Consider the following 54,409-nt stretch of genomic DNA (forward strand, 5'->3'; position numbering starts at 1 on the left):
CCAGCAGATGCTGGCGCGGCTGGCCGAGCTGGATCTCGTGGCCGCCGAGGCCGCGCACGCCAGCTACCTGGCCGCCATCGACACGCCCGAGGAGGCCGAGAAGGGCCGCACCTACCAGCGCATGGGCCGCTCGCTGCGCCAGTCCCTGGCCCTGCACGAACGGTTCGACCGCTCCGCCGCCCGCGAGGCGCGCGAGGAAGCCCAGGAGGCCCGCCGCGCGGCGATGCTCGACCCGCCGCCGCCGGAGGAACCCCGGCGCACGTTCCCGCGCGATATCGAGGCCGCCAACCGGCGCGCCGACGAGCTGCGCACGGCCGTCCGCCGGGTCATCTGGACCGAGGGGTTCGAGAAGAGCGAGCTGGAGGCCGAGCAGCAGCTCGAGGGCGAACTCTATCGCCGCCTGGAAGACTGGCTGATCGACGAGCGCTGCGAGGACGCCTTCGTCACCCGCGACCTCGACGAACACGTGGCCGACATCTGCGCCGAGATGGATCTCGACCCCGACAACGTCGCCCGCTGGCGCGACCTGCCCGACCCCGACGTCGAGGTGCTCAAGAGCTGGCTGGAAGACCTGAAGGGCTACGCCGAACCGCCCTGGAAGAGTTCGGGCTAGACGCCCGCCACGACCCTCCCGGTTTTGAAAGGGAAAGGCCGGAACCTACCCCTGGATCGTCATCTGCGTCTGGATCACCAGGGCGAGCAGCTTGCCGTCCGCATTGGTGATCCGGGTCTGCCAGACCGAGGAGCGGCGCCCCACGTGCAGCGGCGTCGCCTCGCCCTCTATGGTCGCCCCCACCGGCGCGCTCCCTAGGAAGTTGGTCTTGCTCTCGAGCGTCGTGGTGCGCGCGCCCTCGGCCAGGTTCATCACCCCGCCGATGGCGCCCAGTGCGTCGGCGAAGGCCATGTAGGCGCCGCCGTGCAGGATGCCGCCCGCGGTGCAGAGGTCTTCGCGCACCGTCAGGCGCCCGCGCACCCGCGCCTTCGTGCGCTCCACGATCTCGACGCCCATCAGGTTGGAAAACGGCATGCCGGTGTCGGTCACGGTGCGAACCTCCTCGGTTTCTCCATCGAATAGGCCGCCGGCCTGCGCGCGGCCATGACCTGGCAGGTCATGGATTTCGCGGAGGCCGACTTCCGCCAGCCAGTTCGCAGCCTATCTGATGGAAGGTTCAGCATCGCTCAGTTGCCTTGGCTGGCGCCAGGGCGTAACGGGACGCTCCCTCAAGTTCTAGGAGACGACCAATGGGTTACCGGGTCGCCGTTGTTGGCGCCACGGGCAACGTGGGCCGTGAAATGCTCAACATCCTCGAGGAAGTGAAATTCCCCGTGGACAGGATTCACGCCATCGCGTCCCGCAAATCCATCGGCCTCGAAGTCTCGTTCGGCGAGAAGATCGTCAAGTGCGAGGACATCGCGCAGTTCGACTTCTCCACCGTCGACCTGGTGCTGATGAGCGTGTCCGGAACCTTCTCCAAGGAATGGTCGCCGAAGATCGGCGCCGCCGGCCCCATCGTCATCGACAATTCCTCGGCGTTCCGCATGGACCCCGACGTGCCGCTGGTCGTGCCCGAGGTGAACCCCGACGACGTCGAGTGGGCGAACAAGAAGAACATCATCGCCAACCCGAACTGCTCGACCGCCCAGCTGGTGGTGGCGCTGAAGCCGCTGCACGACCGCGCGCGGATCAAGCGGGTGGTGGTCTCGACCTACCAGTCGGTCTCCGGCGCCGGCAAGGAAGGCATGGACGAGCTCTTCGACCAGACGAAGAACGTCTACGTCCTGGGCGCGACCCCGCCGAAGAAGTTCCCCAAGCAGATCGCGTTCAACGTCATCCCCTTCATCGGCGCCTTCCAGGACGACGGCTACACCGACGAAGAAGCCAAGATGTGGAACGAGACCCACAAGATGATCGACCCGGCCATCAAGCTGACGGTCACCTGCGTGCGCGTGCCGGTCATGGTCGGCCACTCCGAGTCCGTGAACATCGAGTTCCACGACCCGATCGACGAGGACGAGGCCCGCGACCTGCTGCGCGAGAGCCCCGGTCTCATCGTGATCGATAAGCGCGAACCCACCGGCTACATGACGCCCAAGGAGGCCCAGGGCGAGTTCCCGGTCTTCGTCAGCCGCATCCGCAACGACCCGACCGTGGAACACGGCCTGAACCTGTGGGTGGTCGCCGACAACCTGCGGAAGGGCGCGGCGCTCAACGCGGTGCAGATCGCCGAACTGCTCCACGAGCGCGGCCTGATCCGCCAGAAGGCGCTGGCCTAGGATGAGGTCGTCGGCGCCCGGCGAACCCCGCCTGGCGCTGACGGCCGGGATCGCCTGTTACCTGATCTGGGGTTTCGTGCCCCTGGCCTTCCAGGCCATCGGACGGCATGGGGTGGGGCCCTGGGAGATCCTGGCCCAGCGCATCGTCTGGAGCGTGCCGGCGGCCGCCGTGTTCGTGCTGGTGGCGGGACAGGCGCGGCAGGTGGCGGGCGTGCTGCGCCAGCCGCGCGTGCTGGCGTGGCTTGGCCTGTCGTCCGTCCTGATCGCCATCAACTGGGTGGTGTTCATCGGCGCGGTGACCAGCGGCCGGCTGCTGGAGACCAGCCTCGGCTACTACATCAACCCCCTGGTCAACATGGCGGCGGGCGCCCTGATCTTCCGCGAACGGATCGACCGGATCGGGTTCGTGGCCATCGGCCTGGCCCTGGTGGGTGTGGTGTTCCAGGCCGTGGCGCTGGGCCATTTGCCCTGGGTGTCGCTGATCCTGGCTTTCAGCTTCGCGGGCTATGGCGTCGTCCGCAAACAGGTGGCCGCCGACGCCCAGACCGGCTTGCTGGTCGAATGCCTGGTGCTGGGCCTGCCCAGCCTGGCCTTCATCGGCTGGCTCCAGATGCAGGGACAGGGCCACTTCACCCAGGACCTGCCCACCGCCCTGTGGCTCATCGCCTCGGGGCCGATCACGGCGGTTCCGCTGGTCCTGTTCTCGTGGGCGGCCCGGCGCATCCCGCTATCGGCCATGGGCTTCCTCCAGTTCCTGGCGCCAACCATCAGCTTCGTCATCGGCCTGACCCAGGGCGAGGCCTTCACCCCGGCGCGCGCGATCTCATTCGCCTTCATCTGGTGCGGCGCGGCGGTGTTCCTGTACGGTGCCTGGCGGCGGTCGCGCAGCGTGATGCGGGCGACGCGCGACACGGCCGAGGCGGCGGCGGAGTAAACCCGCGCCGTTTGCGAAATCGCATATCGGCCGCGCAAAAACGCTGATCTATGCAGTGCTCAGATGGTGTTGGCCATCGGTTGTCCAAACGGACGCCCCGCTCCCCCGGGGTTCACTTAAGACCTTAAGGTGTGTGTCATGACCTTTTCGCGTTTCGAAGCTTCGTTCGACCGGATCGCCCCGGCCTTCCTGATCGCCCTGGGCCTCGTCGCGGCCTTCGCGATCGCCGGCCTCGGCGTCTGAGCTTCGGCCTCCCGGCATCGGACGAGGGCCCCCGCCGGGGCCCTTTTTCGTGGGTCTACGGCGCGGCGTAGGCCGCCTCGATCAGCCGCTTCGGCCGGGCGTCGCCCATCAGGGCGGTCCCTTGCTTGTTCATGACGTAGGCGCCGCCCAGCCTGCGCTCGGGATCGGCGAAGGCGCAGGAGCCGCCCCAGCCTGAGTGGCCGAACGCCAGCGTTCCGGGGCCCCACGGGAAGCAGGGCTCGTTCCGCATGAAGCCCGCCGCCCAACTCATCACGAAGGGCAGGACCAAGTCCTGGCCGCGGATGCGCTCGCGGCTGGCCTCGGCGATCAGCGCCGGCGACAGGATCTCGCCGCCGTCCAGCCAGCCGTCGTTGCCCAGCGCGCCCATCAGCTTCGCCAGCGCCTCCGCCGTGGCGTAGCCGTTGGTCGACGGCACCTCCATGCGCCGATAGTCGGCTGCGGCCTTGCCGGCGGCGGAGGACCAGGGGGCGAGGAAGGCCGCGCGCGTAGGCTCGTTGATCTCGCCGAACTCCGGCAGCGCGCTGGGCCGCTGCAGCTCGGCGAGGCGGTCTTCGACACCGTCCGGCAGGCCGATCCAGAGCTCAAGGCCGAAAGGCCTGCCGATGTCCTCCCGGAACGCGGTCCCGATCGCGCGGCCGTCGATCCGGCGGAAGATCTCGCCGGCGATATAGCCCACCGTCACGGGGTGATAGCCGCTCGCCGTTCCTGGCGGCCACATCGGCGCCATCGCGGCGAGCCTCGCGCAGATGGCGTCCCAGTCGGCCCACAGGGCGGGGTCGATGGGGTCCGGGAAGCCGGGCAGGCCCGCCTGGTGCGAGATGGCCTGTTCGATCGTGACCTCCGCCTTGCCGGCCTGGGCGAACTCGGGCCACACGCTGGCGACGGTCTGGGCGTAGTCCAGCTTTCCGGCGTCCACGAGGCGGGCGATCATCAGGGCCGCCACCGCCTTGGTGGTGGAGAAGACGGCCGCCAGGGTGCGCTCGTCGAAGGCCACCGTCCGCTTTCGGTCGGCCCAGCCGGCCATCAGGTCCAGCACCACTTCACCCGCCTCGACCAGGGTGAAGCGCGCACCCAACTCCTCGCCCGCCGCGAAGTTCGCCGCGAACACGTCCTTGACCCGGGAAAACCTGGCCGGGGCGAACCCGGAGATCTCAACGCTCATAGGCGTTCAATACGCACTTCCGCGGTAGGATTCACGATCCGATCGGCCATGGCCACGATCGGCAGCTCGGTGGACTTCCAGGCCTTGGCCAGCGCCACGGCCTCCGCCGCCGCCCGAGCCGCGCGCTCCGCGGCGTCTCGGGGATCCTTGCCTTCGACGAGGCCGGCGCCAAAGCTGGCGGTCACTAGGTCGCCGGTGCCCTTGGGCGCGGTCTCCAGACGCGGGTGGGCGAACAGCACCGCCTCTTCCTTGTCCACATAAAGCAGGCCCACCTCACCGTCGCCCGCCGGGGCCGAGGTCACCAGCGCCGGCCGGCCCAGCGCCCGCACCGCGTCGCGCGCCTGGGCGGCGGTGTCGATCTGCCGGTCGGTGAGGAAGGCGAGTTCCCAGAGGTTGGGGGTGATCCAGTCCGCCTGGGGTACAAGGCGCTGCTCGACCGCTTCGGCCACTTCGTAGGTCACGTAGAGGCCGTTGGGCGCGTCGCCCAGGACCGGATCGACCAGCACCAGCGGCCGCGCGCCCCAGGCGTCGTTCCGGTCGGCCGTCCGGACGCGCTCGATCACGCCGGCGGCGATCTGCACCTGCTCGGGATCCGAGAAATGGCCCGTGATGATCAGGTCGACCATGCCGAACAGGGCGTCGGCCTCGATGTCCCCCAGCATTCGCCGGAAGACGTCGGGCGAGGTCACCTCGCCCTTGCCGCCCCGGGCTGGGGTTCGGCCGAACATGACGGTCGGAGCCAGGACCGGATCGATCTTGTGCGCCGCCAGAACATACTGCTGCGCCGCCCCGCCGATCCGCGAGGCCGCGACAAACGAAGAGAGGATCAGAGCTAGAGGCACCGAGGCGCCTCTAGCTCAATCAGTGAATCGGAACCAGCGTTCTTCTACCTAAGAAGGTAAATGCCTGTGGCTTCTAGTAGCGGTAGTGTTCCGGCTTGAACGGCCCCTGGGTTGTGACCCCGATGTAGTCGGCCTGCTCCTGCGAGAGCTTGGTCAGCTTCGCGCCCAGTTTGTCGAGGTGGAGCATGGCCACCTTCTCATCCAGGTGCTTGGGCAGGGTGTAGACCTTCTTCTCGTACTTGGCGCCGTTCACCCAGAGTTCGATCTGGGCCAGCGTCTGGTTGGTGAAGGAGGCGCTCATCACGAAGCTGGGGTGGCCGGTGGCGTTGCCCAGGTTCACCAGGCGGCCCTCGGACAGCACGATGATCTTCTTGCCGTCCGGGAACTCCACATGGTGGACCTGCGGCTTGATCTCGTCCCACTTGTAGTTGCGCAGGCCAGCGATCTGAATTTCCGAGTCGAAGTGGCCGATGTTGCAGACGATGGCGTTGTTCTTCATCGCCCGCATGTGGTCGACCGTCAGGACGTCCTTGTTGCCGGTGGCCGTGCAGAAGATGTCGCCCTTGTCGGCGGCATATTCCATCGTCACGACCTCATAGCCTTCCATCGCCGCCTGCAGGGCGCAGATCGGATCGACTTCGGTGACCATGACCCGGGCGCCGCCGTTGCGGAGCGAAGCCGCCGAGCCCTTGCCCACGTCGCCGTAGCCCAGGACCACGGCCACCTTGCCGGCCAGCATCACATCGGTGCCGCGGCGGATGGCGTCGACCAGGCTCTCGCGGCAGCCGTACAGGTTGTCGAACTTCGACTTGGTCACGCTGTCGTTGACGTTGATGGCCGTGAACGGAAGCTCGCCGCGCTCGTGCATCTGGTACAGGCGGTGAACGCCCGTGGTGGTCTCTTCCGACACGCCCTGGCAGGCGTCGCGGATCCCCGAATAGAAGCCCGGCTTCTCCTTCAGGTACCGCTTCATCACGGTGAAGAGGGCTTCCTCCTCCTCGTTGGTCGGGTTGTTGAGGAGGGTCGGGTCCTTCTCGGCCTTGGGGCCAAGGACGCACAGCAGGGTGGCGTCGCCGCCGTCGTCCAGGATCAGGTTCGGATAGCCGCCGTCGGACCACTCGAAGATCTTGTGCGCGTATTCCCAGTACTCCACCAGCGTCTCGCCCTTGATGGCGAACACCGGGGTGCCCTTGGCGGCGATGGCGGCCGCGGCATGGTCCTGGGTGGAGAAGATGTTGCACGAGGCCCAGCGCACGTCGGCGCCCAGGGCCTGCAGCGTCTCGATCAGCACCGCGGTCTGGATCGTCATGTGCAGCGAGCCGGCGATGCGCGCGCCCTTCAGCGGCTTCGACTTGCCGAACTCGGCGCGCGTGGCCATCAGGCCAGGCATCTCGGTTTCGGCGATTTCGATTTCCTTGCGGCCCCAGTCGGCAAGCGACAGGTCCTTCACGACATAGTCGGTCATCTTCGATCCTGATCGGAGTGTCAGCGTTGGCGCCCCTATAGCCGCGCGCCCTTAACGGATCAACAATACACATAAAGAATTCTTTATGCGACTGTCGTTGCCCGCCGCAGCGTGACCGGTCTATCCCGGCGCCTCCTTCCCGGAGGCAAAGCCGATGAATGCGCCGATCACCCGCCTGACGGATTCCGCCCAGCCGCGGCACGACTGGACGCTGGAGGAGGTGGAGGCGCTGTTCGAGCTGCCGTTCACCGAGCTGGTGTTCCGCGCGGCCGAGGTCCACCGGCGCTGGTTCGATCCCACAGAGCTGCAGCTCTCGCAGCTCCTGTCGGTGAAGACCGGCGGCTGCCCCGAGAACTGCGGCTACTGCAGCCAGTCGCAGCACTTCAAGACCGCCACGGCCGCCTCGAAGCTAATGGACGCCGACACCGTCATCGCCGCCGCCCGGGAGGCCAAGGCCGGCGGAGCCCAGCGCTTCTGCATGGGCGCGGCCTGGCGCGACGTGAAGGACCGCGACCTGCCCAAGGTCGCGGCCATGATCTCGGGCGTGAAGGCCCTGGGCCTGGAGACCTGCGCCACCCTGGGCATGCTGACCGCCGACCAGGCCAAGGCGCTGAAGGCGGCCGGCCTCGACTACTACAACCACAACCTCGACACCGGCCCGGACTATTACGACAAGGTCGTCACCACCCGGACCTACCAGGATCGCCTCGACACCCTGGAGGCCGTGCGCGACGCCGGCATGTCCACCTGCTGCGGCGGCATCGTCGGCATGGGCGAGACACGGCGGGACCGCGCGGGGCTGCTCCACCAGCTGGCGATCCTGCCCTCTCACCCCGAGAGCCTGCCGATCAACGACCTGATGCCCATTGAGGGCACGCCGCTGGGCAAATCGGAGCCGGTGGATGGCCTGGAGTTCGTCCGCATGATCGCGGTGGCTCGCCTCGTGTGCCCCAAGTCGATGGTCCGCATCGCCGCCGGCCGCGAGCACATGTCGAAGGAGTTGCAGTCGCTGTGCTTCCTGGCCGGCGCCAACTCGATCTTCGTGGGCGCCCGACTGCTGACGACCAACAACCCCGGCCGCGACAACGACGACGCCCTGCTGGCCGACCTGAAGATGCGGCCGATGGGATCGAGGGCCGCGCAGCCCGCCTGATCCGCTGCTGACACCTTTCGGGCCAGCCCCACGCTAGGAACCCCCGTTGTCGGGACGGGTCTAGCTCAGCCGTCCTCAGGACCCTATCTGGGAGGCGTCGAGGAGAGCGCGTGCAGCCGATCATATCCATCCAGGGCCTGGCCAAGACCTACGCCGGCGGCTTCCAGGCCCTGAAGGGCGTCGACCTCGAGATCCGCAAGGGCGAGATCTTCGCGTTGCTGGGTCCGAACGGCGCCGGCAAGACCACCCTGATCGGCATTGTCTGTGGCCTTGTGAGGATGACGGCGGGGACAGTCACCGCCGACGGCCACGACATCCTGAAGGACTTCCGCGCCGCGCGGATGAAGATCGGGCTGGTGCCGCAGGAAATCTCCACCGACGCGTTCGAGAAGGTCTGGGACACGGTCAAGTTCAGCCGCGGCCTGTTCGGAAAGGCGCCGAACGACGCCCACCTGGAAAAGGTGCTGAAGGACCTCAGCCTGTGGGACAAGCGCAACGAGAAGATCATGGCGCTGTCCGGCGGCATGAAGCGCCGGGTGATGATCGCCAAGGCGCTGAGCCATGAGCCCACCATCCTGTTCCTGGACGAACCCACCGCCGGCGTCGACGTCGAGCTGCGCCGCGACATGTGGGAGATGGTCCGGGGCCTCCGGGAGAACGGCGTCACCATCATCCTGACCACCCACTACATCGAGGAGGCCGAGGAGATGGCCGACAGGATCGGGGTGATCTCGAACGGCGAACTGATCCTGGTGGAGGACAAGGACGTGCTCATGCGCAAGCTGGGCAAGAAGCAGCTCACCCTGCATCTGCAGGAGCCGCTGAAGACCGTGCCCCCCGGCCTCGACGGCTATCAGCTGGAACTGGCCGCGGAGGGCTCCGAGCTCGTCTACACCTTCGACGCCCAGGCCGAGACCACGGGCATCGCCGAGCTGATGAAGCGTCTCGCCGAGCGCGGCGTCGACTTCAAGGACCTGCGCACCCAGGAGAGCTCGCTGGAAGACATCTTCGTCAGCCTGGTGAGGGCCCGCGCATGAACCCGCACGCCGTCCGCGCCATCTACTTCTTCGAGATGCACCGCTGGGTCCGGACCATCGTCCAGAGCGTCGCCGCCCCGGTGATCACCACCTCGCTCTATTTCATCGTCTTCGGCGCCGCGATCGGCAGCCGGATGCCGTCCATCGACGGAGTCAGCTACGGCGCCTTCATCGTCCCCGGCCTGCTGATGCTGTCGATCCTGACCGAGAGCATCTCCAACGGCTCGTTCGGCATCTACATGCCCAAGTTCGCCGGGACGATCTACGAGGTGCTGTCGGCGCCCGTCTCGGCGGCCGAGGTCGTACTGGGCTATGTGGGCGCGGCGGCCAGCAAGTCGTTCGTGCTGGGGCTGGTCATCCTGGCCACGGCGCGGATCTTCGTCCCCTACGAGATCAGCCACCCATTCGTCATGCTGGCCTTCCTCGTGCTGACCTCGGTGACCTTCAGCCTGTTCGGCTTCCTCACCGGCATCTGGGCCGACGGCTGGGAGAAGCTCTCGATCATTCCCACCCTGGTGATCACGCCCCTGACGTTCCTGGGCGGCAGCTTCTACTCGATCGACATGCTGCCCGGCGTCTGGAAGACGATCGCCCTGTTCAACCCGGTGGTCTACCTGGTCTCGGGCTTCCGCTGGAGCTTCTACGGCGTCTCGGACGTGGGCGTGGGCGTCAGCCTGGCGGCGACCCTGGGCTTCCTGGCGGTCTGCCTCGCCGCGGTGACCTGGATCTTCCGGACGGGCTGGCGGCTGAAGACCTGAGCGCCAAGTCCCTCCCTTAATGGGGAGGGACAACTCGCCAAAGGCGAGCAGGGTGGGGCGGGCACGATCGAGCTCAGGGCTTGAAGCTGGAACAAATAAAGAACAATATCGGTGACGTGCGACGCGAGATCACCCGCGCCCGCAGAATGCGGAGCGACCTGAGCGAGCCCGAGGTGATCCTTTGGAGCCGACTGAAGCTGCTGCGTGCCCGCGGCTTCCACTTCCGGAGGCAGGCGCCGTTTCGCGGATACTTCCTGGATTTCGTCTGCAACACGCGCCGCATTGTCATCGAGGTCGATGGCGCGCAGCACGGCGTCGATACGCAGGCTGAGCATGACGCCGTGCGTGACGCGGTTTTGCAGAAGCACGGTTTCCGGACGCTCCGCTTCTGGGCGTCCGATGTCCGGCAGGATGCGGATTGGGTGATGGACCAGATCATCGCCACGCTGGAAGCGGCGCCTTCGACGAGACCATCTGCGGGGACTGAGCCTGAAGCGGACCTCCCCACCCTGACCGCTTCGCGGTCTGTCCCTCCCCATTAAGGGAGGGACGCTACTCGTCTTCCTCGAACCGCGCGGCCACCAGTTCGACCAGGGCGTTGACGGCCTCTTCGGCCTGTTCGCCCTCAGCCTCGATGTCGATGCAGCAGCCCGGCGCGGCGGCCAGCATCATCAGGCCCATGATGGAGCGGGCGTCGACGGTCTGGCCGTCCTTGGAGACTTTGACTTCCGCCTCGAAGGTGGCGGCCAGCTTCACGAACTTCGCCGACGCGCGGGCGTGCAGCCCCCGCTTGTTGACGATCTCGACGGTTCGGTTCGCTTCGCTCAGCTCACTTCTCTCCGGCCAGGACATAGGAGGCCACGGAGATGTACTTTCGCCCTGCTTCCTGCGCCGCGGCAACCGCATCTTCGAGACTGACGCGGTTCCTGAGGCTGGCGAGCTTGATCAGCATGGGCAGGTTCAGCCCAGCGATGACCTCGGCCTTCGTCTGTTCCATCACCGAAATGGCGAGGTTGGACGGCGTGCCGCCGAACATGTCGGTGAGCAGGATGACGCCGGCGCCCGACTCCACGCGCCCGCAGGCCGCCAGGATGTCCTGGCGGCGCCGCTCCATATCGTCTTCGGGTCCGATGCAGATGGCTTCCACGGCGGCCTGGGGGCCGACCACGTGTTCCATGGCGTACACGAACTCTTGCGCGAGACGGCCATGCGTGACGATCACGAGGCCAATCATGCCCGAAAATCCAAGGGTATCCCCACCCGTGACGACGCCTGAGGAGAGGCGCGAGCCGTGCTAGATACGCCTCTTGTGCGCCGCGTCAAAGGCCTCCATCGCGCGGCTTAGTTTCGCAGGGGCGGAGGTTTCGAAGGGATCTACCGCCAGGAGTGGAATTGCGATTCCCAGGATCGTCGTGGTTGCGGGATCGGGGATGCGCTCCGGCGCGCCCAGGCGCGCCACCAGCCGGATTTCGCAGAACGGCAACGGCTCCACCGCCACCACGTCCAGCCCGCGCACCTCCATGAGGCCGCGCAAGGTGTCCGGGGCGCGTCCGAAGAGGCGGCCCTCCGAGGCCCACACCAGCACCCGGTCGTCGGCGACCAGCCGGAAGCCCTGCGCGAGCGCCCGGAACGCCAGGTCGCTCTTCCCCGACCCCGAGGGGCCCTCGATCAACACGCCCCTCCAGACTCCGGCCATCCGCCGTGCGATCAGGCCGGCGTGGCGGATCACGCCGCGCTTTCCGGCAAGGTCAGGGTGAACATGGCGCCCAGCACCTTGCCGCCCGCCCCCGTGCGGTTCTCGGCGCGCAGGCCTCCGCCGTGCGCCACGGCGATCTGGCGGGCGATGGAGAGGCCCAGGCCCGAGTTCCCGCCGAACGCCGCACCCTTGGGCCGCGAGGTGTAGAAGCGCTCGAACACCGTCTCGAGGTTCTCGGTGGGGATGCCGGGCCCGTTGTCGGACACCGTGACGATCGCCTCGCCCTTCACCCGCAACAGGCCCACATGGACCACGTCGCCCGGCGGGCTGAACGAGCGGGCGTTGTCGATCAGGTTGCGCACGATCTGGCTGAGCGGGCCCTCGCGGCCCAGCACCGTGATCGCCTCCATTCCCTGGTGCGGCGCGAACTTCACCTGGACGTCGCCGGGCTTGGCGGTCGCCTGGTAGAGGGCGACGATGTCCCCGATCAGCCGTCCCAGGTCGACGATCCGCGGCTGGTCCCTGGAGAGCTCGGCGTCCAGCCGCGAGGCGTTCGAGATGTCGGTGACCAGGCGGTCCAGCCGCTGGACGTCGTTCTTGAGCACGTTCATCAGGCGTTCCCGCGCCGCCGGGTCGCTGACGATGTCCAGGGTCTCCACCGCGGACCTGAGCGACGTCAGGGGGTTGCGGATCTCGTGCGCCACGTCGGCCGCGAAACTCTCGATGGCGTCCATCCGTTCGGAGAGCGACTGGGTCATGGCCTCGAGGCTGCGGGTCAGGTCGCCGACCTCGTCGTCGCGCTTGGCCAGGTCGGGCAGCGAGATCGCCCGAGCGCGCGCCTGGCGCACCCGGTCGGCGGCGCGCGCCATGCGCAGCACCGGCTGGGCCACAAGGCTGTTCAACAACAGCGACGAGGCCACGGTCACCGAGATGGCGATCAGGATGAAGGGGATCAGGGCCCGGCGCTCGTCGGCGATGATCTTGTCCACGTCGCTGGCTTCCAGCGTCACCACGCCCAGCACGGCGCGGACGTGCTGGATCGGGATCGACACCGAGACCACCTGCTCGCCGTTGGCGCCGCGGCGCTTCTGGGCCTGGTGGCGGCCCTGCAGGGCCGCGGCCACCTCCTCGGCCAGCGCCTTCTGGACCTCGTCGCGGGTCGGCCGCAGGCGCTTGGGCAAGAGGTTGAAGCCGCCCGGCTTCTCATCGCGCGCCCTGGCGGGGGGCAGGTCGCGCCGCACGACCTCGTCGGCCATCCAGTCCGAGTCGGCCACCAGCCGCCCCCGGCTGTCGAACAGTCGCGCCCGCTGGGCCCTGGGATTGGACAGCGTCTGCAGGAGCTCGGTGGCCAGGGCCGCGTCCATCTGCGGCTCGGGTTCGCCGACCGTGGCGGCCTGGTTGAGGATGCTGGCGATCAGCTCGCCCTGGGTGGTCAGGCTGTCGATGCGCGCGTTGACCAAGCCCTGGCGCACCTCGTTGAGCACCAGGGCGCCGACGATCAGGATCGCCAGCCCCAGCAGGTTGAGCGCGAGGATCAGCCGCCCGAGGCGCGAACCCGGCAGGCCGCGGAAACGCGAACGGCGGGCCGGCCGCTCGGGCGTCACCGGCTCGCGAACGTCCGTCGGCTCAGGATTCCCGGTAGCGGTAGCCGACGCCATAGAGGGTTTCGATCGCGTCGAACTCAGGATCCACCTCGCGGAACTTCTTCCGCATGCGCTTGATGTGGCTGTCGATGGTGCGGTCATCGACATAGACCTGATCCTCGTAGGCCGCGTCCATCAGGTTGTCGCGGCTCTTCACGAAGCCCGGGCGCTGCGCCAGCGACTGCAGCAGGAGGAACTCGGTGACCGTCAGCTTCACCGGCTTGCCTTCCCACAGGCTCTCGTGGCGGGCCGGATCCAGGGTCAGCTTGCCGCGCTTCAGAGCCCGGGCGGCGACGTCCGCGGCGCCCATGGACGGGCCCTCCGCGCCGTCGGTCTCGCCGCGGCCCGCACGGCGCAGGACGGCCTTCACCCGCTCGATCAGCAGGCGCTGGCTGAACGGCTTGTGCATGTAGTCGTCGGCGCCGAGGTTGAAGCCGAGGATCTCGTCGATCTCCTCGTCCTTCGACGTCAGGATGATCACCGGCATGTCGGAGGTCCGGCGCAGGCGGCGCAGCACCTCCATGCCGTCCATGCGCGGCATCTTGACGTCCAGGATCGCGACGTCCGGCGGATCGTTCTCCAGCGCGGCAAGACCCGAGGCCCCGTCGTAATAGGCCTTGACGGTGTGCCCGTGGCTCTCGAGCGCCAGGCTGACGGACGTGACGATGTTTTCGTCATCGTCGACCAAGGTGATCTTCGCCATCTGAGGTGGAACTCTCCTTAACCGAAGTGCGGGAAGGTATTGAGCCTTCACCGTGGCCTCAATGGGGCCGGGTGCAGAAACCGAGTAAAGTCAACACGGCCTTAAGCTTGTTGAGAGAACGTCATTCCCTCAGGGGGGATGCGTAGATGGATGGTACGAGAGTGCACTTCGAGGTCTTCATCCGGAAGGCGCCCGGCGGCCCATGGACGCTGGACCTCGCAACCGAGAATCGTGCGGCCGCGCTGCAGACCGCCCAGGACCTGATGTCCGAAGGCCGGGTGGCCGCCGCGAGGGTCTCGAAAGAGGTCTTCGACGAAGAGAGCCGCGAGTTCCAGTCGGTCATCATCCTCAAGCTGGGCGCCGCCGAAGCGGTCGCCAAGGCGAAGCCCCAGGCCGACGCCCAGCCGCTGTGCGTCACCCCGCAGGACCTCTACACCATCCACGCGCGCGAGCGCATCGGCCGCCTGCTGGAAGGGTGGCTGGAGCGCAACCATGCCACGCCCTTCGAGCTGCTGCATCGACCAGACCTGGTCGAGGCCCTGGAAGCGTCGGGTACGGACCTGCAGCACGCCGTCCAGAAGCTGGCGATCCCCGAGGCCCATGCGCGCTCCATGTCGGTGCATGAGTTGATCCGGGTCTTCCACGCCCTCATCGAGCGGGCGGTCGATCGGCTTCTGAAGGACCATCGCAAGGGCACGTTGCCCAATCTCGACAAGGAAGGGTTCGCCGCCGCGGCCGAGCGCCTGGCTCAGGACCCCGAGCGCGGCTACCTGCTCGGGGCCGGCGTCGCCGCCGCCATCGCGCCGGCCAGGTCATGGTCGGACAAGGTCAACCGCCTGCTCGACCTGGCCGACGCCGCGCCCGAAAAGGGTCCGGCCCGCGGCTTGGCGCTCAGCACGATCCAGCAGCCGCTGGCCGAGATCCTCGAGGCCAAGCCCGGCATCACCGACATCCTGGGCAAGGGCCGGGACCTGGGCGCCAACCTCGCCGCCATGACCCGCCTGGCGGCCTACGACTCGGTCGAGGCGCTCATCAAGCTCGAAGGCTCGGTCGCCAAGGTGATGCCCGAGCTTTCGCCGCAGGCGACGCGCCTCGCCCAATGGCTGACCGGCGAGAACTTCCAGGACACCCGCGCCGCCATCGGCCGGCGCATCCTGCGCGAACTGGTGGGTCCGCGGCGCCTCTGTCCCGGCGAAGCGGCGCGCGAGATCGACGTCCTGCGGGCGCTCGCCATGTCGCTCACCGCGGCGTCGGGCAAGCTGTTGCCGCTGGAGCAAGTCCAGTCCGCCTTCATCGCCCGCTCCAAGATGCTGGTGACCGGCGACTTCGTGGAGGCCTACCTGGGGTCCGGCATGTCGTCGCAGCAGGAGGTCGAGGCCCTGATCTGGCTCACCGAGAATGTGATCGGAGCCGGGAACAAGCGCCAAGCCGGCGGCTGGCTGAAGGCCGTGATCGCCTCGCTGCGCTTCGAGAAGGAAATGCTCGGCGGCGACGAGAACCCCGGCGCGCGCCTGGGCCAGCTGGCCGCCCTGCACAAGTCCGTGGGGCGCTGCGGCCTGGTCCCGGAGGACTTTCATCCGATCCAGGAGAAGCTGGGCGACATCGGCGGTCACGTCGAGGCTCACGCCCGGCTGTCGCAGACCGTGGCCCGCGCCAACGTCCCGCTGCTCCAGCGCCTGACCCTGCTGCTGAAGCTGGCCTCCGGCGAGAACGCGCCCCTGGGTCCGGCCGCCAACCGCGCCCGCGCCGAGGCGCTGAAGCTGTTCAGGCTGGACGAGACCCGCGCCGAGCTCGCGGCCGCCCCCGATCAGATGAGGCAGGTCCGCGACCTGATCCACCAGGCAGGGCTAGCGGCTTAGCGCCGCCGCCAACGCCTCCACCACCGTGGCGACGTCGCTGTCCGCCATGCCGGGGTAGAGCGGAAGGGACAGGCAGCGGGCGTACCAGGCTTCGGCGCCGGGAAGGTCCAGATCGCCGTAGAGCTCGCGATAGTAGGGCTGGCGATGGACGGGAATGTAGTGGACCTGGCTGCCGACCCCGCGCGCCTTCAGCGCCTCCACCACATCGCGCCGCGAGCGCCCCGCAGCCTCGAAGTCGATCAGCACGGTCATCAGGTGCAGGACCGGGTCGCTCCACGCTGGCCGCACAGCCTGGCGCACGACGGGCGCGAGGGGCGCCAGGGCCTCGCCATAGGCCGCCGCCAGCGCCCGGCGTCGCGCGGCGAACCGCGGCAGCTTCCGCAGTTGGGACAGCCCCAGGGCGCAGAGGATGTCCGGCAGGCGGTAGTTGAAGCCCGGCTCGGGCATCTCGTACCACCAGGGGTCCGCCCCCTCCGGCCGCACCATGCCATGCGAGCGCATGATCCTCAGGCGCTCGGCCAGGGCCGGATCGTTGGTGGTGACCATGCCGCCCTCGCCCGTGGCGATGGTCTTCACCGGATGGAACGAGAAGGTCGCCATGGCCGAATGGCGGACATCGCCCACCGTCTCGGCTGTGTTGCCGAAGGTCATGGTCGTCCCGAGCGCGTGCGGCGCGTCCTCGACCAGCACCGCGCCCGCCGCCCCGGCCAGCTCAGCCAGCGCCGGGAGCTCGGCGACGTCGCCGCGCAGATGCACCGGCAACACGGCCCGCAGCCGGCGCTCGCCCACCCGGCCGATCGCCTCGGCCAGGGTCTGCGGCGTCATCAGGCCGGTGTCGGCGTCCACGTCGGCGAACACCACGTCGGCGCCGACGTAGCGGGCGCAGTTGGCCGTCGCCAGGAACGTGATGCTGGGCGCGATCACCGCGTCGCCGGGCTTCACGTCCAGCGCCAGCATCGCCAGGTGCAGGGCCGCCGTCCCGTTGGCGCAGGCCACCGCATGGCGCGCGCCCACCGTCTCGGCGAAGGCGCGCTCGAAGGCCTCGACCGCGGGGCCGGTGGTCAGGAAGTCGCCGCGCAGCGCCTCGGCCACCGCGGCGATGTCGTCGTCCTCGATGGTCTGGCGGCCGTAGGGCAGCATGTCGGTCGCCTTCTTCAGTCGTCGGCCCGGCGGCGGCGGCGCGGTTTGCCGTCGTCCAGCATGGCCATCAGGCCGGGGCCGTCCAGCCAGTCGTGGTTGGTGTCGCTGGCGTAGCTGAAGTCCTCGGCAAGCCGGCCGCCCTCGAGCGGCGCGCGGGTGTATTCCACGAAGGCCGGCTCGATGGCGTAGCGGTCGCCCAGGTCCACCGTGTTCCGCGCGTCGTCCTGGCTGATCATCATTTCGTGCAGCTTCTCACCAGGGCGGATCCCGACGGTCCTGGTCGCCATGCCCGGCGCCATGGTGGCGGCGATGTCGGTGATCTTCATCGATGGGATCTTGGGCACGAAAACCTCGCCCCCGTGCATCCGGTCCAGGGAAGACAGCACGAAGTCGACGCCCTCTTCGATGGTGATCAGGAAGCGCGTCATCCGCGGGTCGGTGATCGGCAGCTCGGTGGCGCCGCGCTGGATCAGCCGCTGGAAGAACGGGATCACCGAGCCCCGGCTGCCCACGACGTTGCCGTAGCGCACCACCGAGAACCGCGTCCCGATGTCGCCCGAGAGGTTGTTGGCGGCCACGAAGGTCTTGTCCGAGGCCAGCTTCGTCGCCCCGTACAGGTTGATGGGGTTGCAGGCCTTGTCGGTGGACAGCGCCACCACCTGCTTGATCCCGTTGGAGAGGCAGGCGCGCACCACGTTCTCGGCGCCCATGATGTTGGTGTGGATGCACTCGGACGGATTGTACTCCGCCGCCGGCACCTGCTTCAGGGCCGCGGCGTGGATCACGATGTCGACACCGCGGAACGCCAGGCTGAGCCGCTCCCGATCGCGCACATCGCCCAGGAAGAAGCGCATCACCGACATCTTCTCGGGGCCGAACCGCTCCGCGAGGTCGATCTGCATCTCGCTCTGCTTCAGTTCGTCGCGCGAATAGACGATCAATTTCCGCGGCTTGGCGCGATCCAGCACGGTCTCGACGAACCGTCGCCCGAAGGAGCCGGTGCCGCCCGTCACGAGGATGACCTTGCCGTCGAGGTCGAGGTTGGTCGGCGCAAATCGGCCCAAGGGGCGCTCCGCAGGCAGCTCAGTTGTCGGCAGTCTCGCTGCGCCGCGTAAAGAGACCGCTAACCATGATCGGCGATACGCAGGGCCATGAACCGCCGCCTGTTTTTCGCCCTGGCCACGCTTGCCGCCGCCGCCCCCGCGATGGCGCTCGCCTCAGACGGCGAGAAGAAGAAGTCGGGCGGGGGCTCCTACGTCCAGATCCAGACCCTGCTCGGCGCCACGATCCGCTCCGCCAGCCGCCACGGCGTGATGTCGGTCGATTGCGGCCTCGACGTGCCGGACCCCGTGCTGCGGACCCGGGTGGAGCAGTCCATCCCCCGGTTGCGCGCGGCCTATGTGCAGACCGTCCAATCCTACGCCGCCGGCCTGAGCGACGGGGCGCTGCCGAACGTCGACTACATCGCCCAGACGCTGCAGCGCCAGACCGACGCCATCCTCGGCCGCCCCGGCGCCCGCCTCCTGCTGGGCTCCGTCGTCGTCAACTGACGCCGTCGGCGCGCCGCCTCACATCGCGCTGATGCCGCCGTCGAGGCGCAGCTCCGCCCCCGTCATGAACCGGCTTTCGTCCGAGGCCAGGTAGAGGACGGCGTTGGCGATGTCCTCCGGCTGGCCGATCCGGCCCAGGGGCACCTGGCGGGCGAGCTTGGCCTCGGCCTCCTCCTTGCCGAACCGCTGGCGCAGCGGGTCGAGGATCGGGGTGTCGATGAAGGTCGGGTGGATCGAGTTCGACCGCACGTCCAGGCCCTGCTTGGCGCAGTGCAGCCCGATGCCCTTGCTCAGCAGCCAGACCGCCGCCTTGGAGGCGTTGTAGACGGGCGTGTTGTGGGCCGCGATCACGCCGGCGATCGAAGAGATGTTGACGATCGAGCCGGGCTGGTTCTGGCGCAGGTACTTGAGCGCGTGCTTCGTGCCAAGGAACACCGAGTCGACGTTGACGCTCATCACGAGCTTCCAGTCCTCGTAGCTCAGCTCCTCGATATTGCCGCCCCGGCTGATGCCGGCGTTGTTCACCAGCACCGAGATCCCGCCCATGGCTGCGTCGGCCTCCTCCAGGGCGAAGATCCACTGGTCCTCCTTGGTGACGTCCAGCGGGAAGGCGAAGGCCGTGCCGGCGCCGTGCGTGGCGTCGATCTCGGCGGCGACCGCCTTGGCGCCCTCGGTGTTGATGTCGGCCACCGTGACCTTGGCGCCCTCGGCCGCCAGCTTGCGGGCGAACGCCGCGCCCAGCCCCTGGGCCCCACCGGTGACGAAGGCCTTCTTGCCCGCGACACGTCCCGCCATCGATCTTCTCCCTTAACCCTTCGCCGCCTGGTCCATGAACGTCGCCAGGGTCACGTCCAGCTCGCTGACCCCCTCGACGTCGTGCGTGGCCAGCAGCACCTCCACGCGGTTGTAGACATTGAACCACTCCGGATGGTGGTCGAGCTTGTCGGCCATCAGCGCCACGCGGGTCATGAACCCGAAGGCCGCGTTGAAGTCGGCGAACCTGAAGGTCTTGGAAATGGCGTCGCGGTCGCCTTCGACCTTCGCCCAGCCCTCCAGCTTCGCCAGCGCCGCCTCGGCGCCGATCCGGGTCGGCCGGGTCATGCGGGCTGCTCCGCGCCGAAGGTGAGACCGGTGTGGCCCGACAGCTCGGCCAGGGTCTGGTCCACGTCCACGACCTTGATCGCCTTCATGCCCAGCCCGGCGGCCGGCTTGCAGTTGATCCCCAGGTCGTCGAGGTACACGCAGGCTTCCGGCTTCACCGCCAGCAGCTCGCACATCATCAGGTAGATCCTCGGGTCGGGCTTGCGGACGCCGGCCTTCGAGCTCTCGATGATAGCGTCGAACAGCGGCATCACCTGGGCCATGGCGCCGGCTGATTTCTGGCCCTCGTCCTGGCCGGGGCTGTGCATCGAGACCACGTTGTTGGTGATGCAGCCGACCTTGAAGTGCTGCTTGCAGGCCTTCAGCGCCGCCACCATCCGGGGCCTGAGCTCGCCGTTCAGCCTCGGCAGGACGTCGGCCCCGCGCAGGGGATGGCCGAGCGATGTGGACTCCGCCAGGAACATTGCGTCGAAGCCCGCCGCGTCGATCTCGTTGCGCTCGAACAGGGCCCAGGCGTTCGAGTCGGGGTTCATGGAATTCACGCGCCGGACCAGGTCCTTTGGCAGGCCGCGCTCCGCTTCCAGGCGATTGAAGGCCTCGAACGGCGAGGTGGTGAACACCCCGCCGAAATCCCAGATCACCGCCTCGACCGCCACTGCACCGTTCCTCAGCCAATTCTTGAGCGGCCGGACGCTAGAGAGGCGGCGGCGGACGTGCAAGTAAGGCCGATGCTTCCCTCCCGCTTTCCGAGGCGCGTCCGATTGGGCCTCTACGCCCTGGCGACCGCGATCCTGTTCGTCCTGTGCGTCCTGCCGTCGGAGGATCTTCCCGATCCGGGGACCGGCGACCGGTTCGAGCACACGGCCGCCTGGTTGGTGCTCACCGTCACCGGCTACGTCCTCGCCCCGCGGCGCGTCCTGGCGATCCCCGCCTTCGCCCTGGTCTACGGGGTCCTGATCGAGATCCTGCAGGGCGCGGCCGGAACGGGCCGGCACAGCGACCCGCTCGACTTCGTGGCCGACGCCACCGGCGTGGCGCTGGGGGTGGCCGGGTTCCTGGCCTTTCGCTGGTTCCAGAGCCGCCGTCCGGCCTGATCGACCTGGCCCGAAGCGCACACTATGGTCGCGCCATGCCCGACGCGTCCAAGCCGTTCCTCTACCTCGCCGTCCCCTGCTACGGTGGTCAGCTCACCCTGCATTTTGTCAGCTCGCTGCTGCGGCTGCAGGACGCCTGCCGCGAGCGCGGGATAGGCTTGTACGTAGACATGATGGGGGGTGAGGCGCTGATCACCCGCGGCCGCTCGCGGCTGGCGGCGCAGTTCCTGGGGCACGCACAGGCCACCCACATCCTCTTCATCGACGCCGACATCGGCTTCGCGCCCGAGAACGTCTTCCGCCTGCTGGAGGCGGACAAGGATGTGATCGCCGCCGTTTGCCCACTCAAGACCATCGACTGGGAGAAGGTGCGCACCGCCGCGAAGGCCGGCGTCGCCGACCTGCAGTCCGCCGCCATCGGCTATGTCGTCCGCTTCCTGCCCACGCCGGACAAGAGCGTCGAGGTCGACAACGGCATGGCGAAGGTGGCCTACGGCGGCACGGGCTTCCTGCTGATCCGCCGCGGCGCCATGCAGAAGATCGTCGACGCCCACCCCGAGCTGCGCGCCAAGATGGGCGACATGGGCGACAAGCTCGCGCCCGAGGCGGTCATGGTGTTCGACACGATGATCGAGCCCGAAACCGGCCAGTACCTATCGGAGGACTACGCCTTCTGCCGCCGCTGGCGCGACCTGGGCGGCGACATCTGGGCCGACTTCGAGGCCCGCCTAACCCACGTCGGCCACGCTGCCTACACCGGCAGCCTCATGCAGGCGCTCCGCCCCGGGTGATCACTCGGCGGGCGTGATCGCGGCGGCGGCGGGGGTGGGACCCGCCTTCGGCGCGACCATGGGAGCGGCAGCGGCCCGCCGCTCGGCCAGCGCGGCCCGCGTCGCTTCATACGAGGCCCTGGTGATCCGATAACGGCCGTAGCAGACGGCGGCGATCAGGCCGGGAACGGCGGCGACCACGCCATCCCAGAGCGCGAGGTTATGCAGCACATCGCTCGCCACCGCGCCGGGCTTCGCCTTCTCCGGAAAGGCGATCAGCAGCAGGACAAAGCCGGCCAGGGCCGAGCCGATCGCCTGGTCGATCTTCGCCGCCAGGGCGCGGGTCGAATAGAGGATGCCCTCCTGCCGCACACCGAACCGCAGCTCGTTCTCGTCGGCCACGTCGGCCAGGGCCGACATCGCGCCGATCTGCAGCACGCTCATCGACCCGTACGCCAATGCGGAGAAGGCGAGCAGGATGGCCAGCAGGTTGGGCGTCTCCGGCGTCAGCACCCCCGCGAGACCCAGCCCCAGCGGCGCAGCGGTCGCCAGCGCATAGGACACCGCGCCCCAGACGAGCGTGGCCTTCTTGTCAAAGCGGCCGTGCATCCGCGCGGCGAAAGCGAAGGCGGCGGCATAACCGATGAAGCTGCCGATCACGAACCACCGCAGCTCCTCGCTACTCAGCCCCCAATAGAATGTGCCGGTATAGAGCCGCAGGCCCTCCTTCAGGCCGATCATCATGGAAAGGAAGAAGTAGCCGACCAGAAGCCAGACGTAGTTGACGTTGCGCAGCGCCTTCCAGACGTCGGCGAAGAACTCCGCCAGGGTGAATGGCTTGGTGTCGGCCGCGAGCGGCGGCAGGAGCGGGATCCGGTCCCGCGTGAACCAGGCCGAGGCGAAGAGCACCGCCACGATCGTCAGCGACATCGCAAGCGCGAAGTTGGTCCAGGGCTCCGGGTTCAGCAGCCCGCGCGGATATTCCGGGGTCGATGGGAAGAAGTAGGTGAGCGCCACCCAGGTCATCCCCGCGCCGCCGGCCCAGGTGAAGAAACTATGGTACGCCATCACCTTCGAGCGCTCGACGTAGTTCGGCGACAGCTCCGCCCCCAGCGCCAGGTGGGGCGTGTGGAAGAAGGTCATCACCTGCCGCATCAGCGACACCGCCACGCCGCACCAGACCGCCAGCGCCATCGGGCTCAGTCCGGCCGGCGGGTTGAAGATGGCGAAGAGCGTGAGCGCGATCGGGATCGGCGCCGCGAACATCCAGGGATGGCGTCGGCCAAGGCGTGATCGCGTGCGGTCCGACCATGAACCGATCAGAGGCTCTGTCAGGCCGTCAAAAACCAGGCTGGCGGATATGGCGATGCCGATCCAGTGCGCCTGGACACCCAGTACCTGATTATAGAACAGCAGGGCGAAGCTTGAGACCGAATAGAGGGCGATGATCTCGGCGGCGCTGCCGATCCCGAAGGCGAGCTTGGTCTTGAACGGCAGGCGGTCGGCCGCAGCCGAGGCGGTCTGGGTCATGACACCTTGTTCCTCCGACACGCTCTTCAGGCGCGTTCTATCGCCAAGCGAACCTCAACGGGTCAGACCCGTCAATCAAAACGTACCCTCTATTCGAGAAATCATCGGCATGCGAACGCAGGCTCGCCGGCCTGACCTTCGACCCTGAAGTCTGCTAGAAGCGGTATCAACCGGCCCCTTTTCCGTAAGGACGGGAGGCAAGTTTCCCCCGAACGACCCATCGCCGCGAGTTCCATGCCCCAGACCCAGCCCGCCGCCCCCGCCGGTCACAATCGCGGCGCCGAACACGACATCGAGATGCTGCGCCGCGTCGATGAGCGCCTCCGCTGGCTGGCCGCGTGGACCATCCACAACGCCAACCATCTGCGCGAGAGCCGCGACGGGCTGAAGGTGGGCGGTCACCAAGCGTCCTGCGCCAGCATGACCACCATCATGACGGCGCTCTACTTCCACGCCCTGAAGCCCGAGGACCGGGTGGCGGTGAAGCCGCACGCCAGCCCCGTCTTCCACGCCGCCCAATACCTGATGGGCCGCCAGAGCCGCGAGCAGCTGGAGGGCTTCCGCAGCTTCGGCGGGGCCCAGTCATACCCCTCGCGGACCAAGGACAAGGACGACGTCGACTTCTCCACCGGGTCGGTGGGCCTAGGCGTGGCGATCACCGCCTTCGCCTCGCTGATGCAGGACTACCTTTCCGGCCACGGCTGGCTGGCGGACGGGCGGCGCGGCCGTTTCGTCGCCACCATGGGCGACGCCGAGCTGGACGAGGGCAACATCTACGAGTGCCTGATCGAGGCCTACAAGCACGACATCCGCAACGTCTGGTGGATCGTCGACTACAACCGCCAGAGCCTGGATGCGACGACCGCGGACCGGATGTTCGACCGCTTCGACGACATCTTCGAGACGGCCGGCTGGCGGGTGGTGACCCTGAAGTGGGGCAAGGCCCAGATGCGCGCCTTCGCCCGGCCCGGCGGCAAGGCGCTGCAGGCCTGGATCGAGGCCTGCCCGAACGCCGACTTCGCGGCCCTGACCTACCAGGGCGGGGCGGCGTGGCGCGGCCGGCTGATGACCGACATCGGCCGCCAGGCCGGCGTCCGCGCCCTGCTGGAGAGCTTCACCGACGAGGACCTGCACAGCCTGATGATCGGCCTGGGCGGCCACTGCATCGAGACCCTGACCGAGGCGTTCGACGCCGCCCAGGACGACACGCCCACCATGTTCATCGCCTATACGGTCAAGGGCTTCGGCCTGCCGCTGCAGGGGCACAAGGACAACCACGCCGGCCTGATGACGCCCAGCCAGGTCGAGACCCTCCGGCAGGCCATGGGGGTGGCCGAGGGTCAGGAGTGGGAGCCGCTGGCCGGCCTTGCGCCCGCTGAGGCCGAGGCGGTGAAGGCTTTTGTGGCGGCCGCGCCCTTCGCCCAGCCGGCCCAACGCCGCCATATCGCGGCGGCCATACCCGTGCCGGGCCGCGCGGAGTTCCCCAGCCCCGACGGCGCCGAGCAGTCCACGCAACAGGCCTTCGGCCGCATCCTGCTGGATCTGGCCAAGAGCGGTCATCCGATCGCCGACCGCATTGTCACCACCTCGCCGGACGTGACCGTCTCCACCAACCTCGGCGGCTTCGTGAACCAGCGCGGCCTGTTCCGTAGGCGCGAAACCGCCGACGTGTTCCGCGACGCCAAGATCCCCTCGGCCCAGCGATGGGCCGGCAAGACCGCCGGCCAGCACGTCGAACTGGGCATCGCCGAGCACAACTTGTTCCTGAACCTCGCCGCCTTCGGCCTGTCGGCTCCCTTGTTTGGAGAACGGCTGCTGCCGATCGGGACGGTCTACGACCCCTTCATCAGCCGCGGCCTCGATGCGCTGAACTACGCCTGCTACCAGGACGCCCGGTTCATGCTCGTGGCGACGCCCAGCGGCCTGACGCTGGGCCCGGAGGGCGGCGCGCACCAGTCGATCTACACACCGCTGATCGGAATCGGCCAGCCGGGCCTGACCTATTTCGAACCCGCTTTCGTCGATGAGCTGGCCGAGGTCATGCGCTGGTCCTTCGGCCACATGCAGGCCGACGACGGCGGCTCGGTCTACCTGCGCCTGACCACGCGTTCGCTCGCCCAGGTCGAGCGCGCCGACGACGCCTGGCGGGAGGATGCCTTGAAGGGCGCCTATTGGCTGAAGGCCCCCGGCCCGGCCAGTGACGCGGCCGTCGTCTTCTGCGGCGCCATCGCGCCCGAGGTGCTGGCGGCCGCCGAGCAGCTCGCGGACGACATCCCCGGCCTCGGCGTGCTTAACGTGGTCTCGCCCGGCCTGCTGCACCGCGACTGGATGGCGTCCCGCCGCAGCCGCTGGCAGGGCGCCGGCAAGCAGGTCAGCCACGCCGAGGCTCTGCTCGGCCAACTCGCTCCGGGCGCCGGCCTCGTTACGGTCGTGGATGCTTCGCCGGCGACCCTGTCCTGGCTGGGCGGCGTCCTGGGCCAGCGGGTCAGCGCCCTCGGCCTCGACAGCTTCGGCCAGGTGGGGGACCTGCCCGACCTCTACGCCCACTACCGCCTGGACGTAGACGCCATCGTCGATGCCTGCGCCGACCTGTTCCTCTAGGCCAATGCTCTCTCCAGGTCCGCGATCAGGTCGTCGACGTTCTCGACGCCGACGCTGAGCCGGATCAGGCCATCGACGATGCCGATGCGTTCGCGGGTTTCGGCGGGGATCGAGGCGTGGGTCATGATGGCCGGGTGCTCGATCAGGCTTTCGACACCGCCCAGGCTTTCGGCCAGCGTGAACAGCTCGGTCCGTTCCAGCATCCGCTTCGTGCCGTCCAGGTCGCGGTCCAGCACTGCGGTGATCATGCCGCCGAAGCCGGACATCTGGCGCCTGGCCAGCTCGTGCTGCGGGTGGCTCTTCAGGCCGGGGTAGACGACCTTGGCCACGTCCTTGCGCGCCTCCAGCCACTCCGCGATCGCCTGGCCGTTCTCGCAGTGCCGCTGCATGCGGAGCGCCAGCGTCTTCATGCCCCGAAGCGTCAGGAAGCTGTCGAAGGGCGAGGCCACCGAGCCGATGGCGTTCTGCAGGAAGGTGATCTTGTCGCGGAACTCGGCGTTCTCGCCCACCACCAGCGCGCCGCCCACGACGTCGGAGTGGCCGCCGATGTACTTCGTCGTCGAGTGCATGACCGCGTCGAAGCCGAACTCCAGCGGGCGCTGGATGTAGGGGCTGGCGAAGGTGTTGTCCGCCGCCGCGATCAAGCCGCGCGCCTTGCAGAGCGCGGCGATGGCTTCGAGGTCGGCCAGGCGCAGCAGCGGGTTGGTGGGCGTCTCGACCCAGACCATCCGTGTGCGGGGCTCGATGGCGGCCTCGATCGCGGCGACATCGGCCAGGTCCACATAGGTGACGCGCAGACCTGCCGAGCGGGTGCGGACCTTGTCGAACAGCCGGAACGAGCCGCCGTAGAGATCCTCGCTGGCAATGATGTGGTCGCCGGCGTCGAACGCCTCCAGCAGCGTCGCGATGGCCGCCAGGCCGGAGGCGAAGGCGTAGCCCTTGGTCCCGCTCTCCAGGTCGGCCAGGCCGCGCTCCAGGGCGAAGCGGGTCGGGTTCTGGCTGCGGGAATATTCGAACCCCGTATGCACGCCGGGGCTCGACTGGGCATAGGTCGAGGTCGCGTAGATCGGCGGCATGACCGCACCGGTCGTGGGATCGTGTTCCTGGCCGCCGTGGATGGCGCGGGTGGCGAAGTCCAGCCGGTTCTTGCCGTGGGTTTCGTCGCTCACGCGGCCTTCCTCAGATAGTTGATCAGGTCGATCCGCGTGATCAGGCCCAGGAACTCCTTGCCCTCCATCACGATCGCCACCTCGTCGCGTTCGAATATGGGGAGCAGGGCGTCCAGTTGCTCGGCGGCCTGCAGGGTGTGCAGCTTGGCGGTCATGGCGGTCGAGACCGGCTGGCGGAAGCGGGCGTCCTGGCGGCGGTCCTCCACGGCCTCCAGCAGGTCGCTCTCGTCGATCAGGCCGATCAGCCGGCCGTCGTCGATCACCGGCAACTGGCTGACGTCGGTCTGGCGCATGCGATTGTAGGCGGTGAGCAGGGTGTCGGTCGGGCCGACGGTCACCGCGTCGCCGGGCGTGCGGGCGATCAGGTCGCGCAGGTCGCCGTGCAGCTCGCGGTCCATCAGCCCCTGCTCGGCGACCCAGCTGTCGTTGTAGACCTTGGACAGGTAGCGGGAGCCCGTGTCGCAGACGAGGGTCACCACGCGCTTGGCCTCGGTCTGCTCGCGACAATAGCGAAGCGCCCCGGCCAGCAAGGTGCCCGAGGACGAGCCCGCGAGGATCCCGGCCTTCGTCAGCAGCAGGCGCGCGGTGGCGATGCTCTCGGTGTCCGAGATCTCGTAGGCCTTGGCCACCAGCTTGAGGTCGCAGTTGTCGGGGATGAAGTCCTCGCCGATCCCTTCCACGACCCAGGAGCCGGGCTCCACCTTTTCGCCGCGCTCGACGAGCGGCGCCAGGATCGAGCCGACCGGGTCGGCCAGCACCATCTTCGTCTTCGGCGAGGCCTTAGCGAAGAAGCGGCCCAGGCCCGTCAGCGTGCCGCCGGAGCCCACGCCCACGACCACCGCGTCCACGTCGCCCTCCATCTGCTCCAGGATCTCCGGGCCCGTGGTGGTCTCGTGCGCCAGCGGGTTCGCCGGATTGGAGAACTGGTTGATGAAGACGGCGTTGTTCAGCTTCGCCGCCAGCGCCTGGGCCATGTCCTGGTAGTACTCAGGGTGGCCCTTGCCGACGTCCGAGCGCGTGATGCGCACGTCGACGCCCATGGCGCGCAGGTGCTGGATCTTTTCCCGCGCCATCTTGTCCGGCACGACCAGCAGCAGCTTGTAGCCCTTCAAGATCCCCACCTGGGCCAGGCCCAGTCCGGTGTTTCCGGCAGTGGCCTCGACGATCGTCCCGCCGGGCTTCAGCGAGCCGTCCTTCTCGGCCGCTTCGATCATCGAGCGCGCGATGCGGTCCTTGATCGAGCCGCCGGGGTTGGCGTTTTCCAGCTTCACGAAGAGGCGGCAGGGGCCGGTGTCGAAACCCGTCAGCTCCAGCATCGGCGTATGGCCGATCAGGTCGAGGGCGCTCGCCACGGGAGGCGGCAGGGGTTGGTCGGTCAAGGAAGCATCCTGGTCGAGTCGGCGAACGACGATTGGGCGTTATATTGCGCAATGCCCACCAGAAGGGAAACACCCGACCCGAATTTCCCTTCCCGCCGGCAAGAACAATCTAGACCATGGAGGCTGGGCCCTTCCTCAGGATCGAGTTGCGGGCGCGAACCGCCGGCTCAGACGCAGTTTGTAACCGTTCCGTACGGTGGCGCCCTCGAAAGCCGCGGTTAAGGTCGCGCCGCACATTGTCGCGCGGCCCAGGAGTTTGGCCCTTGAAGCATCTGATCACGACGCCCTTGATCACCCTGGCGGCCTGCGCCGCGCTGCTGACCGCCTGTTCGCCGGGCAAGCCCGGCGCGCCCAAGGCGGGCGAGCCCAAGTTCAACACCGACCTGCCGATGACCGAGTTCATGGGCCACTTCGTCGATCCGGCCGCCTTCATGTACTGGAAGGGCTCGGGCTACGAGATGACGGAGGCCGGCGAGCGCGACCTGTCGCCGACCACCGACGAGGGCTGGGACGTCCTGGTGAGCGGCGCCACGATGCTGATGGAGGCCGGCAACCTCCTGCAGATGCCCGGCCGCACCCGCGCGCCGGAAGCGGACTGGAACAAGTACGCCCAGCTCCTCACCGAGCGGGCCGCGATCGCCCGCGCCGCAGCCGAGAAGCACGACAAGCAGGCGGTCTTCGACGAGGGCGGCAAGGTCTACGAGGTCTGCGTCGCCTGCCACGAGCAGTTCGTCATCCAGCCCGACATCAAGGCCAACGGCCCGGCCAAGGGCGATCCCCTGCCAGCCATCCCCGACGACAAGAAGAAGTAGCTACCAGCCGGAGAGGGGTCTCGCGCACCGCCCGAGGGGCGCGACGACCGTGTCGAGCGGGCGGACCGGACCCATGCCTTCCAGGTCGCAGCGCTGGCGGTCGGGACCGCCGCCGATGCCGAGCGGGCCACCGGCATACGGGCCGCCGTAGCCGCGACGCCCATAGCCATAGTAGCCGCCCTTGGTGTCCTCGAAGGCCAGGCTCACCCGCCCGTTCTTGCCCACCGGGATCTCGGTGCGGCCGTAGACGCTGCGATAGCCGCCGGTGCCGACGCTCACGCTGATCTCGCCGTGCGGCTTGCCGTCGTCGCGAGGGACCACGCCGTCCAGCGCGTCGTCGCGGCGCGCGTCAGGCACGGGGGACGTCTTGATGAAGTCGTCGATCTGCTGGGCCGTGCTGGCCGCGGGCGCCGTGGTTTCAGCCTGGGCCGGCGCCGTCGCGACAGGCGCGTCAGGTTCGGCGGCGAGGGCCGGCGCGGCGATCAGGGCGGCCAGCAGGGCGAGACGGATACGCATACGAAAGTCTCCTCGGGCCGACACTAGGCGCGCCAATTGCGGCGAAGGTGTTGCAAGCCTACGGCCGCGCTTGGACGGCGGGCACATTGGCGACGATGCCGGCCTCGTTGCCCGGCTGTCCCGACGGGATCAGCTCGTAGAACCCGGCCAGCCGCAGGCGCACCACCACCGGCTTCTCGCTGGAGTTTGAGAACTGCCAGCCCTGGATGCCGTCGAACGGCGCGGTGAGCGCGCCCTGCTGCTTCAGGCCGAACCCCTGGCGGTAGGTCGAGACGGTCATCGGCTGGCCGGGCGCCGGCGTGGTATGGCCGTGCTGGTCGAAATGGAAGTCACGCGGCTCGCTCGTCCCGATCACCTCCCACGCATAGGTCAGCGTCGCGTCCTTCCTCATCCGGACCTTGTACTCGAGCTCGGACTTGTCGGCGCCGGCCAGGAAGTCGCCCAGCGGGATCTCCACCACGTCGGTGCGGAAGGGGATGTCATACTCGCGGGCCCACGCCACGCCGTCGCTGGCGGCGGCCTTCTGGTCCTCCGGCGCCCAGAGCCGCGACAGGCCGGAGAGCCTGCCGACGCCCAGAGGGTCACGGTTGAACTCCGCGGGCAGGATGGCGCCCAGCACGATCAGCACGGCCAGGATCACTGCCCCCAGCGTGGCCGCGATCAGCCGCCCCTTGGGCATGGCCCTTTGCTCGCTCATGAAACCGCTCCGCCGAAGATGTAGCCCGCGACCTGCTGGCCCGCGAGCACGAAGCCCGCCAGCATCAGCAGCACGTTCGCCCCCGCCGCCGTCCGGTCGAAGACCGGTGTGCGCCGCCAAAGGGTCATGACTACCAGGATCAGCGACAGCGACAGCACCTGCCCAATCTCCACGCCCACGTTGAACGAGACGAGATTCACCAGCAGCCCCTGCGGATTGAGGTTCAGCGCCTGCAGCTTGGTGGCCAGGCCGAAGCCGTGGATCAGGCCGAAGCCCAGCACCGCGGCGCGCGGGTCCGGCTGCACGCCGAACAGGGTGCGAAAGCCGCCCAGGTTGTCGAAGGCCTTGTAGGCCACCGACAGCCCGATCACCGCATCGACTAGGTGCGGATCGGCGTGGATGTCGAAGAACACCCCGGCCAGCAGGGTGACCGAATGGCCCAGCGAGAACAGGCTGACGTAGAGCGCGATCTGCCGGAGCCGGAACAGGAAGAAAATCACGCCCACCAGGAACAGCAGGTGGTCGTAGCCGGTCACCATGTGCTTGGCGCCGAGGTACATGAAGGGGATCGGGTCAGGGCCCCGGGTCGCCGCCACGAAGGCCGCGTCGGTCCCGCCGATGTTGTGCGCCAGGGCCGCCCCGGCCCACGTCGCCATCAGCAATCCGGTCACGAGGCCGGCGAACCGCGGCCGTGTCACGCCCATCCCCATCGGCAGGGGATACCGCGGGTTCGAGAGCGGGGCGAGACGTTTCCGCCTCGCCCCGCAGACGACTAGAACGACTTCCGCACCGTCGCGCCGTAGGTGCGCGGCGGGTTGGTCAGGAAGCCGTAGCGGGCCCGCAGGCCGCGCTCGCGGTCGATCGCCAGCTTGGCGCGCTCGTCACCGAGGTTGTTGACGAAGGCCGCGGCTTCCCAGCCGTCGCCGCGCACGCCGATCCGCAGGTTGAGGATGTCGTAGGACGGCAGCTCCAGCGGGAAGATCAGGCTGTTGGCCGTACCGGCTCCGACGTTCGGGAAGAGCGGCACCGTGCGCGGGTTCTGCTCCTGGTCCGAGACCTGGGTGTAGCGCTTGCCCACGTGCTGGTAGGTCAGGTTCGTGAACCCTTCCAGGCCGGCGGCCACCTCCTGCTCGTAGCCGACGCTGACCGAGCCCTGGAACTTGGGCACGGTCGGCAGGCGGTTGCCGTCGCGCAGGCCCTGGATCGGGGCGCCGGCGGCGTCGTTGAGGCTCGAGGTGAGCTGGGCGTCGTTGTACGAAGCGGTCGCCGCGATGTCGAAGTGGTCGGTGATCCGATAGGCGAACTCAGCGTCGAAGCCGGATGACTTGGCGCTCTTCACGTTGGCGATGATCCGCGACGAGCACGAACCGGCGTCGATGGTCGCCTGCAGGTTCGAGATGTCGGCGTAGAAGCCGGCCAGGGTCAGCGAGCCGCGGCCCCCGCCGAGGCGCGCCTTCATGCCGGCCTCGTAGTTCCACACCGTCTCGTTCTTGAAGCTGGGCGAGGACAGGGCGTTGAACGTGGCGAAATCCGCCGGCGTGCAGAGCGGCCGGTTCAGCGGATCGTTGATCCCGCCCAGCCGGAAGCCCTTCGACACCTGGGCGTTCAGGGTGACGTCGTCGGTGGCCTCGTAGGCCACGATCACGCGGGGCGCCCAGGCGTCGGCCTTGGTCTTTCCGGGGACCGCGATGGTCTTGTCGGCGAAGATGCCGTCGAAGGTCAGGGTCCGGGTTTCCTTATAGTCCGCCCAGCGCAGGCCGCCGGTGATGTCGAGACGATCGGTGACCGAATAGGTCGCCTCGCCGAACACCGCGAACTGCTTCTGCTTGTAGGGCACCGTCGAGTAGTAGAGGTGGTCCGTCGGGGCCACGTCGCTGGCGCTGGGGATGCCGCTGATGGCGCTGAAGCCCTGCACGAACAGGTCCTGGGCGTAGTCGCGGTCGATGTGCGAGTAGAACGCGCCCAGCACCCACTGCAGCGGGCCGTCGCCCGTCGAGCCGACGCGGGCCTCCTGGGTGAAGGTCTTGGAGTCGGTGGTGTCGGCGAGCGGCGAGTCCAGCGTGTAGACCGCCTGCGGCAGGCCGATGGAGCCCCCGGTGATCGAGCTGGTCAGTGCGCCGGCGTCACGTAGCACCAGCACGTCGCGGTCGCTGTAGCTGGTGATCGACGTGAAGCGCAGGTCCCCCATGTCGTACTGGACGGTCAGGTCGCCCAGCAGGAACTCGTCCTTGAACTTCTCCTGCAGCTGGATGAACTGCTTCGTCCCGCCCAGGGTCACGCGCGGCCGCGTGGTGGTGAAGGGGTTGCCCAGGATGTTGTAGACGTCGACCCGGTTGAAGCCGTCGACGTCGATCTTCTGGTAGACCACCCGCGGGTTGATCGAGAGGTCCTCGGTCGGCTTGAACAGCAGCGCCGCGCGGACGCCGTAGCGCGTGCCGTCGTTGACGTCCTTGTCCACCGAGCCGCCCGGCATGACCGCGTCGATGAAGCCGGGGAACTTCTCCGCATAGGCCGTGATGCGCAGCGCCGCCTGCTCGCTGAGCGGCATGTTCACGGCGCCCTTCAGGTTGCCGCCGGTGGAGCCGCCCTGCACCGTCGAGGCGGTGGCTTCGACCGTGCCCGAGAAGGCGTCGAGGCTGGGCTGGTTGGTGATGTAGCGGACGGTGCCCGACAGCGAGCCCGAACCGAACAGGGTGCCCTGCGGCCCGCGCAGCACTTCGACGCGGTTCAGGTCGAAGAGGTCGAGGTCCGGGGTGAACAGCGACATCGAGATCACGGACTCGTCGAGGTAGACGCCCACCTGCTCCTTCACGCCCGGCTGGTCGCGGACGATCTGGCCGGCCGAGATGCCGCGGATCGCCACCTGGCTCTGGCCGGGGCCGAGGTTCTGGACGGTGAAGCTGGCGACGGTGCGCGACAGCTCCTCGACGTTGGTGATGCCGCGGTTGCGCATCACCGCTTCGCTCTGGGCGGCGACCGAGAACGGCACGTCGATCAGTTGCTCGTCGCGCTTGCGCGCCGTGACGACCAGCTCCTGGACTTCGACGTCGCCTTCCGCGGCGAAGGCCTGGCCGGAAGGCAGGCCGATGACGAGGGCGAGCGCACTGGCGCGCGCCGTCAATGCGAGCTTACGGGTATTCATGGAGATGTCCTTCCGCAACCGCAGCTTGTGGTCGCTGCCTGTTTGTGCGGCAGGGGTAGTCAAAAAACCGTCGTAATGGCAGGCCGCAAAGGCGAGTGGCTACGCTTGGCAGGCGAATGTTGCGCGGCGGCAACAGGAGCCTAGAGCAGCCCGACCTCGTCGAAGAGCGCCTTCATGGCGTCCCAGGACCGCCGGTCGCTGTCGGCCTGGTAGCTGAAACCCGGCAGGCCATAGGCGTCGATCTCAGGGTTGGTGAAGCTATGCCCGGTGTTCCCGAACACCTGCATCCGCCAATCCACGCCGCCCGCGGTCATCTCCTGCTCGAAGGCGACGCGCTGGTCGGCCGGGACCACCGGATCGTCGGCGCCGATCTGCACCAGCACCTTGCCCTTGATGTTGGCGGCGTCCTGCGGCCGGGCGGTCTGCAGGCCCGAATGGAAGCCCGCCACCGCCTTCAGGTCCGCACCGCCGCGCGCCAGCTCCAGCACCGCGGTTCCGCCGTAGCAGTAGCCCACGGCCGCGATTCGAGCGGGATCCACCCGGGGTTGCGCCAACAGCGTGTCCAAGGCGCTCTGCAGGCGGGTTCGGATGTGGCTGGGGTCGGCCATGAACCAAGCGTAGCGCCGCATCATCTCGTCCCGGTCGGTCAACGGGACACCGCCGCCCTGATAGTCGACGGTCAGGGCCACGAACCCCAGGCCGGCCAGCCGTTCGGCGGCGTCCAGGGTGTGCCGGGTGACACCAGGCGACTCGTGCGCCACCAGCACACCGGGGGCGGGACCCGACCCCGTGGGCAGGAACACCGTGCCGACGAATTCCACCCCTTCCGCCGAGTAGGCGACCTTCGTCCCAGCCATGCGCCGCTCCCTGTCTGGCGCCAGGTGAGGGGGCCAACGGCGCGGCGTCAACCGGCGGAACCGCGTCGGGCAGCCGGAGTTTGGCGTTGCGCCAATGCGGGAGCTGCACCGATGAAACGCTACGCCTACGCCTGGCTGACCGCCGGCTTCTTCCTCATCTCCATCGTCCTGCACTGGCTGTTCGGCTGGTACGCCTTCGCCGACGACCAGCAGGCGCACGGCGAGGCGGCGCGGGTCGGGCCCTACCTCATGGAGATGGGCCGCGACACGTTCGAGAACTGGCAGTCCGAGTTCCTGCAACTGCTCTGGCAGGTCGTGGGCCTGGCCTACTTCCTATATGTCGGCTCGCCGGCGTCGAAGGAGAACGACGACCGCACCGAGGCGAAGATCGACGCCCTGCTACGCCTGGTGGGCAAGGAGAAGGGCGAGGCCCTGATCGCCGAGCTGGACGAGCAGTATCTGCGGACCCAGGGGCACGCTCGGCCCCATGCCCATGACGCGGTCTATCCGAAAGGGAAGGGCGGCTAACGCGCCTTCAAGCGCGCCGCTGCCTGCGCCGCTCGGCGTTCCCAGCAGCAGTCGTGGGCCTCGTCCGCCGTGTCCTCGGCCGCGGGGTTGGCCTCCACGGGCACGACCCGGTCCCGGAGACCCAGGTAGTGGGCCTGGGGAATGGCCGGCAGCCGCTCGGCGAGCCCTTGCGCGTCGGCCGCCAGGTTGAGCGGGCTCAGGTCGCGCTCGGCGGTCCAGCCGGCGATGTCCAGCGGCGCGGCGAAGGTGACCAGTCCCGCGACGTCCGAGCGCCGCCGCGCCAGCGCCGCGGCCACGACGCCGCCGCCCGACCAGCCGACGAGCACCACGCGCCCCGCACCGGCCTGCCGCTTGAGCTGGTCGACGCCGGCGTCCATCGCCGCGAGCACCGCGTCCGAGAACCGGTCGACCGTCCAGTCCTCGGCCCGGCAGCGCGCGTCGGCGTGACGGGTGAACTGGCACGGGCGCGCGATCCAGGCCTTGGGCGCGTCCGGCCAGGCGCGGGCGATGCGCAGGCCCTGGGGATCGGCGGGCGTGGGATCGGCGGTCGGGCGGCCGAACCGGTCGTGGGCGCGGCCGTCGCCCTCGATGACGACGGTCAGCACCGCGCCCCCGGCTTGGCCGAGGGGCGCGGCGGTGGCGAGCACGCGCCCCGCAACCGCCACGTCGCGCCGCGCCCAGCCGCCGCTCTCCATCGGCGACGTGGCGCAGCCCGACAGGAGGCCGGCGACGAGCGCCAGCCCCCGTCCGAGCCTCAGAACCGGCCGCCCAGCGTCGCGCCGACCAGCGTCTCGCGCTCGTTCTTCTTGCCCACCGTCGTGCTGCCGCCGATCGACAGATAGCTGGCCGGCGAGAGGGTGATCGAGACCCCCGCGCCCAGCCGCGCGTAATCGCCGTCGGCGCCGAACTCGTCGTTCAGGTAGTGGTCCCATGCCGCACTGACATACGGCGAGATCATGCCGGCCTGGTAGAACAAGGTGCTCCCCACCCGCAGGATCGACAGCCTGTTGTCGAAGCCCTGGATCAATCGGCCGGCGTTGTCGCGGTAGGCGTCGGTCTTGGAGTCGGACAGGAACACCGAGGCGGCCGGCATCACCAGCCATTGCGGCGCCACCTCGAACCGGCCCTCGAGGGTGACGCTGCCGAACACCTGCTCGCGGTCGGTGGATCCCCGCGACGACAGGATGCCGAAGGTGCGCTCATTGGTGACGTCCTGGGTGTTGTAGCCGACCACCCCGGTCAGGGAGAGGTTGGGCGACAGCAGGAACGAGCCGTAGAGACCGCCGGTCCAGCCGTCCGCCTCGTACCCGGAGCTTGGGCCGTCCAGGTCGGTGTCGCCCCAGGAGGCGAACACGCCCAGCGCCGCGGACGACGAGACCAGATAGTCGGCCCCGGCCGCCACGCTCTTGGACCAGCCCTTCTGGTCGCGGCCGGCGCGGTTGTCCTTCAGCCGGATTCCCTGGGCGTTGATCCACACGCCTATCGGGCCGTCGCCCTCGCCGGCCGAGAGTCCGCGGTAGGTGTCGTTGGACGTGAGCTGGCCTGCGCCCGCCGCCAGCACCTGCAGCCGCGCCGCTGCGAAGGCCTGGCCGAAGCTGGCCGACAGGGCGTCGCCCAGGATCGAGTTCAGGAACTGGTCGGTGGTGACGGCGCTGAGCAGCCGCAGATTGCCCACCGCGATGGTGATCGTGGTGCCGTCGGGCGCCGTCATGGTCGGCTCGGCCACCGGCGTGGTCGGGGTCGTCGGGGTGGTGGGCGTGGTTGGAGTCGTAGGTGTGGTGGGCGTCGTCGGCGTGGTGGGGGTCGTGGGAGTCGTGGGCGTGGTCGGGGTCGTCGGCGTGGTAGAGCTGCCCCCCAGGGCGTCGGCGCAGGCGCCGCTCCCGGTCACCGCGCCGGTCGAGGTGTTGAGCATGCAGGTGAAGGGGGTGGTCGAGCCCAGCCGGGTCACATCGCCGGTATAGGTCTGGGTCGTGCCGGACGCGCTGATGCTGGTGAAGTTGATCGTCGCGGGCGCGCCGGTGAAGTCCGGGCCGCCGGTGATCACGATCTTGAGCTGGGTGGGGCTGATGATGGTGGTCTCGATCCGCGTGCCGTCGGGCCGCGTCACCACCGTCGTCCCCAGGCCGCCCGGCACGGTGGGCGTGGTCGGGGTCGTGGCCTGGGCGAATGCGCCGCCCGCCAGGGCGATGGAAAACAGGCCTGCGCCGAGGCCGAGCATGATCTTCACGGAATAATCCCCCTACTGAGGGGTCCGTGGCTAAGGCGACGCGGGGCCGCGCTCATCCCCCGATTGGGGGTGCGGCGGCGCCTGGATCGCGCCGATCAAAGAGGGAAGTGGCGCACCCGACACGATTCGAACGTGTGACCTTTGCCTTCGGAGGGCAACGCTCTATCCAGCTGAGCTACGGGTGCGTCTTCAGCGGAGGGTGTCTCTAGCTGAAAGGACGCGCTGCCGCAAACTCGCTCGGCGGATTTCAGCAGGGCAATTCGCCCGAGCGCCGCCGCGAGTAGCTTCCGCCCACAGAATGCGGTCGAATGGCCGGTATGTTTTGGGGGAAGCACATGGGCGTCTGGAAGCGGGTCGCAGGCGTGGGCGCGGGCGCCGCGGCCACGGTCCTGGCGGGGATCGGGATCGGAAGCCTCGCACAGGCCCAGGCGACCGACGACGCGCCGCACCCCGGCAAGGCGGTCTACGACGCCGACTGCGCCGCCTGCCACAACGCGCCTCCGGCCGGCGACCGCGCGCCGCCCGTGGCCTCGTTGCGCAAGATGAGCGCCCAGACCCTGACGGCGGCGCTGACCACCGGCGTGATGAAGGCGATCGGCGATGGCCTCGATCGCCGGCAGATCCGCGACGTGGTGAGCTATCTGGCGGCGCCGGAAGGGCCAGTCGGCACGGGCTGGCTCGACGATAACCGGTGCGCGGACAGCACCGTCGACCTTTCCGCCGGGCCGGCGCAGGTGGGCTTCGGCGTCGACCAGGACAATTCCCGGCGGATGACGGCGGCCCAGGCCGGCCTCTCCACCAAGGACGTGGCCAACCTCGAAGTCGCGTGGTCGTTCGTGATGCCGCGCACGTCGGGCCTGCGAGGGCAGGGCGTGGTCGTGGGCTCGACCCTGTTCTATCCCGCCGGGCAGGCCGGCTACGTCATCGCGCTGGACACCAGGACCGGCTGCGTGAAGTGGGCGACCCCGGGCGGCGTGCGCGCGAGCCTGGCCTATGGCCGGCTCGGCAAGGACGGCCCTTGGGCGGTGGTCGGCGGCGACGGCCAGGGGAAGCTGACAGCCTTCGAGGCCAAGACCGGCAAGGTGGTCTGGTCGGTGGATCCGCGCCACGACAAGACCGTGCCGCTGTCGGGCAGCCCGATCTTCGCCGGCGACAGGATCGTCGTGCCGATCTCGGCCATCGACGTGGGCAACGCCATGCGGCCCAATTTCGAGTGCTGCAAGGCCCACGGCGCCGTGGCGCTGCTCGACGCCGCCGACGGCAAGATCCTCTGGACCTGGCACACCATGGAGCCGGCCAAGCCGCTAGGGCGCAAGAATTCGCAGGGCGTCGAGATGTACGGCCCCTCCGGCGCGCCGATCTGGTCCAGCCCCTCGGTCGATGTGAAGGCAGGCGTGGTCTATGCGGCGACCGGCGAGAACACCTCGCCCCCGGCCACCAACACCAGCGACAGCCTGGTGGCGCTGGACCTCGCCACCGGCAAGCAGAAGTGGGTGTTCCAGGCTTTGGAGAACGACGTCTGGAACATGTCGTGCCCGATCGGCTCGCCCACCGGCGGCCGTGCGCCCGGCCCGAACTGCTTCTTCGCGGCCGAGGGCAGCGTGCTGCGCGACCACGACTTCGGCGGCGGGCCGCTGATCTGGCGCGGCCCCAATGGGAAGAAGGGGGGCCGCACCCTGATCCTGGGGGGCCAGAAGTCTGGCGACGTCTGGGCGCTGGAGGCGGCGACGGGAAGGAAGGTCTGGCGCCATCAGTTCGGGAAGGGCTCGGCCCTGGGCGGCGTTCACTGGGGCATCGCGGCGGATGCGACCCGCGTCTACGCGCCGATCGCCGACCCCAACGTGCCCGAGCCGGACAACGCCGCGGGCCTCTACGCCATCGACGTCGCGACGGGGAAGCTCGCCTGGTCGTGGAAGGCCTCGGCCGACTGCGCGGGAGACCGCAAGGCGCGCGTCCCCAGCTGCGACGGCAAGTTCGGCCTGTCGGCCCCGCCGCTGGTGGTGGACGGCGCGGTTGTCGCGGGCGGCCTGGACGGGCGGGTCTATGTGTTCGAGGCGGCCACCGGCAAGCTGCTGGCCACCCACGACACGGCGGTCCCGTTCCAGGGCGTGAACAAGCTGGCGGGCGCCGGCGGGTCGATCGACGCGGCCGGCCCCTTCGCCGGCGACGGCTTCCTGTTCGTCAGCTCGGGCTACGGCTCTTTCGGGCAGCAGGCTGGCAATGTGCTGGTGGCGTACCGGCCGAAACGCTGAAGCCATCCCTCTTTTTCATGGGAGGGATAGAGAGTGTGATCAGGCCTTGCCCGTCACGTCTTCCCAGAAGCGCTTGGCCTTGCCGGTGAAGCCGGCGGACTTGGGATGCTGCTGCTCGCTGCAGATCTCGGCCAGCTCGCGCATCAGTTCCTTCTGGCGCGCGGTCAGGCGGGTGGGGGTCTCGACGAACAGCTCGACCACCAGGTCGCCGCGCTCGCGCGAGCGCAGGGACGGCATGCCACGGCCCTTCACGCGCACGGTCTTGCCGGTCTGGGCGCCTTCGGGGACCTTGACCTCGATCTTGCACTGGCCATCGCAGGCCTCGCCGCCCATCAGGCAGGGCGCCTCGATCTCGCCGCCCAGGGCCGCCACGCACATCGGCACGGGCACCGTGCAGAGCAGGTCCAGGCCGTCGCGCTCGAACAGCTCGTGCGGCCTCACGGAAATGAAGATGTAGAGGTCGCCGCGCGGCCCGCCGCGCTGGCCCGCGTCGCCTTCGCCGGCGAGGCGGATGCGCGCGCCGTCGTCGACGCCGGCGGGGATCCGCACCGCCAGGGTGCGCTGCCGGCGGACGTGGCCGGCGCCGCGGCACTCCGTGCAGGGATCCATGACCATCTGGCCGGAACCGCCGCAGCGGGGGCAGGCGCGTTCGATGGAGAAAAAGCCCTGGCTGGCGCGGACCCGCCCCGCGCCATGGCAGGTGGTGCACTGGGTCGGGCTGGTGCCGGGCTTGGCGCCGGAGCCTTCGCAGGCCTCGCAGGACAGGGTGACCGGGATGGTGATCTCGACCTCGGAGCCGGCATAGGCCTGCTCCAGGCTGATCTCCAGGTCGTAGCGCAGGTCCGAGCCGCGGGCCGGGCCGCTGCGCTGGCGCTGGCCGCCACGGCCGCCGAAGATGTCGCCGAACACCTCGTTGAAGATGTCGTGCACGTCGTGGAACTGGCCGTTCCCGGGCCCGCCGCCATTGCCGTTGACGCCGGCGTGGCCGAAGCGGTCGTAGGCCGCGCGCTTCTGCGGATCCGACAGGATCGAATAGGCCTCGTTGACTTCCTTGAAGCGGCCGGACGCCTCCTCGCAGCCGCCGTTGCGGTCGGGATGGTGCTCCATCGCTTGCTTACGGAAGGCTGCCTTGAGGGCGCTGTCATCGCAGCCCCGTTCGACGCCCAGGATCTCGTAATAGTCCCGCATGGAAACGTCAGAAGCTCAGGTTTGCTTGTGAATTGAAGTGGGTGGGCCCCCGCCCGGCTGCAAGGTGTAGCACCGAGCGGACGGGGGCCTCTAGTCCCGCGAAAGCGGCGGCGACGTCCCCATGGCCCTCCTCATCGCACTTGCTTCCGAGGAGGGCCATGAGGTGCGTTGTCACGCCGACTTCTTGCCGTCGCCGTCGACTTCCTCGAACTCCGCGTCGACCACGTCGTCCGAAGATTCGCCGGCGCCCGAGGCGGTGGCGTCTTCGGCCCCGCCATCGCCCTGCTGGGCCTTGTACATCGCCTCGCCCAGCTTCATCGAAGCCTGGATGAGGGTCTGGGTCTTGGCCGAGATCGCGTCCGCGTCACCCGACTCAAGCGACCCCTTCAGGTCGTCCAGCGCCGTCTGGATGGCGGTCCGCTCGACTTCCGAGACCTTGTCGCCGTGCTCGGCGAGGGCCTTTTCCGAGGAGTGGATGACGGCGTCGGCCTGGTTCTTGGCTTCCACCGCCGCCTTGCGCTTCTCGTCGTCCGCCTTGTTGGACTCGGCTTCCTTGACCATGGCGTCGATGTCCGCGTCCGAAAGGCCGCCGTTGGCCTGGATGCGGATCGACTGTTCCTTGGACGTGGCCTTGTCGCGGGCCGAGACGTTGACGATGCCGTTGGCGTCGATGTCGAAGGTCACCTCGACCTGCGGCACGCCCCGCGGCGCCGGCGGGATGCCGACCAGGTCGAACTGGCCCAGCATCTTGTTGTCCTGCGCCATCGGGCGTTCGCCCTGGAAGACCCGGATCGTCACGGCCGACTGGTTGTCGTCCGCCGTCGAGAAGGTCTGGGACCGCTTGGTCGGGATCGTGGTGTTGCGCTCGATCAGCGGGGTGAACACGCCACCCAGAGTCTCGATGCCCAGGGTCAGGGGGGTCACGTCCAGCAGCAGGACGTCCTTCACCTCGCCGCCCAGCACGCCGGCCTGGACCGCGGCGCCCAGCGCCACGACCTCGTCCGGGTTCACGCCGGTGTGCGGCTCACGGCCGAAGAACGCCTTCACCGTCTCGACGACCTTGGGCATGCGGGTCATGCCGCCGACCAGGATCACCTCGTCGATGTCGCCCTTCTTCAGGCCGGCGTCCTTCAGCGCCTGTTCACAGGGCCCGACAGTCTTGGCGATCAGGTCCTCGACCAGGGCTTCCAGCTTGGCGCGCGACAGCTTGATGTTGAGGTGCAGCGGACCCGACGCGTTCATCGAGATGAAGGGCAGGTTCACTTCGTACTGGGTGGTGAAGCTGAGTTCCTTCTTGGCCTTTTCGCCCTCTTCCTTGAGGCGCTGCAGGGCCAGCTTGTCCTTGCGCAGGTCGACGCTGTTCTCTTTCTTGAACTCGTCGGCCAGGTAGTCGACGATGCGCATGTCGAAGTCCTCACCGCCGAGGAACGTGTCCCCGTTGGTCGACTTCACCTCGAACACGCCGTCGCCGATCTCCAGCACCGAGACGTCGAAGGTGCCGCCGCCCAGGTCGTAGACGGCGATCTTCTTGCCGTCGTTCTTCTCCAGGCCATAGGCCAGGGCCGCGGCGGTCGGCTCGTTGATGATCCGCAGGACCTCGAGGCCGGCGATCTTGCCGGCGTCCTTGGTCGCCTGCCGCTGGGCATCGTTGAAGTAGGCCGGGACGGTGATGACCGCCTTGTCGACCTTCTCGCCCAGGTGCTGCTCGGCGGCTTCCTTCATCTTCTGAAGGATGAAGGCCGAGACCTGCTGCGGCGAATAATCCTTGCCGTGCGCCTTCACCCAGGCGTCGCCGGTCGGGCCCTTCACGATGTCATAGGGCACCATGCCCTTGTCCTTCGCGACCACGGGGTCGTCGAAGTTGCGGCCGATCAGGCGCTTGATCGCGAACAGCGTGTTCGAAGGGTTGGTCACCGCCTGGCGCTTGGCCGGCTGGCCGACGAGGCGCTCGCCGTCGTCCATGAAGGCCACCACCGATGGAGTGGTCCGCGCGCCTTCGGCGTTCTCGATCACTTTCGGCGTCTTGCCGTCCATGATGGCCACGCACGAGTTGGTCGTGCCGAGGTCGATGCCGATGATCCTGCTCATAGCCTTGGTCTACTCGCTCCTTGCTTGGCGAACGTCGCGGGTTGGGCCTTCTACTGAAGCGCCCGGGCAATTGCGACGCCCCCGGTTCGATTGTCTCCCGTCCGGCTTCCGTCTTTCCGTTCGCGGAAGCCAGCGTCGAGAGCCGATATGGGGGAAATTGCGGGGGCTGCAAGAGCGAAAGCCCCTAATCCGATCAAGGGCATGACTCATGTTTGCCGCCATTGCGCGCTGGCCGCGGCGTAAAGGGGCGCCGGATGCGGCGTCTCGCCGCCCCTCGACGCGATGAAGGCGTGCTCCACCACCATGGCCTGCTGCTCGATGTTCATCGCCGTGAACGCCCTTCCGCCCTGGAGGTCGTAGGCGTAGGACGCCAGGCTGTCGCCCGCTTTGATCTTGGCCAAAATCAGCGAGACTCCATGCTGCGCCTGCCAGACGTGGGTCAGCTCATGCACGAACACCGCCTGGACCCGCAGCGGAACCTGCGGCGCGGCGAAGTCCGGCCGCACGGTCGCCGCGGGCCAGACGATCAGCCCGGGCCCGGCCACGAAGGCGCGGCGCCACAGCGGAATGGCGAAGATCCGCACCCGGCCGGCGTCCAGGCCCGCGCCGAACATCTCGGCGGCGAAGCCCCGCTCGCCGGCGGTCAGCGGGCGCGAGGCGAGCGGTTTCATGCCGGACGTGGTCATGGACGGTTGACGCAATGGCGGGCTGTCGGTTCCGTGGCCACCATCACCCCTGCCGCAGCATAAGGAAACGCCCATGGTCACGCTCACCCGCCCCGACGGCACGCGCCCCGAAGACGTCCACCTGTCGCGGCGCGGCCTGACGCTGGCGCTGACCGGCGGCTATGCGCTGGCCGCCTGGTCGGCCGAGGCCGCGCCGATCAAGACCGACGGCGCGGGGCTGGTCCAGAGCATGGTGCAGATCAAGGCGCCCGACCGGGAGATCCCGGCGTTCATCGCGCGGCCGGCGAAGTCGGGGAAATTCCCCAGCGTCGTGCTGATCTCCGAGATCTTCGGCCTGCACGAGTATATCCGCGACACCGCCCGGCGGCTGGCCAAGGCCGGCTACGCGGTCATCGCGCCGGACTTCTTCGTCCGCGCCGGCGACCCGTCGACCATGACCGACTTCCCGGCGATCATGAAGATCGTCGCCACCGCCACCGACGCCCAGGTGGCCGGCGACGTGGACGCCGCGCTCGCCTACCTCAAGGCCCAGCCGTGGGCCGACACCAACCGCGCCGCGATCACCGGGTTCTGCTGGGGCGGGTCCGTGGTCTGGGAAACGGTGGCGCGGCGGCCGGACTTCAAGGCCGGCGTCGCCTGGTACGGCCGGCTCGCCAGCGGCATGTCGCAGCCGGATCCCGGCGCCAAGAACCCGCTCGACGTCGTGAACGAACTGAAGGCGCCGGTGCTGGGCCTCTACGCTGAGAAGGACAGCGGCATCCCGCTCACCGACGTCGAGAAGATGAAGGCGGCCCTGAAGGCGGCCGGCAAGTCGGGAAGCGACATCGTCGTCTTCCCGGGCGCGCAGCACGGCTTCCACGCCGACTACCGCCCCTCCTACAACAAGGAGGCGGCCGATGACGGCTGGGCCAGGATGCTCGCGTTCTTCAAGAAGAACGGCGTCTAGAACGGCGGCTCTTCGACCTTCGGCGGGGGTGGGGCGGGGGCGACTTCGGCCGCCGCCGCCGGGGGCGGGGGCGCGATCACCGGGGCGGATTCCGGACCGGCCGGGGCGCCGTTCTCGGCCGCGGCCTTGGCCAGGGCGGCCGCTTCGGCCTTGGCCTTTTTCTGGGCGTCGAGGGCTGCCTGTTCTTCGGGCGTCAGCTCTTCCTTGTCCTGGGTCGCGCCGATGATCCGCTCGTCGGTGAGCGGCGTGGCGTCCTGCGCCTCCAGCACCTGACCAACGGCGCCGTCCGGCCGCTCGCCCGGCAACCGGCTGCGGGAGGGGGCGGTGATGGCGCCCAGGGCGAAGGCGCCGAGGCACGCGGCCACCAGGCCTGTGGCGACCACCTGCAGCACGGGACGGGGCATGGACCAGTTCATGACGGCCAAACTAGTGCGGTCGCGCGCCGCACGAAAGGCCGATCGCGCCGCCCCCGGATCACGGTAAACGCGCGATTAACGGTCCCTGCCGCAAACAGGGGTGATCGATTCAGTCTGGAGACCTTGGGCGCATGGCGCGGGCGGCGCGGAAAACCGGCGGGGAGCTTGCGCTCCACATCGCCAGGCTGACGTGGAACCATCCGGCGACGGCGCGCCTGCGCGGCGGGGTGACCGCCGCGTTCGGCGCCGCCCTGGCCGTGGCCTTCGCGACCTATAGCGCCGCCGACCCCAGCCTGAACGCCGCGGGCCCGACCCTGCCGCAGAACGCCCTGGGCGGTGCGGGCGCGGTGCTGGCCGACATCGGCGTGCAGTCCCTGGGCGTGACCGCGGGCCTCGCGGCGCTGCTGATCGTCACCTGCGGCCTGTCGCGGGTGGCCGACCCCGAGCCGGACCTGAGCCGGGGTCGCCTGCGCCTGCGCGCCGCCATCGGGACGCTGGGTGTGCTAGCCCTGGCCGGCGCGCTCGCCTGGGCGCCGATCCCGGCGGGCTGGCCGCTGGCCAAGGGCCTGGGCGGATTCTGGGGCGATGCGCTGCTCACGAGCTTCGCCGGCCTGATCGAATACGCCCGCCTGGCCTTCGGGACCACCATCGCGGGCTCGGTGCTCGCCGTCGGGGGCCTGGTCGCCTACGGCTATGGCCTGGGCCTTTCACGGGTGGACTTCCGCGGCGTGGCCGACGGCGTCGCCCATGCCCTCGCGCCGAAGCCGAAGCTCAAGGCCGCCAAGCCCGAACCCGCCGGGGCCGCAAAGGTCGCCCGCCGCAACAGGGCGCAGGATCCGGGGATCCCGGACGCCGCGCTGGATCCCGCGCCGATCCCCGTCGCCGCCGACGGTCCGGTCCTGCAGGTCAAGGCGCCGAAGCCCGCGCCCAAGGAGAGCGTCCGCGAACAGAAGGAGGCGCAGGCCACCTTCTCCTTCGCCCAGGAGGGCGGCTTCCAGCTTCCCGAACTGGCCATGCTGACCAAGGCCCCGCCGCGCGCCGCGCAGTATGACGAAGGGGCTCTGCGCCAGAACGCCCAGCTGCTGGAGAACGTGCTGGCCGAGTTCGGCGTGCGCGGGCAAGTGGACCAGATCCGCCCGGGCCCGGTCGTCACCCTCTACGAACTGGTGCCCGCCGCGGGCGTGAAGTCGGCCCGTGTCGTGGCCTTGGCCGACGATATCGCGCGCTCCATGAGCGTGGCCTCGGCCCGCGTCTCGGTGGTGCCCGGCCGCAACGCCATCGGCATCGAACTGCCCAACCAGCGCCGCGAGACGGTCTACCTGCGCGACCTGCTCGCCGCCGCCGAGTACGAGCGGGGCGGCCAGAACCTGCCCATGGCGCTGGGCGAGACCATCGGCGGCGAACCCTACATCGCCGACCTGGCCAAGATGCCCCACCTGCTGATCGCCGGCACCACCGGATCGGGCAAGTCGGTGGGGGTCAACGCCATGATCCTCTCGATCCTCTACCGCCTGCCGCCCGAGCAGTGCCGGATGATCATGATCGACCCCAAGATGCTGGAGCTCAGCGTCTACGACGGCATCCCGCACCTGCTGGCGCCCGTCGTGACCGACCCGAAGAAGGCCATCGTCGCGCTGAAGTGGACCGTGCGCGAGATGGAGGACCGCTATCGGCGCATGTCCAAGATCGGCGTCCGCAATGTCGCCTCCTACAACGAGCGCGCCCGCGAGGCCCTGGCCAAGGGTGAGCATTTCGAGCGGACGGTGCAGACAGGTTTCGACGAAGGCGGCCGCGCCACCTACGAGAGCGAGAAGATCCGGCCCGAGCCGATGCCCTATCTCGTCGTGATCATCGACGAGGTGGCCGACCTGATGATGGTGGCCGGCAAGGACATCGAAGGCGCCGTCCAGCGCCTGGCCCAGATGGCGCGGGCGGCCGGCATCCACCTGATCATGGCCACCCAGCGGCCGTCGGTGGACGTGATCACCGGGACCATCAAGGCCAACTTCCCGACCCGGATCAGCTTCCAGGTCACGTCCAAGATCGACAGCCGCACCATCCTGGGCGAGCAGGGCGCCGAGCAGCTGCTGGGGCAGGGCGACATGCTCTACATGGCGGGCGGCGGACGCATCACCCGCCTGCACGGCCCCTTCGTCTCGGACGGCGAGGTCGAGGCGGTGGCCAAGTTCCTGCGCGACCAGGGCACGCCCAGCTACCTGGACGAAGTCACCGCCGGCGGTGACGAGGACGGCGAAGAGGGCGACCTGGGCTTCGGCGGCGGGGAGGAGAGCAACGACCTCTACGACCGCGCGGTCGCAGTGGTCACCCGGGACGGCAAAGCCTCGACCAGCTACATCCAGCGCCGCCTGCAGATCGGCTACAACCGCGCCGCCTCGCTGATCGAGCGGATGGAGCAGGAAGGGGTCGTGGGCCCCGCCAACCACGCCGGCAAACGCGAGATCCTGGTCAGCGCGGCGCCTTAGCGGCTGCGCCTGCCGCCGGGCCTGTGGCCGCTGGTCATCGGGTCTGGCTTCTTGGGCAGCGGCCGCGTGGGATCGGGAACATAGCGCTCCTGGCTCGAGCCCAGGCCCATGCGGCCGGGCTTCTGCTCGCGCAGGCTCGTGTCGCCCGAGCGGATCCGGGCGATGGCGTCGCGCAGGGTCGCGGCGGTTTCGAAGTCGCCGGCCTCGGCCGCCTGCGCCATCCGCCGTTCCAGGTCCTCGATCATGCCCATGAGGCGAGATTAGCCGATTGCGCTGACGGGCGCGTCCCCGCTCTACTCGCCGCATGCGTTTCGTCCCGCCCCTCCTAGCCGCCCTCGTCCTTGCCGCCCCGGCCGCCCCGGCCGCTGCGGCGCCGTCGTGCCCGCGCCCGCCTGGCCTGGCCCCCGCGCCGGTCGAGGCCGTGGAACCGGGCGACATCGTCACCGGGATCCCCACCGCCTACTACCTGTTGGCGATCACCTGGACGCCCGACTGGCGGCGGATCAACGGCCAGACCAAGGCCGCCACGCCGATGATCGACGCCGAGATCCGTCCGCAGGGCTTCGCGCTGCACGGCCTTTGGCCCAACGGCAAGGTGGGGCCGCCCTACCCGCGCAACTGCCGCCCGGTCGGCACGATCGCTCCGGCCACCGTGAGCGCCATGTACTGCCGCACCCCGTCGGCGGCCCTGATGCAGCACGAGTGGCAGGCGCACGGCTCCTGCGGCTGGAAGACGCCCGCCGCCTACTTCCGCGACGCCGCCCGCCTCTACGACCGCGTGGCCCTGCCCAAGATCGAAGGTCTGCCCGACCTGACCGCCGGCGCGCTCCGTCGTGCCTTCGTGACCAGGAACCGCTGGCTGCCGGCCGAGGCGATCTTCGTCGCCACGGACAAAGAAGGCCGGCTGACGGAAGTCCGACTCTGCTACGATCTCGCCTACAGGCCCGCCGCGTGTCCGGGCGGCGCGGGGGCCGCGGACGACAAACGCATCGCTCTGACGCCCAGCACCACGGGCCGTTTCTAGGAACAAGACCCGAAGCTTGGGCGTTGCTCAGCGCCCCGCCAGCGCCCTAATGCGGCCCATCGGGCGGGCCATATCCTGCCGCATGGAGCCCAAGATGACCCTGACCAGACGCAGCCTGACGCTCGCGCTGGCCGCCGCCCCGCTCGCCGCCCCGGCCTTCGCGCAGGCGGCGCTGCCCGCCGCCGACCAGGCCCTGGTCGACCGAGCCGTCGCCTATCTGGAAGGCCTCAGCGAGGCCAAGGGCCGGTTCGTGCAGACCGACGGCCGCGGCCGCGTCACCACCGGCCAGCTGTTCATGAAGCGGCCCGGCAAGGCGCGGTTCGCCTACGATCCGCCCTCGGGCCTGCTGGTGGTCTCGGACGGCGGGGTCGTCTCGGTGCAGGACAAGCGCCTGAAGACCTTCGACCAGTACCCGTTGGGCGCGACGCCGCTGTCGCTGTTCCTGGCCAGGACCATCCGGCTGGACCGGGGCGTGACGATCACGCGGGTCGCCCGTATGGCCGATGGGTTCTCGATCACCGCCCGGGACGGAAAGAAGGAAACCGCCGGCGCGATCACGCTCAGCTTCACCGAGGCGCCCCTGGCCCTGGCCGGCTGGACGGTGACCGACGCGCAGAACCGGCCCACCCGCGTCCAGCTTCAGGGCCTGGAGCGCACCGCGGGCCTGGACCGCTCGCTGTTCGTGCTGAAGGACCCGCGTCCCAAGAACCCTGGCAGAGGAAAGGTTTAGGTTGCAAAAAGTGTGCCCTCATCGACACACGCAAGCGTTACCACGAAAGACCTTTGACATTCTGTCATAGTGTGGCGATATTATCACTACGTCGTCGGCGCGCCGGTCGTGTCGACGAAGTCCGTGCCGGAACCTATCCCCTCCCGGCGGCGGCATGAGAGACAACTCTTACGGCCCGGGCGCACGCCATGCGCCCGGGCTTTCTTTTGGTCTAAAGAACCCTGATGCGACTTCGAATCTGCACCTGGAACGTGAACTCTGTCCGACTGCGCGCGGAGCAGGCGGCCCGCTTCGTCCAGGAACAGGCGCCGGACATCCTGTGCATGCAGGAGATCAAGTGCCGCGAGGGCGAGTTTCCGGTGAACGCCTTCAAGGACATGGGCCTGCCCTACCTGAAGATCGCCGGCCAGAAGGGCTGGCACGGCGTGGCCATCGCCTCACGCCTGCCGATCGAAGACGCCCCGCCGCTGGACGTCTGCCGCGAGAAGCACGCCCGCTGCGTCGGCGGCGTCATCGCCGGCGTCGAGGTGCACAACTTCTACATCCCCGCCGGCGGGGACACGCCCGACCGCGTCGAGAACCCGAAGTTCGACCACAAGCTCGACTTCTACGAGAAGCTGACCGCCGAGCTCGGCACGCGGGATCCCGCGGCGCCGCTGGCCATCGTCGGCGACCTGAACGTGGCCCCCGGCGAGTTCGACGTCTGGAACCACAAGTACATGTCCAAGATCGTCAGCCACACCCCGGTGGAGATCGAGGCGTTCCGCAAGCTGGAAGCCTCGCTGGGTTTCATCGACCTGATGCGCGAGGCGACGCCGGAGCCGACCAAGCTGGCGTCCTGGTGGAGCTACCGCGCCGCCGACTTCCGCCAGTCCAACCGCGGCCTGCGCCTGGACCACATCCTGGTGACCCCCGGCCTGCGCGACGCCGCCTTCCGTCTGGGCGCGCCCGCCACCCGCATCCACGACGATGTGCGGGCATGGGAGCGACCGAGCGACCACGCGCCCGTCAGCGCGGATTTGGTGCTGTAAGCTAAGGCGCCAGTTTGTAGCCGCCCTGCTCGGTCAGCAGCAGGCGGGCGTTGGCCGGGTCGGACTCGATCTTCTGGCGCAGGCGGTAGACGTGGGTCTCCAGGGTGTGGGTGGTCACCCCGGCGTTGTAGCCCCACACCTCGGCCAGCAGCTCCTCGCGCGACACGGCCTTCTCGCCCGCGCGGTAGAGGTACTTCAGGATGTTCGTCTCTTTCTCGGTGAGACGGATCTTCTTGCCCTTCTCGTCCACCAGCAGCTTGGCGGCGGGCCGGAACTCGTAAACGCCCAGCCGGAAGATCGCGCCCTCAGAGTGCTCATAGTCGCGGAGCTGGGCGCGGATGCGGGCCAGCAGCACCGCGAACTTGTAGGGCTTGGTGACGTAGTCGTTGGCGCCGCTCTCCAGCCCCATGACCGTATCGTCGTCGGTCGAGGCGGCGGTGAGCATGATGACGGGCGTGGTCACCCCATCCTCGCGCATGCGCTTGCAGGCCTCACGGCCGTCCATGTCCGGCAGGTCGACGTCGAGCAGGATCAGATCCGGCTTGGCGTCCCGCGCCTGGCGAATGCCGTCGCCTGCGGTTTCGGCCTCGACGGTGTCGAAGGCTTCGGCCTGCAGTTGTTCGGCGATCGCCCCGCGAAGGTCCTGGTCGTCGTCGACGATGAGGAGGGTCTTGCGTTGAGCCATGAGCGGCAACAAACACCATGTGTTGGGTTCGCGGCAAAGGGTTTCGAGGTTCCATTGATCTTCGTGGCGACATCCGACGGCTGGCTCGACCTCGGCGAGCGCAAGGTGCGGTGCGCCCTGGGCCCCGCCGGCGTGATCCCCGCGGCCGCCAAACGCGAGGGCGATGGCGCGTCGCCGGCCGGCGTCTGGCCGATCCGCGAGATTCTCTACCGCCCCGACCGCGGCCCGCCGCCGGCCAGCGCCATCCGCGTGCGCTGCATGGCCGAGGACGATGGCTGGTGCGACGACCCGGCGGACCCCGAGTACAACCGCCCGGTGAAGCTGCCCTATCCCGCCGGCGCCGAGCGGCTCTGGCGGGAAGACGGCGTCTACGACATCGTCGTGACCCTGGGCTACAACGACGACCCGCCCGTCGCGGGCATGGGCTCTGCGATCTTCCTGCACATCTGCCGGCCGGGCTATCCGCCTACCGAAGGCTGCGTGGCGGTGACCCGCGCCGACCTGGAGGCGCTGTTGGCCGTGGCCCGGCCCGGCGACGCCGTCGAGATCCGTAGCTAGCATGGCCCATCCGCCCCTTCGCCAGGGCCTCGCGGGCGGTGACCTGGCCCGCCACCGCCACGCGGAGGGCTATCTGGCCGTGGTGCTGAGCGGCGGCTACGAAGAGGCGGGCGAGGGCGGCCGGCGCCAGGTGGCGCCCGGCGACGTGATCGTCCACCACCCCTTCGAGGCGCATCTGAACCGCGTGCGGTCCCGCGGTGCGGTGGTGCTGAACCTGCCCCTGCTGGCTTGGCTGCCGGCCGGTTTCGGCCGGGTCGCCGATCCCGACGAGGTCGCCCGGGCCGCCGAGCGCGACCCCATGGCGGCGTTCCACGCGCTGGAGGCCGCCTTCACGCCCGCGCCGTCGCACGGCTCCGACTGGCCCGACGACCTGGCGCGGCTGCTCGCCGCCGAACCCGCCAACCTCCAGGCCTGGGCCGAGGCGCGTGGTCTCTCGGCCGAGCACCTGTCGCGCGGGTTCCGAAAGGTCTTCGGAGTGGCGCCCCAGCGTTTCGGCCTGGAAGCGCGGGCCCGCGCCGCCGCCGCCGATGCGGCGAGCTCGAAAGCGTCACTGGCCAGCATCGCCTTCGATCGGGGCTTCGCCGACCAGGCGCACATGACGCGCGCGGTGGCCGCCGTGACCGGCCGCACCCCCGGCGCCTGGCGCGTATCAAGCCCGTTCAAGACCCCCGCCTGATCTCCCGCCATCTGTCGGGCATGAACCGCCGCCAGCTCCTTGCCGCCGCCACGGCCGCGGCCCTGCCGCTTCCCGCCCTCGCCGCCATCCGCACTCAATGGAAGGTCAGAGGGTCGGAGGGCTTCGACGCCCTTTGCTTCCTGGGCCCGCTCTCGGGCAAGCCGCTCTACACGCGCTACTACGAAGCCGAACTGGCCGAGCTCCGGCCGAAGTTCGCCGCCCAGGCCGCCCTGGACCGGCTTCAGAAGCTGGCCGACGCCAAGGGCTGGCTGCTCGCCCCCGGCCTTTGCACCCTGCTGTCCGCCGCGCCGGACGCGACCCTGGACGACATTCTCCTCTCGGTTCGCGAGGCCGAGACCCGAGTGCTGCCGACCTACAGGGCCAGCGAATATTGGGACCAGGAGAACTGGGACCTGCTGCTCGCCGGCCGCGCCGACCTGCTGGCGGCGCTGGAGGGCCTGCGCGACGCCGGCTTTCCGGACTTCCGCCGGCGCTTCGTGGCCGCGCGGCTGGAGGCGAGGATCCCGGCCCTGTCCACGCGCCTCGCCTCCATGGACGTCATCGCCGAGCAGGAGCGCCTGATCGGCCGCAAGCTGGACCCCGGCATCGAGATCGTCCTGCTGTGGTTCTCCAAGCCGCACGGGACCCGCATCCAGGGCCAGCGGTTCCTCAGCCACGTCGATTACCCCGACGAACTGACCATCCGCATCGCCGGCCACGAGATCCTGCATCCGCCGTTCCCGATGGACGGCCCCGCCGCCAAGGCCGCCATCGCCCTGCTGGAACGCGACCCGCTAATGGTCCGCATCCTGAAGGAGCATGACCCGGCGTTCGGCTACAACACCATGGAAGGCATCCTCAACGAGGACACCGTGGAGGCCTTGGACCAGCTCATCGCGGAGCGCCTGGGGGTCTCGCGCCCGCCCGCGAAGCGCTGGGCCGAGGCGGACGACGGCATGCACGTCCTGGCCGCCGGCCTCTATGGCATGCTGAAGGCCGAGGGCTACGACCGCACCGGCGGGAACATCGAGACCTGGATGGCCCTGGCGGTGAAGTCGGGGAAACTGGCGCCGGCCAGCCTGCACGCCTCGGCCGCGGCGGTGCTGGGCCTCCCCGCCGACCAGCTCTGGCCCAGGCCTAAGACCTGACGCCGAACACCGCCGAGCCCACGCGCACGCTGGTGGCGCCGAAGCGGATCGCCGTCTCGAAGTCGCCGCTCATGCCCATGGAGAGCTTCGCGAGACCGTTTCGAGCGGCGATCTTCCGCAGCAGCGCGAAATGCGGGCCGGCGGGTTCATCGGCCGGGGGAATGCACATCAGGCCTTCCGGCTGCAGGCCGTAGGTCCCGCGGCAGGTGGTGATGAAGGCGTCGGCGTCGGCGGGGAGCACGCCCGCCTTCTGCTCCTCCTCGCCGGTGTTCACCTGGACGTAGAACCGGGGCGAACGGCCCTGCTTCTGGACCTCCTCGGCCAGCACCCGGGCCAGCTTCTCGCGATCGACGCTCTCGATGACGTCGAAGAAGGCCACCGCCTCCCTGGCCTTGTTGGTCTGCAGGGGGCCGATCAGGTGCAGGGTCAGGCCATCCGCCCGGTTCTCCCAGCGGGCCATCGCCTCCTGGACCCGGTTCTCGCCGAACACCCGCTGCCCGGCCTCGAGCACCGGCTGGATGGCCTCCCAGGGCTGCATCTTCGAGACCGCGACCAGGGTCACGTCCGCGGGATCGCGCCCGGCGGCTTGCGCGGCGCGGGCGATCCGGGCCACGACATCGGCATAGGCTTCTGGAGCGGCGCTCATTTCGGACTTCTGGACCCTTCAACGGACGGCTCGGCTTCTACCGAGGCGCCGGTCCATGCGGAAGGCCCTGCCGGCGCTGCTGTTCTTCACCGATCCCCGACGGACGCCGGACGCCGAGGCGGTTGCGGCCCGTCTGGCGATGGGAAACGCCATCGTCTACCGCCACTTCGGCGCGGCTGACGCCGAGGCCCGCGCCCTCCGGCTCAGGGCCATAGCCCGCGCCCGGGGCCTGAAGCTGCTGATCGGCCAGGACGTCGCCCTGGCCCGCCGGGTCGGCGCGGACGGCGTCCACCTGCCCGAGCGCCTTGCCCACCACGCCGTGGGCCTGAAACGCGCCCATCCCGGCTGGATCGTCACCTCGGCCGCCCATTCCCTCGCCGGCGCGCGGGCCAGCGGGGCCGACGCGGTGGTGATCTCTGTCGCGTTCCCGTCGAAGAGCGGGTCCGCGGGCCCGGCGCTGGGGGCCGTCCGCCTGGCGGCCCTGGTCCGCGCCGCGGGACGGCCGGCCTATGCGCTGGGGGGTGTGAACGAAAAAACGGCCCGCCGCCTCAAGGACGCGGGCCTGGTCGGACTGGCGGCCGTGGACGGCCTTAGAACTTGAAGGTGGACTCCAGCCGCACCTTGGGCTGGTCGGCCGGGCGCGAGGCGTTGCGCCGCGGGGTGAGGTCCTGTTCGCCCAGCGCCACCGAACCACCGACCCGCACCGACGGCGTGATCCGGAAGTAGGCCCCGGCCGAGACGTCATTCGGCACAGCCGGGCGGCCATCGGGCTGCTGGATGTCGAGGGTGAAGCCGAAACGGCCCTTGGAGGCGTCCCACTTCATGTTGCGGCCCGGATTGGGGGCCGCGGTCATCGGCTCGGACTTCACGGTGAAGTCCATGGGCTTGGCCGGCGCCTTGTCGGCCGCAGACGCGACGCCGCCCGCCGCGCTGATCAGCGCGGCTGCAA

Annotated in this window: 56 protein-coding genes and 1 tRNA gene (1 of these 57 cut by a window edge); 24 read left to right on the plus strand and 33 right to left on the minus strand. The window is 69.1% G+C overall.

Annotated elements, in window-relative coordinates; translation table 11 throughout:
• Nucleotides 1-613: hypothetical protein (locus EPO51_RS13045; protein ID WP_293351141.1), on the plus strand; the 613-nt coding region annotated here is incomplete at its 5' end.
• 45 nt (nucleotides 614-658) lie between these two features.
• Here EPO51_RS13045 and EPO51_RS13050 read toward each other — a convergent pair.
• On the minus strand, nucleotides 659-1,042 hold the full coding sequence (locus tag EPO51_RS13050; RefSeq protein WP_293351143.1) for a PaaI family thioesterase: 384 nt from the start codon (nucleotides 1,040-1,042) through the stop codon (nucleotides 659-661).
• Nucleotides 1,043-1,242: 200 nt separating this feature from the next.
• On the opposite strand from EPO51_RS13050, the gene EPO51_RS13055 reads away from it, so the two are divergent.
• Complete coding sequence (locus EPO51_RS13055; RefSeq protein ID WP_293351146.1) at nucleotides 1,243-2,274, plus strand: aspartate-semialdehyde dehydrogenase; 1,032 nt, start codon at nucleotides 1,243-1,245, stop codon at nucleotides 2,272-2,274.
• 1 nt (nucleotide 2,275) lies between these two features.
• Nucleotides 2,276-3,208 (plus strand): EamA family transporter RarD, encoded by a 933-nt coding sequence (gene rarD, locus EPO51_RS13060; protein ID WP_293351148.1) that lies wholly within the window; start codon nucleotides 2,276-2,278, stop codon nucleotides 3,206-3,208.
• A gap of 298 nt (nucleotides 3,209-3,506) precedes the next feature.
• On the opposite strand, the gene EPO51_RS13065 is transcribed toward rarD, so the two are convergent.
• From EPO51_RS13065 to ahcY, 3 genes are all read right to left on the minus strand, one after another.
• Complete coding sequence (locus tag EPO51_RS13065) at nucleotides 3,507-4,634, minus strand: serine hydrolase domain-containing protein (protein ID WP_293351150.1); 1,128 nt, start codon at nucleotides 4,632-4,634, stop codon at nucleotides 3,507-3,509.
• A complete protein-coding gene (locus EPO51_RS13070) occupies nucleotides 4,631-5,476 on the minus strand; it encodes a PfkB family carbohydrate kinase (protein WP_293351152.1) in 846 nt (281 codons plus the stop codon). The genes EPO51_RS13065 and EPO51_RS13070 overlap by 4 nt, the downstream gene beginning before the upstream one ends.
• A 73-nt stretch (nucleotides 5,477-5,549) precedes the next feature.
• On the minus strand, nucleotides 5,550-6,941 hold the full coding sequence (gene ahcY, locus EPO51_RS13075) for an adenosylhomocysteinase (RefSeq protein WP_293351154.1): 1,392 nt from the start codon (nucleotides 6,939-6,941) through the stop codon (nucleotides 5,550-5,552).
• 154 nt (nucleotides 6,942-7,095) lie between these two features.
• Here ahcY and bioB point away from each other — a divergent pair, with 154 nt between their 5' ends.
• The 4 genes from bioB to EPO51_RS13095 all read left to right on the plus strand — a co-directional run bounded on the left by bioB (nucleotide 7,096) and on the right by EPO51_RS13095 (nucleotide 10,431).
• Entirely contained in the window at nucleotides 7,096-8,094 is a 999-nt protein-coding gene (gene bioB, locus EPO51_RS13080; protein WP_465246605.1) for a biotin synthase BioB, read from the plus strand.
• 110 nt (nucleotides 8,095-8,204) lie between these two features.
• Complete coding sequence (locus EPO51_RS13085; RefSeq protein WP_293351156.1) at nucleotides 8,205-9,131, plus strand: ABC transporter ATP-binding protein; 927 nt, start codon at nucleotides 8,205-8,207, stop codon at nucleotides 9,129-9,131.
• Nucleotides 9,128-9,889 (plus strand): ABC transporter permease, encoded by a 762-nt coding sequence (locus EPO51_RS13090; RefSeq protein ID WP_293351158.1) that lies wholly within the window; start codon nucleotides 9,128-9,130, stop codon nucleotides 9,887-9,889. Before EPO51_RS13085 ends, EPO51_RS13090 begins: the two co-directional genes overlap by 4 nt.
• A gap of 80 nt (nucleotides 9,890-9,969) precedes the next feature.
• Complete coding sequence (locus EPO51_RS13095) at nucleotides 9,970-10,431, plus strand: endonuclease domain-containing protein (RefSeq protein WP_293351160.1); 462 nt, start codon at nucleotides 9,970-9,972, stop codon at nucleotides 10,429-10,431.
• Between the two features lie 10 nt (nucleotides 10,432-10,441).
• On the opposite strand, the gene EPO51_RS13100 is transcribed toward EPO51_RS13095, so the two are convergent.
• From EPO51_RS13100 to EPO51_RS13120, 5 genes are read right to left on the minus strand one after another with little or no spacing between them, the layout of a single operon-like run.
• Nucleotides 10,442-10,741, minus strand: a complete 300-nt coding sequence (locus EPO51_RS13100) for an HPr family phosphocarrier protein (RefSeq protein WP_293351162.1) — start codon at nucleotides 10,739-10,741, stop codon at nucleotides 10,442-10,444.
• Nucleotides 10,719-11,123: a PTS sugar transporter subunit IIA gene (locus tag EPO51_RS13105; protein WP_068876916.1), complete on the minus strand. Its 405-nt coding sequence runs from the start codon at nucleotides 11,121-11,123 to the stop codon at nucleotides 10,719-10,721. The genes EPO51_RS13100 and EPO51_RS13105 overlap by 23 nt, the downstream gene beginning before the upstream one ends.
• Before the next feature lie 60 nt (nucleotides 11,124-11,183).
• Nucleotides 11,184-11,618, minus strand: coding sequence for an HPr kinase/phosphorylase (locus tag EPO51_RS13110; protein WP_293351165.1), 435 nt, complete (start codon nucleotides 11,616-11,618; stop codon nucleotides 11,184-11,186).
• Nucleotides 11,615-13,243, minus strand: a complete 1,629-nt coding sequence (locus tag EPO51_RS13115) for a stimulus-sensing domain-containing protein (RefSeq protein WP_293351167.1) — start codon at nucleotides 13,241-13,243, stop codon at nucleotides 11,615-11,617. The genes EPO51_RS13110 and EPO51_RS13115 overlap by 4 nt, the downstream gene beginning before the upstream one ends.
• Nucleotides 13,212-13,931 (minus strand): response regulator transcription factor, encoded by a 720-nt coding sequence (locus EPO51_RS13120; RefSeq protein ID WP_293351169.1) that lies wholly within the window; start codon nucleotides 13,929-13,931, stop codon nucleotides 13,212-13,214. Before EPO51_RS13120 ends, EPO51_RS13115 begins: the two co-directional genes overlap by 32 nt.
• Before the next feature lie 146 nt (nucleotides 13,932-14,077).
• Here EPO51_RS13120 and EPO51_RS13125 point away from each other — a divergent pair, with 146 nt between their 5' ends.
• Nucleotides 14,078-15,790 (plus strand): hypothetical protein, encoded by a 1,713-nt coding sequence (locus EPO51_RS13125; RefSeq protein ID WP_293351171.1) that lies wholly within the window; start codon nucleotides 14,078-14,080, stop codon nucleotides 15,788-15,790.
• On the opposite strand, the gene pseC is transcribed toward EPO51_RS13125, so the two are convergent.
• Complete coding sequence (pseC, locus tag EPO51_RS13130; RefSeq protein ID WP_293351173.1) at nucleotides 15,779-16,930, minus strand: UDP-4-amino-4,6-dideoxy-N-acetyl-beta-L-altrosamine transaminase; 1,152 nt, start codon at nucleotides 16,928-16,930, stop codon at nucleotides 15,779-15,781. The two genes, EPO51_RS13125 and pseC, sit on opposite strands and share 12 nt — an antisense overlap.
• Before the next feature lie 14 nt (nucleotides 16,931-16,944).
• On the minus strand, nucleotides 16,945-17,994 hold the full coding sequence (gene pseB / locus EPO51_RS13135; RefSeq protein ID WP_293351175.1) for a UDP-N-acetylglucosamine 4,6-dehydratase (inverting): 1,050 nt from the start codon (nucleotides 17,992-17,994) through the stop codon (nucleotides 16,945-16,947).
• An 87-nt stretch (nucleotides 17,995-18,081) separates the two neighbouring features.
• Here pseB and EPO51_RS13140 point away from each other — a divergent pair, with 87 nt between their 5' ends.
• On the plus strand, nucleotides 18,082-18,480 hold the full coding sequence (locus tag EPO51_RS13140) for a Tat pathway signal protein (protein WP_293351177.1): 399 nt from the start codon (nucleotides 18,082-18,084) through the stop codon (nucleotides 18,478-18,480).
• A gap of 18 nt (nucleotides 18,481-18,498) precedes the next feature.
• On the opposite strand, the gene EPO51_RS13145 is transcribed toward EPO51_RS13140, so the two are convergent.
• Genes EPO51_RS13145 through EPO51_RS13155 form a run of 3 tightly spaced genes read right to left on the minus strand, consistent with a single transcriptional unit; the run spans nucleotide 18,499 to nucleotide 20,237 of the window.
• Entirely contained in the window at nucleotides 18,499-19,275 is a 777-nt protein-coding gene (locus EPO51_RS13145) for an SDR family oxidoreductase (RefSeq protein ID WP_293351179.1), read from the minus strand.
• 12 nt (nucleotides 19,276-19,287) lie between these two features.
• Complete coding sequence (locus EPO51_RS13150) at nucleotides 19,288-19,581, minus strand: 4a-hydroxytetrahydrobiopterin dehydratase (protein ID WP_293351181.1); 294 nt, start codon at nucleotides 19,579-19,581, stop codon at nucleotides 19,288-19,290.
• Nucleotides 19,578-20,237 (minus strand): HAD-IA family hydrolase, encoded by a 660-nt coding sequence (locus EPO51_RS13155; RefSeq protein WP_293351183.1) that lies wholly within the window; start codon nucleotides 20,235-20,237, stop codon nucleotides 19,578-19,580. The genes EPO51_RS13150 and EPO51_RS13155 overlap by 4 nt, the downstream gene beginning before the upstream one ends.
• 105 nt (nucleotides 20,238-20,342) lie before the next feature.
• Between EPO51_RS13155 and EPO51_RS13160 the strand changes: the two genes are divergently transcribed.
• Nucleotides 20,343-20,675 (plus strand): VanZ family protein, encoded by a 333-nt coding sequence (locus EPO51_RS13160; protein ID WP_293351185.1) that lies wholly within the window; start codon nucleotides 20,343-20,345, stop codon nucleotides 20,673-20,675.
• 35 nt (nucleotides 20,676-20,710) lie between these two features.
• Complete coding sequence (locus tag EPO51_RS13165; RefSeq protein ID WP_293351187.1) at nucleotides 20,711-21,466, plus strand: hypothetical protein; 756 nt, start codon at nucleotides 20,711-20,713, stop codon at nucleotides 21,464-21,466.
• Here the strand turns inward: EPO51_RS13165 and EPO51_RS13170 are convergent, their stop codons facing one another.
• Nucleotides 21,467-22,975 (minus strand): MFS transporter, encoded by a 1,509-nt coding sequence (locus tag EPO51_RS13170; protein WP_293351189.1) that lies wholly within the window; start codon nucleotides 22,973-22,975, stop codon nucleotides 21,467-21,469. It lies immediately after the preceding gene.
• A 234-nt stretch (nucleotides 22,976-23,209) separates the two neighbouring features.
• On the opposite strand from EPO51_RS13170, the gene EPO51_RS13175 reads away from it, so the two are divergent.
• Entirely contained in the window at nucleotides 23,210-25,576 is a 2,367-nt protein-coding gene (locus tag EPO51_RS13175) for a transketolase (protein ID WP_293351191.1), read from the plus strand.
• Here the strand turns inward: EPO51_RS13175 and EPO51_RS13180 are convergent.
• Both EPO51_RS13180 and EPO51_RS13185 read right to left on the minus strand, forming a co-directional pair.
• Complete coding sequence (locus tag EPO51_RS13180; protein ID WP_293351193.1) at nucleotides 25,573-26,745, minus strand: cystathionine gamma-synthase; 1,173 nt, start codon at nucleotides 26,743-26,745, stop codon at nucleotides 25,573-25,575. The two genes, EPO51_RS13175 and EPO51_RS13180, sit on opposite strands and share 4 nt — an antisense overlap.
• Nucleotides 26,742-28,124 carry a cystathionine beta-synthase gene (locus EPO51_RS13185; RefSeq protein ID WP_293351195.1) on the minus strand — a complete coding sequence of 461 codons (1,383 nt, stop codon included), beginning with the start codon at nucleotides 28,122-28,124 and terminating at the stop codon, nucleotides 26,742-26,744. Before EPO51_RS13185 ends, EPO51_RS13180 begins: the two co-directional genes overlap by 4 nt.
• A gap of 263 nt (nucleotides 28,125-28,387) precedes the next feature.
• Between EPO51_RS13185 and EPO51_RS13190 the strand changes: the two genes are divergently transcribed.
• Nucleotides 28,388-28,936, plus strand: a complete 549-nt coding sequence (locus EPO51_RS13190; RefSeq protein ID WP_293351197.1) for a hypothetical protein — start codon at nucleotides 28,388-28,390, stop codon at nucleotides 28,934-28,936.
• On the opposite strand, the gene EPO51_RS13195 is transcribed toward EPO51_RS13190, so the two are convergent.
• From EPO51_RS13195 to EPO51_RS13215, 5 genes are all read right to left on the minus strand, one after another.
• A complete protein-coding gene (locus tag EPO51_RS13195; protein WP_293351199.1) occupies nucleotides 28,937-29,452 on the minus strand; it encodes a hypothetical protein in 516 nt (171 codons plus the stop codon).
• 58 nt (nucleotides 29,453-29,510) lie between these two features.
• Entirely contained in the window at nucleotides 29,511-30,149 is a 639-nt protein-coding gene (locus EPO51_RS13200; protein ID WP_293351201.1) for a hypothetical protein, read from the minus strand.
• Entirely contained in the window at nucleotides 30,146-30,847 is a 702-nt protein-coding gene (locus EPO51_RS13205) for a HupE/UreJ family protein (RefSeq protein ID WP_293351203.1), read from the minus strand. Before EPO51_RS13205 ends, EPO51_RS13200 begins: the two co-directional genes overlap by 4 nt.
• A gap of 74 nt (nucleotides 30,848-30,921) precedes the next feature.
• Complete coding sequence (locus EPO51_RS13210; RefSeq protein ID WP_293351205.1) at nucleotides 30,922-33,291, minus strand: TonB-dependent receptor; 2,370 nt, start codon at nucleotides 33,289-33,291, stop codon at nucleotides 30,922-30,924.
• A gap of 140 nt (nucleotides 33,292-33,431) precedes the next feature.
• Nucleotides 33,432-34,148 (minus strand): dienelactone hydrolase family protein, encoded by a 717-nt coding sequence (locus EPO51_RS13215; RefSeq protein ID WP_293351207.1) that lies wholly within the window; start codon nucleotides 34,146-34,148, stop codon nucleotides 33,432-33,434.
• Between the two features lie 111 nt (nucleotides 34,149-34,259).
• On the opposite strand from EPO51_RS13215, the gene EPO51_RS13220 reads away from it, so the two are divergent.
• Complete coding sequence (locus tag EPO51_RS13220; protein WP_293351209.1) at nucleotides 34,260-34,676, plus strand: DUF6766 family protein; 417 nt, start codon at nucleotides 34,260-34,262, stop codon at nucleotides 34,674-34,676.
• Here the strand turns inward: EPO51_RS13220 and EPO51_RS13225 are convergent.
• The 3 genes from EPO51_RS13225 to EPO51_RS13235 all read right to left on the minus strand — a co-directional run bounded on the left by EPO51_RS13225 (nucleotide 34,673) and on the right by EPO51_RS13235 (nucleotide 37,088).
• Entirely contained in the window at nucleotides 34,673-35,371 is a 699-nt protein-coding gene (locus EPO51_RS13225) for an alpha/beta hydrolase family protein (protein ID WP_293351211.1), read from the minus strand. The genes EPO51_RS13220 and EPO51_RS13225 overlap by 4 nt on opposite strands.
• Nucleotides 35,372-35,430: 59 nt before the next feature.
• Complete coding sequence (locus EPO51_RS13230) at nucleotides 35,431-36,894, minus strand: autotransporter outer membrane beta-barrel domain-containing protein (protein WP_293351838.1); 1,464 nt, start codon at nucleotides 36,892-36,894, stop codon at nucleotides 35,431-35,433.
• Nucleotides 36,895-37,011: 117 nt separating this feature from the next.
• Nucleotides 37,012-37,088, minus strand: a tRNA-Arg gene (locus tag EPO51_RS13235).
• A 123-nt stretch (nucleotides 37,089-37,211) separates the two neighbouring features.
• Here EPO51_RS13235 and EPO51_RS13240 point away from each other — a divergent pair.
• On the plus strand, nucleotides 37,212-39,155 hold the full coding sequence (locus EPO51_RS13240; protein WP_293351213.1) for an outer membrane protein assembly factor BamB family protein: 1,944 nt from the start codon (nucleotides 37,212-37,214) through the stop codon (nucleotides 39,153-39,155).
• 39 nt (nucleotides 39,156-39,194) lie between these two features.
• Here EPO51_RS13240 and dnaJ read toward each other — a convergent pair whose 3' ends face one another.
• The 3 genes from dnaJ to EPO51_RS13255 form a co-directional block, all read right to left on the minus strand.
• Nucleotides 39,195-40,343 (minus strand): molecular chaperone DnaJ, encoded by a 1,149-nt coding sequence (gene dnaJ, locus EPO51_RS13245; RefSeq protein ID WP_293351215.1) that lies wholly within the window; start codon nucleotides 40,341-40,343, stop codon nucleotides 39,195-39,197.
• A gap of 171 nt (nucleotides 40,344-40,514) precedes the next feature.
• On the minus strand, nucleotides 40,515-42,431 hold the full coding sequence (gene dnaK, locus EPO51_RS13250; protein ID WP_293351217.1) for a molecular chaperone DnaK: 1,917 nt from the start codon (nucleotides 42,429-42,431) through the stop codon (nucleotides 40,515-40,517).
• Nucleotides 42,432-42,637: 206 nt separating this feature from the next.
• The gene (locus EPO51_RS13255) at nucleotides 42,638-43,102 is read right to left on the minus strand and encodes a hypothetical protein (RefSeq protein WP_293351219.1); all 465 of its coding nucleotides are present in this window, start codon (nucleotides 43,100-43,102) and stop codon (nucleotides 42,638-42,640) included.
• Nucleotides 43,103-43,190: 88 nt separating this feature from the next.
• Here EPO51_RS13255 and EPO51_RS13260 point away from each other — a divergent pair, with 88 nt between their 5' ends.
• On the plus strand, nucleotides 43,191-44,063 hold the full coding sequence (locus tag EPO51_RS13260) for a dienelactone hydrolase family protein (protein ID WP_293351221.1): 873 nt from the start codon (nucleotides 43,191-43,193) through the stop codon (nucleotides 44,061-44,063).
• Here EPO51_RS13260 and EPO51_RS13265 read toward each other — a convergent pair.
• Complete coding sequence (locus EPO51_RS13265; RefSeq protein WP_293351223.1) at nucleotides 44,060-44,467, minus strand: hypothetical protein; 408 nt, start codon at nucleotides 44,465-44,467, stop codon at nucleotides 44,060-44,062. The two genes, EPO51_RS13260 and EPO51_RS13265, sit on opposite strands and share 4 nt — an antisense overlap.
• Before the next feature lie 143 nt (nucleotides 44,468-44,610).
• Between EPO51_RS13265 and EPO51_RS13270 the strand changes: the two genes are divergently transcribed.
• Nucleotides 44,611-46,962 (plus strand): FtsK/SpoIIIE family DNA translocase, encoded by a 2,352-nt coding sequence (locus EPO51_RS13270; RefSeq protein ID WP_293351225.1) that lies wholly within the window; start codon nucleotides 44,611-44,613, stop codon nucleotides 46,960-46,962.
• Here EPO51_RS13270 and EPO51_RS13275 read toward each other — a convergent pair.
• On the minus strand, nucleotides 46,959-47,213 hold the full coding sequence (locus EPO51_RS13275; protein ID WP_293351227.1) for a UvrB/UvrC motif-containing protein: 255 nt from the start codon (nucleotides 47,211-47,213) through the stop codon (nucleotides 46,959-46,961). The genes EPO51_RS13270 and EPO51_RS13275 overlap by 4 nt on opposite strands.
• Before the next feature lie 53 nt (nucleotides 47,214-47,266).
• On the opposite strand from EPO51_RS13275, the gene EPO51_RS13280 reads away from it, so the two are divergent.
• From EPO51_RS13280 to EPO51_RS13290, 3 genes are all read left to right on the plus strand, one after another.
• Complete coding sequence (locus EPO51_RS13280) at nucleotides 47,267-47,986, plus strand: ribonuclease T2 family protein (protein WP_293351229.1); 720 nt, start codon at nucleotides 47,267-47,269, stop codon at nucleotides 47,984-47,986.
• 94 nt (nucleotides 47,987-48,080) lie between these two features.
• On the plus strand, nucleotides 48,081-48,716 hold the full coding sequence (locus tag EPO51_RS13285; RefSeq protein ID WP_293351231.1) for a LolA family protein: 636 nt from the start codon (nucleotides 48,081-48,083) through the stop codon (nucleotides 48,714-48,716).
• A 224-nt stretch (nucleotides 48,717-48,940) separates the two neighbouring features.
• A complete protein-coding gene (locus EPO51_RS13290; protein WP_293351233.1) occupies nucleotides 48,941-49,747 on the plus strand; it encodes an exodeoxyribonuclease III in 807 nt (268 codons plus the stop codon).
• A 1-nt stretch (nucleotide 49,748) separates the two neighbouring features.
• Here EPO51_RS13290 and EPO51_RS13295 read toward each other — a convergent pair whose 3' ends face one another.
• Nucleotides 49,749-50,432: a response regulator transcription factor gene (locus tag EPO51_RS13295; protein WP_293351234.1), complete on the minus strand. Its 684-nt coding sequence runs from the start codon at nucleotides 50,430-50,432 to the stop codon at nucleotides 49,749-49,751.
• A gap of 54 nt (nucleotides 50,433-50,486) precedes the next feature.
• Between EPO51_RS13295 and EPO51_RS13300 the strand changes: the two genes are divergently transcribed.
• From EPO51_RS13300 to EPO51_RS13310, 3 genes are read left to right on the plus strand one after another with little or no spacing between them, the layout of a single operon-like run.
• Nucleotides 50,487-50,990 (plus strand): L,D-transpeptidase family protein, encoded by a 504-nt coding sequence (locus EPO51_RS13300; protein ID WP_293351236.1) that lies wholly within the window; start codon nucleotides 50,487-50,489, stop codon nucleotides 50,988-50,990.
• Between the two features lies 1 nt (nucleotide 50,991).
• Complete coding sequence (locus EPO51_RS13305) at nucleotides 50,992-51,666, plus strand: helix-turn-helix domain-containing protein (protein ID WP_293351238.1); 675 nt, start codon at nucleotides 50,992-50,994, stop codon at nucleotides 51,664-51,666.
• Between the two features lie 20 nt (nucleotides 51,667-51,686).
• Nucleotides 51,687-52,814: a hypothetical protein gene (locus tag EPO51_RS13310; protein WP_293351240.1), complete on the plus strand. Its 1,128-nt coding sequence runs from the start codon at nucleotides 51,687-51,689 to the stop codon at nucleotides 52,812-52,814.
• Here EPO51_RS13310 and EPO51_RS13315 read toward each other — a convergent pair.
• Complete coding sequence (locus EPO51_RS13315) at nucleotides 52,804-53,460, minus strand: YggS family pyridoxal phosphate-dependent enzyme (RefSeq protein WP_293351242.1); 657 nt, start codon at nucleotides 53,458-53,460, stop codon at nucleotides 52,804-52,806. The two genes, EPO51_RS13310 and EPO51_RS13315, sit on opposite strands and share 11 nt — an antisense overlap.
• A 55-nt stretch (nucleotides 53,461-53,515) precedes the next feature.
• Between EPO51_RS13315 and EPO51_RS13320 the strand changes: the two genes are divergently transcribed.
• Nucleotides 53,516-54,061 (plus strand): thiamine phosphate synthase, encoded by a 546-nt coding sequence (locus tag EPO51_RS13320; RefSeq protein ID WP_293351244.1) that lies wholly within the window; start codon nucleotides 53,516-53,518, stop codon nucleotides 54,059-54,061.
• Here EPO51_RS13320 and EPO51_RS13325 read toward each other — a convergent pair.
• Nucleotides 54,051-54,409: the 3' portion of an NtrZ family periplasmic regulatory protein gene (locus EPO51_RS13325; protein ID WP_293351246.1), read on the minus strand. The gene runs 31 nt beyond the window's last position; only the last 359 of its 390 coding nucleotides appear in the window; the start codon falls outside the window, past its right edge; its stop codon occupies nucleotides 54,051-54,053. The genes EPO51_RS13320 and EPO51_RS13325 overlap by 11 nt on opposite strands.

It is taken from the genome of Phenylobacterium sp. (genome assembly GCF_004297125.1).
Lineage (GTDB): Bacteria > Pseudomonadota > Alphaproteobacteria > Caulobacterales > Caulobacteraceae > Phenylobacterium.

Bases quoted from the DNA above. Each gene is read 5' to 3' on its own strand.
- EPO51_RS13175 (WP_293351191.1), top strand. From the start codon at position 23,210: ATGCCCCAGACCCAGCCCGCCGCCCCCGCCGGTCACAATCGCGGCGCC.
- EPO51_RS13275 (WP_293351227.1), bottom strand. From the start codon at position 47,213: ATGGGCATGATCGAGGACCTGGAACGGCGGATGGCGCAGGCGGCCGAG.
- EPO51_RS13255 (WP_293351219.1), bottom strand. From the start codon at position 43,102: ATGAAACCGCTCGCCTCGCGCCCGCTGACCGCCGGCGAGCGGGGCTTC.
- EPO51_RS13195 (WP_293351199.1), bottom strand. From the start codon at position 29,452: ATGCGTATCCGTCTCGCCCTGCTGGCCGCCCTGATCGCCGCGCCGGCC.
- EPO51_RS13055 (WP_293351146.1), top strand. From the start codon at position 1,243: ATGGGTTACCGGGTCGCCGTTGTTGGCGCCACGGGCAACGTGGGCCGT.
- EPO51_RS13270 (WP_293351225.1), top strand. From the start codon at position 44,611: ATGGCGCGGGCGGCGCGGAAAACCGGCGGGGAGCTTGCGCTCCACATC.
- EPO51_RS13105 (WP_068876916.1), bottom strand. From the start codon at position 11,123: ATGATTGGCCTCGTGATCGTCACGCATGGCCGTCTCGCGCAAGAGTTC.
- EPO51_RS13115 (WP_293351167.1), bottom strand. From the start codon at position 13,243: ATGGCGTCGGCTACCGCTACCGGGAATCCTGAGCCGACGGACGTTCGC.
- EPO51_RS13320 (WP_293351244.1), top strand. From the start codon at position 53,516: ATGCGGAAGGCCCTGCCGGCGCTGCTGTTCTTCACCGATCCCCGACGG.
- EPO51_RS13240 (WP_293351213.1), top strand. From the start codon at position 37,212: ATGGCCGGTATGTTTTGGGGGAAGCACATGGGCGTCTGGAAGCGGGTC.
- EPO51_RS13230 (WP_293351838.1), bottom strand. From the start codon at position 36,894: ATGCTCGGCCTCGGCGCAGGCCTGTTTTCCATCGCCCTGGCGGGCGGC.
- EPO51_RS13090 (WP_293351158.1), top strand. From the start codon at position 9,128: ATGAACCCGCACGCCGTCCGCGCCATCTACTTCTTCGAGATGCACCGC.
- EPO51_RS13100 (WP_293351162.1), bottom strand. From the start codon at position 10,741: ATGTCCTGGCCGGAGAGAAGTGAGCTGAGCGAAGCGAACCGAACCGTC.
- EPO51_RS13295 (WP_293351234.1), bottom strand. From the start codon at position 50,432: ATGGCTCAACGCAAGACCCTCCTCATCGTCGACGACGACCAGGACCTT.
- bioB (WP_465246605.1), top strand. From the start codon at position 7,096: ATGAATGCGCCGATCACCCGCCTGACGGATTCCGCCCAGCCGCGGCAC.
- ahcY (WP_293351154.1), bottom strand. From the start codon at position 6,941: ATGACCGACTATGTCGTGAAGGACCTGTCGCTTGCCGACTGGGGCCGC.
- EPO51_RS13305 (WP_293351238.1), top strand. From the start codon at position 50,992: ATGGCCCATCCGCCCCTTCGCCAGGGCCTCGCGGGCGGTGACCTGGCC.
- rarD (WP_293351148.1), top strand. From the start codon at position 2,276: ATGAGGTCGTCGGCGCCCGGCGAACCCCGCCTGGCGCTGACGGCCGGG.
- EPO51_RS13225 (WP_293351211.1), bottom strand. From the start codon at position 35,371: ATGGAGAGCGGCGGCTGGGCGCGGCGCGACGTGGCGGTTGCGGGGCGC.
- EPO51_RS13165 (WP_293351187.1), top strand. From the start codon at position 20,711: ATGCCCGACGCGTCCAAGCCGTTCCTCTACCTCGCCGTCCCCTGCTAC.
- EPO51_RS13285 (WP_293351231.1), top strand. From the start codon at position 48,081: ATGACCCTGACCAGACGCAGCCTGACGCTCGCGCTGGCCGCCGCCCCG.
- EPO51_RS13220 (WP_293351209.1), top strand. From the start codon at position 34,260: ATGAAACGCTACGCCTACGCCTGGCTGACCGCCGGCTTCTTCCTCATC.
- EPO51_RS13215 (WP_293351207.1), bottom strand. From the start codon at position 34,148: ATGGCTGGGACGAAGGTCGCCTACTCGGCGGAAGGGGTGGAATTCGTC.
- EPO51_RS13120 (WP_293351169.1), bottom strand. From the start codon at position 13,931: ATGGCGAAGATCACCTTGGTCGACGATGACGAAAACATCGTCACGTCC.
- EPO51_RS13065 (WP_293351150.1), bottom strand. From the start codon at position 4,634: ATGAGCGTTGAGATCTCCGGGTTCGCCCCGGCCAGGTTTTCCCGGGTC.
- EPO51_RS13290 (WP_293351233.1), top strand. From the start codon at position 48,941: ATGCGACTTCGAATCTGCACCTGGAACGTGAACTCTGTCCGACTGCGC.
- EPO51_RS13170 (WP_293351189.1), bottom strand. From the start codon at position 22,975: ATGACCCAGACCGCCTCGGCTGCGGCCGACCGCCTGCCGTTCAAGACC.
- EPO51_RS13145 (WP_293351179.1), bottom strand. From the start codon at position 19,275: ATGGCGGGACGTGTCGCGGGCAAGAAGGCCTTCGTCACCGGTGGGGCC.
- EPO51_RS13260 (WP_293351221.1), top strand. From the start codon at position 43,191: ATGGTCACGCTCACCCGCCCCGACGGCACGCGCCCCGAAGACGTCCAC.
- EPO51_RS13265 (WP_293351223.1), bottom strand. From the start codon at position 44,467: ATGCCCCGTCCCGTGCTGCAGGTGGTCGCCACAGGCCTGGTGGCCGCG.
- EPO51_RS13310 (WP_293351240.1), top strand. From the start codon at position 51,687: ATGAACCGCCGCCAGCTCCTTGCCGCCGCCACGGCCGCGGCCCTGCCG.
- EPO51_RS13140 (WP_293351177.1), top strand. From the start codon at position 18,082: ATGAACCGCCGCCTGTTTTTCGCCCTGGCCACGCTTGCCGCCGCCGCC.
- EPO51_RS13210 (WP_293351205.1), bottom strand. From the start codon at position 33,291: ATGAATACCCGTAAGCTCGCATTGACGGCGCGCGCCAGTGCGCTCGCC.
- EPO51_RS13280 (WP_293351229.1), top strand. From the start codon at position 47,267: ATGCGTTTCGTCCCGCCCCTCCTAGCCGCCCTCGTCCTTGCCGCCCCG.
- EPO51_RS13150 (WP_293351181.1), bottom strand. From the start codon at position 19,581: ATGACCCGGCCGACCCGGATCGGCGCCGAGGCGGCGCTGGCGAAGCTG.
- dnaJ (WP_293351215.1), bottom strand. From the start codon at position 40,343: ATGCGGGACTATTACGAGATCCTGGGCGTCGAACGGGGCTGCGATGAC.
- EPO51_RS13200 (WP_293351201.1), bottom strand. From the start codon at position 30,149: ATGAGCGAGCAAAGGGCCATGCCCAAGGGGCGGCTGATCGCGGCCACG.
- EPO51_RS13315 (WP_293351242.1), bottom strand. From the start codon at position 53,460: ATGAGCGCCGCTCCAGAAGCCTATGCCGATGTCGTGGCCCGGATCGCC.
- EPO51_RS13125 (WP_293351171.1), top strand. From the start codon at position 14,078: ATGGATGGTACGAGAGTGCACTTCGAGGTCTTCATCCGGAAGGCGCCC.
- dnaK (WP_293351217.1), bottom strand. From the start codon at position 42,431: ATGAGCAGGATCATCGGCATCGACCTCGGCACGACCAACTCGTGCGTG.
- pseC (WP_293351173.1), bottom strand. From the start codon at position 16,930: ATGCTGCCCTACGGCCGCCAGACCATCGAGGACGACGACATCGCCGCG.